The sequence below is a fragment of the Streptomyces sp. NPDC048416 genome (genome assembly GCF_043200435.1).
In the GTDB taxonomy this organism is placed as follows: domain Bacteria; phylum Actinomycetota; class Actinomycetes; order Streptomycetales; family Streptomycetaceae; genus Streptomyces.
Window position 1 is genome coordinate 1 of the sequence record NZ_JBICXU010000029.1, and the last position, 57383, is coordinate 57383.

The following is a 57383-nucleotide window of genomic DNA, read 5'->3' on the forward strand; positions in this document are numbered from 1 at the left end:
GCTCCGCTATCACGACGTTCCGGCGCCTTGCGATGCACCGCACCAGGCGCCGCACCCTGACCGACCCTGATCCACCAGACACCCCCTAGCCGGCCCGCTCGACGTGACCGACGGCCCGCTCGTCCGGTCGGGCCTCGGCTGAGGGGGAACTGCTCGTGCGCATCCGGGCGAACGCGTACACACAGCCGGCGAGCGCCAGGTCGGACAGCAGCATGAAGCCGATCGAGTACGAGGCCTTCGCGCTGTAGATCGCGCCCATGACCAGCGGCGGTACGAATCCGCCGAGACCGCCCGTCGCTCCCACGATGCCGGTCACGCTGCCCACCTGCGGCTGTGGTGTCACCTGCGAGACAAGGGCGAAGACGCTGCCGCTGGCCGTTCCGAGGCCGGCGCCCATGCACAGCAGCGCGATGGTACCGCCGGGGTACAGCGGAGGGTCGAAGGCCTGCACGATGGCGAGCAGCGCGACGGCGGCGAGCGCCGCAGCGGTGACGACGGCGGGGTGCACACGGTCCGAGAGCCAGCCGCCGACCGGGCGGAAGACGACCGTGGCCAGCGCGAACCCCGCGGCCTTGGACCCCGCGTCGGTCGGCGAAAGCGCGTACCAGGTCTTGAGGTACGTCGGCAGGTACACGCCGAACGCGACGATCCCGCCGAAGCCGATCGCGTACAGCGCGGACAGTTCCCACGTCACCCGCAGCCGTCCCGCCCGACCGAGCCGCGTTCCCAGCGTCGCCGTGGGGACGGGCCGGTCCGGGCGGTCGGTGATCAGCAGGGCCGCGAGGACGGCGTACCCGGCGAGGGCGATCGCCACGACGAGGAAGGGCACGTGATAGCCGTGCTCGGCGATCCGCGGGGTGAGATACCCGGAGAGGGCCACGCCGCCCATGCCCATGCCGAACACGCCCAGCGCGAACCCCCGTTTGTGCGGCGGGAACCAGGAGTTGACCAGGGGGATGCCGATCGCGAAGGTCGTGCCGCCGAGCCCCAGCAGGAAGCCCACCACCAGCATCAGGCCGTAACTGTCGCGCGCGGGGATCAGCAGGAGCACGGGCACGATGGTCGACGCGGACATCAGCGGGAACATCAGCTTGGCTCCGTAGCGGTCGGTCAGCGCGCCCACCGGAATCCGGCCGAGCGACCCGACGAGCACCGGGACCGCGACGAGCAACGACTGCTGGAGCGAACTGAGATGCAGCCGGTCCTTGTAGTCTCCGGCCAGCGGCGCGATCAGATCCCACGCCCAGAACGTGAGCGTGAACCCGACCGTCGCCAGCACCAGGTTCCGGTACGCCGCGGCGGAGGGCTTCGAGGTGTCCACGCCCTCAGTCAAGGGGCCCGACCGTGCGGCGGCGCGCCGGATGAGCCGTACGGTGTACGCCCCAGGCCGCCACGGCATCACGGTACGCAGAGGTGGCCGGGGCCGCGCGCCGCGACGCGGAACCCGCTACGACGCCGGGCCGGTCAGGACGCGCCGGATCAGCTCTCGGCGGACGACATGGACAGCCGCGCCTGCCCCGGACCACGATCGACGGTGGGAACACACGGGCTGTGGGACGTGGGCTCCGGAAGCAGGCGATGGGGGCATGGGCGATGGGGACGCAGGCGATGGGGGCACGGGTGACGGGGACGCAGGCGATGGGGACGCAGGCGATGGGGACGCAGACGTCAGTACGCAGGCTCGACCTGGGGTACTTCATCCGCCCCGCATCGGAGACCGGCGGCCCGGAGCCGCGCCCCGAGCCGGCGCTCGCCTACCTCGTACGCCACGATCGGGGGCTGCTCCTCTTCGACACCGGCATGGGCGAGGGCTCTCCCGAGACCGACGCGCACTACCGGCCCCGGCGCCGTTCGCTGCGGGGCGCCCTCGCGGCCGCCGGAGTCACGCCCGAGGACATCTCCCTCGTCGTGAACTGCCATCTGCACTTCGACCACTGCGGCGGCAACCCCCTGCTGGCCGGCACCCCGGTCCTGGTGCAGAGCACAGAGCTGGCGACGGCGATGCGGGGCGATTACACGATCGACCGGCTCGTCGACTTTCCCGGAGCCCGATACGAGGAATTGACCGGCGAGGCGGAGATCTGGCCCGGCGTGTGGATCGTCCCCACCCCGGGGCACACCGAGGGCCACCAGTCCCTGATCGTCCGTCGCGACGCGGGTTCCGTCGTCCTCGCCGGACAGGCGTACGACACCGCATCCGCGTTCGCCTCGGCCGAGCTGGCAGCCCGAGCCGTACGCGAGGGGGAGAAACAGCCCCTTCCCTCCTTCCCCGGGTGGCTCCGGCGGCTCATGGACTTCGATCCGCGCCGCGTGCTGTTCGCCCACGACTGCTCCGTGTGGGAACCGGCCGAGTGACCGGTGCACAGCCGATGTCGACTCCTGGGCCCCCCAACGCCGGTGAGAATGACCGCCGTTGGGGACCCGGCGCTAGCCGGTTGTGCCGCTGCTCGGCCCGCCACGGGGCAGCGCCGCGGGCCTCAGCTGTTCTGGCCTCAGCTGTTCTGTGCGGCCGGTCCGTAGAGGGCGGCGATGGCGTCCGAGCGCGTCCACCGGCTGTAGGTGGGTGACTGGGGCCAGCCCTTGGGAGAGTCCTGCCACTCCTCCTGGCGTCCGTAGGGCAGCAGGTCGATGAGGGCGAAGGTGTGGCTCAGCTGCTCGGTGCCCCGGCCGGTGGTGTGCCAGGTGCGGTAGACGGTGTCCCCGTCGCGCAGGAACACGTTGACCGCGAAACCCCCGCCGGGTGGAGCGCCGACGTCGGTGCCGAACGAACTGTTCGCGGTGGAGTACCAGCTCATCTTGTTCCCGACCCGCCGTTTGTACGCCAGGGCCTCCTCGATCGGGCCCTGGGTGACGATCACGAACCGGGCGTCGTAGGCATCCAGGAAGTCCAGCCTGGTGAACTGCGAGGTGTACCCGGTACACCCCGGGCACTGCCACTCCTCGCCGGGGAACCACATGTGGTTGTAGACGATCAGCTGGGTCTTGTCGCCGAAGACGTCCGCGAGGGACACAGGTCCCTCCTCGCCTTCGAGGGTGTAGTCGGGCATCTCGACCATCGGCATCCTGCGGCGCTCGGCGGCAATGGCATCGAGCTGCCGGGTGGCGGCCTTCTCGCGCACGCGCAGCTCGTCCAGCTGCCGCTGCCAGGTCTCGGCGTCGACGACGGGCGGTAGGGCCTGGGCGGTCATGGGCTCCTCCAAGGTTCACGGCACGGCACGGGACTCATCAGGGCAGACCGTGCCGGGAGCCCGAACTCATCGCCCGCAGGAAAATCGCCCGCAGGGAAATCGCCCCCAGGAAAACTGCGGGCGCGAACCCCCGGCGCCCGGGCCGCTCGCGCCGGTGTCAGCCCAGGCGGGGGTAGTGCGGGAGGGCGATGGAGTGGGCGGCGCGGGCGAGGTCGTCCGCCGTGCGCTCGCTGCCGTCGGACCTGTGCTGGGCCAGGCGCTGGTTGGTGTGGACGTAATCCCGCATCACGTCCTGGTAGCGCGAGAAGGCCGCGCGGTGGTCGTCACGGCTGTTCGCGAGTTCGCCCGCCAGGACGTACGCGCCGACCAGAGCGAGGCTCGTACCCTGGCCGGATCGCGGCGAAGCACAGTACCCCGCGTCGCCGACGAGCCCCACGCGCCCCTTCGACCAGTGGTCCAGGTGGATCTGGCTCATCGAGTCGAAATGGAAGTCGGGCGCGTCCCACATGCTCGCCAGGAGCCGGGGCGTCTCCCAGCCGACATCGGCGAACCGCTCGGCGAGAAGCGTCTTCTGCCGGTCGACGTCCCGGTGGTCGAAGTCGAGTTTCGGCGACCCGAACAGCAGCATCGCCCGCGCCTCGGTGTTCCGCCGGGCGCTGTAGACGCCGACCAGCGCGTCACCAGTGGTGTGGTACGTCTGCCAGCGGTCGAGATCGAGGAAGTTCTCCACGCTGAAGACCGCGAGATAACTGCCGAGGAAGTGCAGGAACTTAGCCTCCGGTCCGAAGACCAGCCCGCGCACGTGGGAATGCAGGCCGTCCGCGCCGATCACGAGGTCGAAACTACGCGGCGGCCCGTTCCGGAAGCGGACGTCGACGCAGTCGTCGTCCTGCTCGATGGAGGTGATGACATCGCCGAACAAGAACTCCGCGCCGTAGTGACTCGCGTCGAACAGCAGGGTCGTCAGGTCGTCCCGCATGATTTCGACGTCGTCGTTGTCTATCAGCCCGCCGGTCAGCGTGGCCTCGGTGGACCTCGACAACTCCGCACCCCGGCCGTCCACATAGGCCATCCCCCGCATGTCGGTCGAGGCCGCCCGGATCTTGTCGAGCAGACCCATCCGCTCGACGACGGGTAACGCGGAGCCCCGGATGTCGATGGCCTGTCCGCCCCGGCGCAGACCGGGCGCCCGCTCCACCACGGTGGGCTGGAATCCGGCCTGTTGCAACCAGTAGGCCAGCGTCAGCCCCGCCACACTCGCTCCGGAAATCAGTACGTTCATGGTGCGCATGGCCATCTCCCAGTACTCCGATGGGTGTTCCGGTGACTGACTCGACCGCGTCACGTGCCCGTGTTCCACGTTCCGTTTCCCCCCGAGTTCCGCGGACTCGTCGCGTCACGTCACGTCACGTCGAGTCTTGACGTGCGACAACGCGGAGGCAATGCACAGATCGGCAAGCAATAGTTCCATTCAGGGCAAACATCCGGGCCAGCGGCCCGCCGAGCCCGCCGACGGCCCCGAGCCCGCCGACGGCCCCGAGCCCGCCGACGGCCCAGGGCCCGTCGCTGGAGGGCGAGCAGCACCGCGAGGAGCGTTCCTCCGATGAAGGTGGCGAACCACTGCCACGAGCCCTGGGCGAGCGCGAAGGTGAGCACCCGCACGTGGCCTGTCCTGTGGCGGAAGGTCCCAGCATCCGTCGCGGCGCCCCAAGCGGCCCGGACACCATGCTCGTCGGGCCTGACACCCACCCGAGCGGCGCACGGTGCCGTGGGCGCAGGGCGCGTCCCGGGCGATCTCTTCCGTGCGGAGGCCGCGCTGTTCACACCTGCGGGTGAGGGCAACTCATACGTCCGGGTGAGGAGAGCCGATTTCGGTGCCCCCGTGACCGATCCTCTCTACCGTGAGTGACAAGGTGACCGTCGGCCGACTGCTCGCGTGTCTCATGCTGGAGGGTGCGTGGTGCAGTACCTAGCGTCTCTCTGGAGGCGCCTGCAATACCGGTTCGACAATCTGGTGTCGCGCAGCACCTCCGCACTCATCGGTTGGTTCACGCTCATCTGCCTGGTCGCCGTCGTTCCGATCAGCGTGCTGCTGGTGCGGACGGACCGCCGCCCGCCCGCCACGCTCACCGGGCAGCTGGTCGCGGTGTGGGTCAGTGTCGGGCAGACGCTGAAGATCGGGGGCGCGGTCGGTCCGCCCCTGTACGTGCTGGCGTCCGTGCTGCTCGCGCTGGTCGCGCTGTTGTTCGTGTCGACGCTGGTCAGTCTGATCACCACGGGGATCAACCGACGGATCCTGGAACTGCGGCTGGGTCACTCCACGGTCCTGGAGGTGGGGCACACCGTCGTCCTGGGCTGGTCCGACCAGATCTTTCCCGTCGTCACGGAACTGGTGTCGGCCAACTCCAATCAGCCGAGAGCGGCCGTCGCCGTCCTGGCGCCGAAGGACAAGGTGGAGATGGAGGAGGCGATCAGCGCCCGGATCACCACCACCGGCACCACGACCATCGTCTGCCGCAACGGCTGCACCACCGATCCGGCGGTCCTCGCGCGGGTCAGCCCCCAGACCGCCAAGGCTGTGCTCGTCCTGCCTCCGGGTACGGATGACGGTGACGCGCAGGTGGTGAAGACGCTGCTGGCCCTCAACGCGTCGGCACTGGGCGCCGCGGCAGGAAGCGGCGACGCCCGTGCGCATGCCCGTACGCGTGCGGGCAGGGGCGGCAGGCCGGATGCCGGGCTGGAACACCGCTCCGGAGCCGGAGCCGGGGCCGATGCGGGGGCCGGTAGTGACACCAGCGGTGACGGCGGCGCCGGGCCCAGCCACCTCGGCGAAAGCGACGCCGCCCACGCCGGCGCCCGTGACGGTGCGGGTACCGACGGCCGCGCGCGTGATGGTGTCGGTACCGACGGTCGCGCCCGTACGGGCGTCAATACCGACGCGGCCGTCGTGGTCGCCGCCGTCCGGGACACCCGCAACCACCTCACCGCCACCCTGGCCGCCGGGCCGCGCGGACGCGTCCTGGCCATCGACGACATCATCGCCCGCCTTCTGGTGCAGACCGCTCGCCAGCCCGGCCTCTCGCTCGTGTACCAGGAGTTACTGGATTTCGCGGGCGACGAGTTCTACGCCGTTCCCGCCGACGCGCTGGTCGGCCGGACGTTCGGGGACGCGCTGCTGGCGTTCACGACCTCCTCGGTGGTCGGCCTGCTGCGGTCCGACGAGTCGGTCGTCCTCAATCCGGATGCCGCAACGACGATCGCGCCGGGCGACCGGATCATCGTCATCACCCGCGACGACGACACGGCCGTACTGGAGGACGCCACACCGTTCGTCGACGAGGGCGCCATCGCCACGGCCGCCCCCCGGGCCGCCGCCTCCGAGCGGCTGCTCCTGCTCGGCTGGAACCGCCGTGCCCCGCTCATCGTCGGACAGCTGGCCTCCTACGCGAGTCCCGGGACCACACTGGACATCGTGGCTCCCGGGGACGACTCGACGATGCGCCGCGCCTACGACTCGGCCGCCGAACAGGGGCCGCTCGCGGTGACCTTGCGCTGTGCGGACACCACCAACCCGGCGGTGCTCAACGCGCTGGACGTGTCGTCCTTCGACAGCGTGATCGTGATCGCCGACCCGGGGCACGCACAGGCCGACGGCCTCGACGCCGGCCAGGTGAGGCCGGACGCGGACGACAGGACGCTGGTCACGCTGCTGCATCTGCGGGCGATCGAGGAGGCCACGGGCCGGGAGATCCCGCTCACCACGGAGATGTGCGACGACCGCAACCGGTTGCTCGCACCGGCACGCGAGGGCGCCGACTTCATCGTCAGCGGACGTCTCATCAGCCTCCTCATGTGCCAGATCTCGGAGAGCCCCTACCTGGCCGTTCTCTTCGACGACCTGTTCACCGCCGAGGGGAACGAGCTGTACCTGAGGCCCGCCACCGACTATGTGCGGCCGGGAGTCGAGGTCACGTTCGCCACCGTCGTCGCCTCGGCACGGCGCCGCAAGGAGTGCGCCGTCGGATACCGGCTGCGCGCGCAGTCCGCACTCAGCCCCTCCTACGGAGTCCGGCTCAACCCCGACAAGGGACGGTCCGTGCGCCTGACGGCCCAGGACTGGGTGATCGTGATCGCGACGGCCTGAGACCGTCAGGACCGTGGTCAACTCGCCGCCAAATCACCCGTGGAGGGATATTGGGGCACGTAGGTGGGCAGCATGGACTGGTGCTCTCCCATGCTCTCGCCTGGTGCCGCGCCCATCTGCCTCGTCCGCGCTTCGCGCGCCGCCCCTCGGCGGACGACGGCCCGATCGTGTTCACCGCGGACTTCGCGTCGCAGACGCAGTGGGTCGCGGGCCGTTCGTCGGCGTATCCGGACGGCGGTCCGGTCAACCCCGGTGACAACAAACTGGATTACCTGGTCGACGATCCGCGGTACACCCGCGGCGGCGTCTTCAGGGCGACCCCGAACCCCAACGGCACATGGAACACAGGCCTGTTGACCACCGAGGGCAGCACCGAGGGGTTCATGGTCCGCGCCGGGGACGTGCTGGAGGCGACCGTGCGGCTGCCTGTCCAGGTGGGGGCGTGGCCCGCCATCTGGACCTGGCGGGACGGCGGTCAGGAGATCGACGTCTTCGAGTACCACCCGGACAACCCCGACCTCCTCGAACTGACCAACCACGTGAGGGGCGGCCAGGACTACTTCCGGAGTCCCGCCGTCGCACCTGGCTCGTTGCTCGACCTGCGGGTCCGTTTCGGAGCCCGGTCCGTGACCTGGTGGGTGAACGGGGTGCGCGTGTTCGGGGACCGCGCGGGGGTGGGGCGCGACTGGCAGGCGTATCTGATCGTGAACCTGTCCGTCAGCGCGGGCCGTTTCCACCCGCAACCCCCGCCGGGCGTGACGGAGCTGTCCTTCGAAGTGCCTTCACTGCGGATCCGGCGCCGCTGAGCAGCGCGTGCGGGCACAGGCGGATAAGCGCTCCCGGGCCATCGAGCCGACTGGGGGCCTTCGGGTCGGGTGCTCGGGCCGTCCGGATCCCTTGACTTCGGGGGCGATCCGGCTCCTGGAACACCACCATCAAAGGGTATGAAGCGTAACAATGCGTCACTTTCGGGCATATCGGTCGTGAGGCGGCCCACAGGACCCACGTCACATACGGCCCTGCCTAGTAGCGCCGATCGGTGTACGACCCCGCGCACCTGCGCCTCCTACCTGCGATGATGCGCGCTGCCCCGCGGGGGCCACAGGTCCTTCGCTGCGAAAGCCGCTAGTAAGAGGGGGGCATTGCCAGGCCGCCGGGGGATCGGTAGAACTGGATGAGTCGCCAAGCGGCACGGGTGCTTTCACCCACGGGTGCTTGCCCCAAGGGCGCTTGCCCGCCGCAGACGAAACCCTCCACTTCCTGCGAGTGGTTCATGCATGTCCCCGGCATGCCGCGACCATCCCTGTCCCCTTCGGAAGGCTTTTTCGTGTCCAACGCCGTCATCCGCCGCATCGCCGCTTCCAAGAAGACCCTCGCGGGCACTGTCGTCGCCGTGGGTGTCGCCGGTTCCCTGTTCGCCACGGTTCCCGCCCAGGCGGCGGCCCCGGTGAACGCCAAGGCGATCGCCCAGCAGATGATCAAGGACCCGGCGCAGTTCGCGGCCTTCAACAAGATCGTCTCGCGTGAGAGCGGCTGGAACCACACCGCCACGAACTCCTCCTCGGGCGCCTACGGCCTCGTCCAGGCCCTGCCGGCGTCGAAGATGGCCTCCGCCGGTGCGGACTGGAAGACCAACCCCGCCACGCAGATCAAGTGGGGCCTGGACTACATGAACTCCCGCTACGGCAGCCCGGTCGGCGCCTGGAACTTCTGGCAGGCCCACCACTGGTACTGAGCCACCAGCGGGTAACAGACAGACGAAACGCTCGGCGGGCACCGTCCCCGCCGAGCGTTTCGGCGTCCCCAGCAGGGGACGGCAGCGGACGCCGGCCTCAGTGCTGCGGGACCGGCGAGCACGCGGGCGCACGCCGGGCGGCGCTGCGGTAGACGGAGATGCCCAGAGCCAGCATCCAGTAGCTGAAGATGGCGCCCATCAGGGCGGTGGTGCCCCAGCCGTTCGCCGCGTAGAAGTGTGCGGGGGTGCGGCCGAAGAAGAGAGACGGCACGAAGGCCAGATTGATCCCCGCCAGGACGAAGGCGGAGCGGCTGGTCCAGCGCGGCAGCAGCCGCGTCCGGGCGATCGCGAAGCCCACGGCGGTCAGGAACAGGGCCAGCATGAGGCGGCCGATCGTTCCGTAGAGGATGTACGTGCCGCTGACCGTGACGGTCGGGTCGATCGGGTGGTCGACGGCGATGACCGCGCCTGCCTCAAGCCCGCTGGAGACCAGGGTGATCGTCGAGTACACGAGCCCGGCGGCGAAGGCCATCGTGCCGACCCATTCGCAGCCGGGGTTCACGCGCCTGACCAGTTCCCGGAACGCCGTCACGAAGACGATGAGGAAGGCCAGCGCGAGGATTCCGATCAGCAGCCTGGCGAGGACGTTGGAGTCCGGTGGGGGGCCGGAGTAGATGAAGTACAACGGTACTTCGACGATGAAGGCGGCTGCGGCGGCGATGCCGGCGACGCCCGTCAGGCGCCTGGCGTCGAACTCGTTCATGTGTCCCCCCGGGGTCCGAGTACTGAGTCCCGCGTTGCTGCGGCGAGGTGAATTCTGCTGCTCGCCGCGCTCCCCGTCGGTGGGTCTGGACACCGAACAATGGTGTCCCTGCCAACACCCCGGCCGTACGTCGCGGCCGCCGCCTTCCCCGCCGGGGTGCGTGCCTTCGCGCCACGCGAGGAGGCCCACGGAAGGCACCCGGTTCTACGACTTGCTGCGCTTGCGGTGGCGGGACGACGACGCCGACCCCGAGCAGGTACGCAGGCCGAGTCGCACTAGTGAAGGTTGCTGGGGCCCGGTGCCGCGGTCCGAATGCTCCATTGCTCCCGGTGGAAGCGTACATATTCCAGATTGATGTAATGCCACGGATGAACGGTGAGTGCTCGGAGTTCCTGATCGGTAATGGTGTCTATCACCGTCAACTCGTCGCTGATGACCAGCGCGCCATGATCAAAACGAACATGACAATTGGCGCACAGGCACAGGAGGTTTTCGACGACGTCAGGTCCTGGCGCGGATCCCTTCAAGGGCTGGATGTGGGCTGCTTCGGTGTACGTGCGTTCCGGGGACGGCAGCAACATGGTCTCGCCGCACATCTGACAGCTGTGATACCAGGTCTTGATGCGCTTCACGACGGATGAATCGCGTGACTTGCGGACCGTATCCCGCGTGCGAATTCTGGTCCGCCAACTCTCGCCAAGAGGTGGGGTTTCCGACGTTTCTGTCTCCGTGATGCCAAATATTGCCTCATCCATTTTCGCTGTGAGGGCGCGAGCTGTGAGCTCAGGAACCTGCAGCAGCGCGAGGGTGTCGAGGCATGCCCGGCGGACGAGAGACCAGGCGGCGTCCACGTGCGCACCCTGGATGTGGTTCATTTCGATCGCCGCCAGTGTCCCCGCGATCCGCAACAGATGGTCGCGGTATCGCAGCACGAAGGAGCGACCCAGGCCGGGCAACGCCGTACGCGCCGCCTGCCCGGCGAGGCGCAACGCGAAGATCTTTTCGTCGGCGGCCGCGGTGCATGTCAGGACGGGTCGATGTCGGAACGCCCATCTGTAGGCAGTGGCGAGAGCATGCGGCCACTTCGCATCGTCAGGGGGGACATGCGAGCGCACTTGCCATGCCGTCGTGGGAACGGGGTGCCGGACAAAGTGCAGCGCACGAGAGAAGGTGGCCGCATTGTCCTCCTCGAATCGTTGCCACTCGCCGACAGACAGTTCCCAAAGCACGCCGACTTGGGGAGGGGGCTCGGCAGGTGCGGAGTGACTCCAGTGCGTGGGAAGGAAGTAGTGGTCACCGTCCCAGGCTTGGCGGACAGGGCCTTCCAGCAATGGAGAGATCGGCGATGGCCGCTGGCGTCCGCGTCCAAATGGGCTGCCTGTCAGCAGCACCGCGCCGGTGCCGTGGCCGGCGCGATGAGCTCTGTGGGCAGCCAGCAGCGCGGAGCCGAACGCGCGGTCGCTGTGCACATCGCGTCGTTCGGTGAGCGGAGCCAACTCCTTGCAGTCCAACGCATCGGACAACCGGGCGGAGGGCGTCTGGGCTGCTACGAAAGAGGTCCAGACCGAGAGCGGGGACTCCGGCCAGTAGGCGAGTTTGGCGGCGGGAGCGATCGCAGTTGACCACCAGCACACTGCGGCCGCGTACAAATCCTCGGGTTCCACACCAACGTCCGGAGCCCGGTCCCGAGCCATGTCTCCCAGTGGCCCTCGCAACAACACGGAATCCACGTCTCTCCCAAGCCTGCTGTAACGGTCCTCTTCTCATTTTGCGGCCCAACGATCGCTCCACCGCCCCCCCGACACCGGCCCCCAGGTCATGCCGTCGACAGAGGAGGCACGGCCATACCGGGCCCGGAGGCCGGCGGCCCCATAAGCAGGACCGCGAAAAGATGATGGAGGTATCGGCTGTCGACCGACGGCGCAGGCCGCCTCCGCTTACGCGTAGGTGTCCTCAGTTGTGTGCGGCGGCGTCGCCCGAGACCGTTCCGTTCACATGGTGCGGCGGACAAAGGACGTCTCGTGGCGGCGTCGGCGCGTCGGCCCCGGGTGCCGTACACGGGGCGGGACGACTGCGCGTACGCCGGTCGGGCGCGCAGGGTCCGTGAGGGGGCAGCCCGGCCGATTCCTCCTTCGTCAGGGTCCTGGCGCGGATCCCTCCCGCCTGAGGGTCCCCTCAATCGGGTGGGCGCCCCGTGATGTGAAAGGGCATGGTTCGTGTGCTGGGCGGCAGGAACGATCGATCCCGGGCGTTTGCGGAGGAGCCGGTGTCGGGTCGCCGGAGAATTTGGTGGGCGGGGCCGACGGAACCGGGTACCGTCTTGGACATGTTCTTCCAGACGCCGATTTACGAGTGAGCGCGTGACGGGCCCGCGCTGACGTCCTTCGACCTCGCCGCGCCCGTACCCCACCGATGAATCCGTAGATCACTGCACATCATTACCGGAGCACTCGTGACCGTGAGCAAGAACATCAACAACCCCGTGGGCATGGGCGGCGGCCAGCGCAAGAGGCTGTCGCGCGCCGAGCGGCAGAACAACGGTCCGCACCGCAACCTCGACCGCCAGAGTGCCGCCGACCAGAAGGCGGAGCTGGTGCGCAAGATGCGTGAGAAGACCGGCGCAGCCGACGACGACGCCGCGCAGACCGGCGACGACGACACCGCACAGAGCTGAGCTGACACACCCCGCCGCTCGCAGGGCGGCACCGCACGAGGCAGGGCCCGGACCGCGACGCGCGGACGCTGTTGGTTAATTCGGGCCCGTGCGTGACGTCGGCTCCCGAGACCCGGTTGTGGTCTTGGGAGCCGACGTTGTCGTATGGGGTGGGTGTCGATGTCTGTGCAGCCGAAGGGGCCGGGGGAGATTCCGGCGGAGACGGTGCGGGTGGCGCGGGCGGCGTTCCCGAAGGGGAGCCTGGCGATCCGGGTGCGGGACGAGTTGGGGCCGTTGTTCACCGATGAGGAGTTCGCGGATCTCTTCCCGGCCCGGGGCAGGCCTGCCTGGTCACCGGGGCGTCTGGCGATGGTGCTGGTGTTGCAGTTCGTCGAGGGGCTCACCGACCGGCAGGCCGCCGAGGCGGTGCGGGCGAGGATCGACTTCAAATACGCCCTCGCGCTGGAACTGGCTGATCCGGGCTTTGACTTCTCGGTGCTGTCGGAGTTCCGGGACCGTCTCGTCGAAGCGGAGGCGGGCCGGCGGGTGCTGGACGGCATCCTGGCCGCGGCCCGGGAGAAGGGGCTGCTCAAGACCGCCGGCCGGGCCCGCACCGACTCCACGCATGTGCAGTCCGCGGCACGGGAGCTGTGCTGGTTGGAGATGGTCGCGGAAACGCTACGTTCGGCGTTGAACACGCTCGCACAGGCTGCCCCGGACTGGCTGGCGGAGATCGCCGAACCCGACTGGTTCCGGCACTATGCCACCCGGGCCGAGGACTCCCGGTTTCCCAAGGCCCACACGAGGCGGGAGGAGGTCGGCCGGCGGATCGGGACGGACGGGACGCGGCTGCTTGAGGCCGTCTTCTCGCCCCAGGCACCGGCCGGTCTGCGGGAGCTGGGGCAGGTGAAGATCCTGCGACAGATGTGGGTCCAGCACTTCCACCGAGTCGGGGGCGAGGTGAGGCGGCGGGACCCAAAAGACCGCCCGCCAGGCGCGAAGCGCCTGGTCACGCCCTATGACCCCGAAGCCAGGGGCAGCAAAAAACGCGACATCCTCTGGGACGGATACAAGACCCATCTGACCGAGACCTGTGAGCCGGACATCCCGAATTTGATCACGAACGTGGCCACAACCGTCGCTACCGTCCCCGACAGCGTGATGAGCGAGAAGATCCACGATGGCCTGGCCGAACGGGACTGCCTGCCCGGCGAGCACTGGGTCGACACCGGATATGCCACGGCCGCCCAGATCGCGGCCGCCCGGCGTGAGCACGGCATCGAGCTGCACGGACCGCTGCAAGCGGTCACCGTCACCCAGGCGAAGAACGGCAGGGGCTACGACCAGGACGCCTTCACCATCGACTGGAACCAGCAGCAGGTGACCTGCCCGAACGGAGCCATCAGCACGCAGTGGGCTCTGCGCAGTTCTCAGCAGCAGCTTCCGGTGATCCGGGTCAGATTCTCCCCGGCCGACTGCCGCCACTGCCCCGCGCTGCGTGACTGCGTCAGCTCACCCAGGGCCGAACGCAGGGAACTCACCCTGCGGCAACACGACGAGCACCAGGCCCTGGCGCAGACCCGTGCTCTCCAGCAGACCGAGGAGTGGAAAGACCGCTACAAGATCCGCGCCGGCGTCGAAGGCACCATCTCCCAAGGGGTCGGGCGCTGCGGCCTGCGCAGATCCCGCTACCGGGGCCTGGCGAAGACCAGCCTCCAGCACCAGCTCACCGGCGCCGCCATCAACCTCGCCCGCATCGACGCCCACCTCACCGACACCCCACGAGCTCGCACCCGCACCAGCCACTTCGCAACACTTCGCCCCGCCGACCAACCGGTCGACGGGGCGAAGTAGCAAGCCGGGCCCGAATTAACCAACAGCGTCCGCGACGCGCGGCCCGGGCCCTGCCGGATCAGTGCCCCGTGTCAGACCGGGGCGGGCAGGTTCGGGGAGCGGAGTACCAGCAAGGTGATCTCGCTGGGCGCGAAGACACGGAACGGCGGGCCCCAGAAGCCGGTGCCGCGGCTGGTGTAGAGGAGGGTGCGAGCGCCGTGGCGGCTGAGGCCGGCGAGGGTGGGCTGGTCGATCCCGACCAGATGGTGGAAGGGCCAGATCTGGCCGCCGTGGGTGTGGCCCGAGAGCTGGAGGTCGACGCCTTCGGCTGCCGCCCGGTCGACGAACTTGGGCTGGTGTGCCAGGAGCAGGACGGGCAGGTCGGGGTCGGCGCCGTTCAAGGCTCCGGCGAGATGGGCGCGGTGACCTGCCAGGCCGGAGGACTCGGCGGTGACATCGTCCACACCGGCGACCACCAGGGAGTCACCGCCGCGTTCGAGCAGCAGATGGCGGTTGCGCAGCGGCTCCCAGCCCAGCTCGTCCATCAGGTCCACCCAGCCCTGGGCCTCGGTGTAGTACTCGTGGTTGCCGGTGACGTACACACGGGCCCGGGTCGCCCGCACCGTACCGAGGGGGACGGCCTGGGCGCGGCGGCGTTCGGCCGTGCCGTCCGCGATGTCACCGGTGTGGCAGACCAGGTCGGCTTCCAGCGCGTTGACCGCCTCGCAGACCCGCGTGGACCAGCCCGCGCGATCGAGGGGGCCGTAGTGGGTGTCGGTGATGAGGACGACGCGGGTGCCGTCCAACCCGGCGCCCAGCCGGGGCAGTTGTATGTCGAGTCGGCGCACGCGTGGCACGCGGCGGGCCTCGGCGTACCCCCAGGCGAGCAGGACGGCGGTGACGCCGAGGACGGCCCACGTGACGATGCGGGCCCGGTCCTGTCCTTGGCCGACGCCGGCCACGGTCAGGGCGAGCCGCACGACGATCCCGATCAGAACGGACCACGTGAACAGGACCCAGCTGACGCCCAGCAGGGTGTCACCGATGACCGCCGCCCGGTCCTGCTGACGTCGGCCATGGCCGCGCACCATCGCCAGCGGCATGCCGATGAGACCGAGGACGAACAGGGCGGTGGCGGCCGCAGCGACGGACAGCGGCCAATGCTGGCCGCTGTACAGGAGCACCCAACAGGGCACGCTCCACAGCAGGAGGGGAGCGATCACGGGGAGGGCGCGCATCAGCCGGCGCAGCCGACTCTGCCGCGGCGCTCGCGCCGCACCCTCGGCGGACCGGATGTTGCTGGTGTCGGCCACGGTTCCCTCCCCGGACAGGCTGCCGTCTCGCGCACTGTATCCGGTCGCCCTCGGACCGACCCGACCGCCCTGTCCGCCCCCGATGTGAGGGCCGCTCCGGTCGCCCTCAGCCCGACCGGACCGGCATCCGCCCCCGATGTGCGGGCCGCTCCGGTCGCCCTCGGCCCGACCCGACCGCCCTGTCCGCCCCCCGATGTGCGGGCCCTCGGCGCGATGACAAAGAGCTCGGCCGGTGACATGTCTCCAACCGACCCACGCTGTCCCGCCCAGCTACGGCGCCGGCGGACGGTCAAGGGGTTTGGGCCCCGGCCCGGGACGGGATGCGTTGGGCTGCCCGTTCAGGCCCGCGAGGGCCGAGGCCTGTTGGAGCAGGCCGATGAGCATGGGGGAGGTCAGGCGTCCCGTGAACGTGTTGCGCTGGCTGGGGTGGTAGCAGCCGATCACATGGAGTTCGCTGTCCGCGGACCGGCCGTCGTTTTCGTCCCGGCGCCCTCCGGTCGGCCCCTCGGCAGCCGGATCCGCACGTCGCAGCGTCACCACGGTGCCGTGCGCGAACCGGGGCCGGGGGCGCGGCAGTTGCCAGCCGGCGTCGGCGAGCACGGGCAGGAGTGTCTGCCAGCCGAAGCCCCCCAGGACGACGATCGCGCGAGGGTTCAGCAGCGTGATTTCGGCCGCCAGCCACGGTCGGCACGTGTCCCGCTCCGCAGGTGTCGGCTTGTTCTCGGGAGGAGCGCAGTGCACCGGGGAGGTCACCCGCACCCCGTACAGTTCAAGGCCGTCGTCGGCCGTGGTCGCGGTGGGCTGAGAGGCCAGGCCCACCGCGTGCAGGGCCGCGAAGAGGAAGTCGCCCGATGCGTCGCCGGTGAACATACGGCCCGTTCGGTTGCCGCCGTGAGCGGCCGGAGCGAGCCCGACCACCGCCAGTGGGGCATCGGGCGGACCGAATCCCGGCACCGGCCTGCCCCAGTACTCCCACTCCTGGAAGCCCGCCCTTTTCGTCGCGGCGACCTTCTCGCGCCAGGCGACCAGCCGGGGACAGGCCCGGCATCCGGTCAGGCGGCCGTCCAACTCGCTGATCTCGCCGCAACGCGCCGCGTGGAATGCGGGAAAGCCGCGATCTTCGGCGGGGGGCTGCGAACCTTCAGTGCCGACCTCGTCCATACGCCCACGCTACCGGTGCGTTCCCGCCCCGGCGGCCGGCGACAGGTGGCCAGGCGCGCTGGTAGAGGCAGAGCCGTACCAGTGGTGTGATGTCGGGCGGTCGGGTTTTCCAGAACCGGGCCGGCAACCGCGTGGAAGCGGAACAGGTGGCCTGGTTCTGGACGGCGCCGGGCAGCGGACCGACCGCCTCATCGAGGAATCCATCATGGAGCCTGACGGGGAAAGCCCAGGTCAGAAGCTGTATCTGGGGGCGGGCCCCTAGAAGAACCCGAGCTTCTTCGGCGAGTACGACACCAACACGTTCTTCGTCTGCTGGTAGTGCTCCAGCATCATCTTGTGGTTCTCGCGTCCGATCCCCGACTGTTTGTAGCCGCCGAACGCGGCGCCCGCCGGGTAGGCGTGGTAGCAGTTGGTCCAGACTCGGCCCGCCTGGATGGCGCGGCCCGCTCGGTAGGCGGTGTTCATGTCGCGGGTCCATACGCCCGCGCCGAGGCCGTACAGGGTGTCGTTCGCGGTCGCCATCGCGTCGTCGAAGTCGGTGAACGACGTCACCGCCACCACGGGGCCGAAGATCTCCTCCTGGAAGATCCGCATGCGGTTGTCGCCCTCGAAGATGGTCGGCTGGACGTAGTAACCGCCCGCCAACTCGCCCTCGTAGGTAATCTGTTGGCCACCCGTCAGGACCTTCGCGCCTTCCTGCTGGCCTATGTCCAGGTAGGAGAGGATCTTCTGGAGCTGGTCGTCGGAGGCCTGCGCGCCGATCATGGTGGTGGTGTCCAGGGGATGGCCCGGGACGATGTGTTCCGTGCGGGCGATGGCCGCCTCCAGGAACTCGCCGTAGTGGCCGCGCTGGATCAGGGCGCGCGACGGGCAGGTGCAGACCTCGCCCTGGTTGAGGGCGAACATCGTGAAGCCTTCGAGTGCCTTGTCGCGGAAGTCGTCGTCCTTCGCCCACACGTCGTCGAAGAACAGGTTGGGGGACTTGCCGCCCAGTTCGAGGGTGACGGGCTTGATGTTCTCCGACGCGTACTGCATGATCAGCCGCCCCGTCGTGGTCTCCCCCGTGAACGCGATCTTCGCGACGCGCGGGCTCGACGCGAGTGGCTTGCCGGCCTCCACCCCGAAGCCGTTGACCACGTTCACCACGCCCGGGGGCAAAAGATCACCGATCAGGCCCAGCAGTACGTGGATCGACGCGGGCGTCTGCTCGGCGGGCTTGAGCACCACCGCGTTGCCGGCCGCCAGCGCCGGGGCCAGCTTCCACACCGCCATCAGGATCGGGAAGTTCCACGGGATGATCTGACCGACCACGCCGAGCGGTTCGTGGAAGTGGTAGGCGATGGTGTCCTCGTCGACCTCGCCGACCGAACCCTCCTGGGCCCGCAACGCCCCGGCGAAGTACCGGAAGTGGTCGATGGCCAGCGGGATGTCGGCGGCCAGCGTCTCGCGCACGGGTTTGCCGTTCTCCCAGCTCTCCGCGACCGCCAGCATCTCCAGCTGGGCCTCCATCCGGTCCGCGATCTTGAGCAGGATGTTCGCGCGGGCCTCCGGTGACGTCCGGCCCCAGGCGGGCGCGGCCGCGTGGGCCGCGTCCAGCGCGCACTCGACGTCCTCGGCGGTGCCTCGGGCGATCTCGGTGAAGGGACGGCCGTTCACGGGACTCGGATTCTCAAAATACTGGCCGCGTCGCGGCGGCACGTACGCGCCGCCGATCCAGTGGTCGTAGCGGGACTGGAACGAGACGAGCGCACCCTCGCTGCCGGGCGTTGCGTAACGGGTCATCTTCGTGGCCTCCCTCTGCCGCACCGCCCGCCCCTGGACGGCGCTCGGCGGGCAGACTAGGGGGTGTCTGGTGGATCAGGGTCGGTCAGGGTGCGGCGCCTGGTGCGGTGCATCGCAAGGCGCCGGAACGTCGTGATAGCGGAGCTATCGGGGCGTTTCGGCAACGCCGCGAGGTGCCGTGCCAGGCGCCGCACCCCCGGCCATGATCCACCAGACACCCCCTAGGCGCGGTGAGGTTGCGGTCCCGTTGCGAGTCCCTGTTCCGCCGACAGGGCGGCCAACCGGGCCCGGGGCGCTGCCTGTTGACCTGCGGGGAGCGCGGCAGTCAGGGCGTGCCACACCGCCAGGTCGTCCTCGCCCCACGGGCTGTACGCCCAGTCGGACAGGAGCACCGGATCGGCCCGCGCGATGAGTGCGGCCCGCAGCTGGTCGGCGAGGCAGCGCCGCAGGCGAGTCACTTCGGGCGCCTGCGAGCCCGGCAGGAGCGGCCCGCCGTACACGTTCATCGCGGCGGTCACCGCGCCCGAACCGAGCCGCCGGGACACCGTGTCGAAGTCCGCCTCCACGGGCGCGGTCAGGCGGTAGGGACGCGAGGACAGTACGTCCGGCCCCAACAGCCGTCGCAGCCGCGACAGTTCGGCCCGCAGTGTCACGGGTCTCACCGCCTCGTCCTCGTACAGGGCCATCAGCAGTCCGTCGCCGCTCAGTCCCTCGGGATGCCGGGCGAGCACGACCAGGATCTCGCTGTGGCGGGGGCTCAGGCGCAGCCGGCGGCGCTCGGTGACGAGCAGCGCCTCGGACGTGCCGAGGGCGCTGAGCCGGATCGCCGCACGGGCCGGGGGCGGAGCGAGCAGTGCCAGTTCGGCCTCGGCGGCCCGCGCGACGGCCTGGACGAAGCCGAGACTGTGCGGATGGGCGAGCCCGTCGCCGCCGGTGAGGTCCACCGCGCCGAGCAGCCGTCCCGTGCGCGGATCGTGTACGGGTGCGGCGGCGCAGGTCCATGCCTGCACCGGGCGGCGGAAGTGCTCCGTGGCGAAGACCTGGACCGGTCGGTCCTCGGCCAGTGCGGTGCCGGGCGCGTTGGTGCCCACCGCGGACTCGGCCCAGCGGGCACCGGGCACGAAGTTCATCCGTGCGGCCGCGCGCCGGGTCGCGGGGTGCCCCTCGACCCACAGCAGCCGCCCCTGCGCGTCGCACACGGCCGCCAGATGCTCGCCGTCGCCGGTGTAGGCGTCGGTCAGCTCCCGTACGACCGGCATGACACGGGCCAGCGGATGGCTGTCGCGGCAGGCGGACAGCTCCTCCTCGTCGAGCTCCACCCGCGCCGCGCCGTCCGGGCTGACCCGGGCCCTGGCCGAACGGCGCCAGGACGACGCCACGAGCGGCCGCACCGGACGTACCAGCCGTCCCTCAGCCGTGAACTGCTCGTGAGCCGACTGGAGTTGGCCACGCCGCTCGGCCGGGTCGGCCCCCGCCTCAAGGGCCACCCAGGACTCGTCCCGTCCGTCCGTCAACGCGGCCTCCCCGCACACCGAATGGGCCGCCCCCATCGTCGTCGCCGTACCTCCACCCGGCAAGGAGTCCGCGGGCGGAGGCTGTGGCCGGCGTGTACGCCCCAGCGTGGCGCCCGGGGTCCGCCGCCGCACGATGCGCCTTACCCGGCAGGCCCCGGCAGGCCCCGGCAGGCGTGAACGTGCGCCCAACCCCCAAGCTGTCAGGCGAAGTTGACGAGACGGATGTACCGTACCCAGTCCCACTGCGGGCCGGGGTCGGTGTGGTCGGTGCCGGGGATCTGGTAGTGGCCCAGGATGTGCTCGCGGTCCTTGGGGATGCCGTGCCGGTCGCAGATCGACGCCGTGAGCGCCGCGGACTGCTCGTACAGGGCGTTGGTGAAGTAGGCGGGCTGGTCGACCCACCCCTCGTGCTCGATGCCGATGCTGCGGGTGTTGTAGTCCCAGTTACCGGCGTGCCAGGCGATGTCGTGCTCCCGGACCATCTGCGCGATGTAGCCGTCGGCGGAGCGCGTCACATAGTGCGCGGACACCTTCTTCGCCGGGTTCTGGAAGATGTTGATGGTGTTCGACCAGGTCTCCTGGGTGACATGGATGACGACGAAGTCGATCGGGTAAGCCGTAGGCCTGGTCGACGCCGTGTAGTTCGACGTCGACGCGGGCATCCAGTGCGCCCGCGGATAGTCGGTGGTGCCGTCCGCGGCGGCCTCCTTCGCAGGGAACAGCAGACCGGCGGCGGCCGAGGCGGCCACCCCCTGGAGGATTCTTCTTCGGTTCATCGGATCCCACCTGTGAACTAGGAGGAGAGCGGGGCGAGTTGGGCGGCGCGCTCCCGCAGATGGCGGTGCAGTCCCCGGTGCGGTTCGCCCTGGCGGGGCAGCCACGCTTTGCGGATCTTGGCGACACAGGTGTAGTTGGTGTCGCAGACATTGGCAAGCGGGGCCTCACCCGCCTGGCTCACGAGCTGGTAGGCGTCCAGGGCGGACAGGCCGTAGTCGCGCTCCAGCCAGCGGACCAGGTCCAACTGCGAAATGCGGAAGGCGTCTTCGAGGGGGCGCGCCGAGCCCGTCGACATGATGTGCGTGTCCGACTCGATGCGCGGCGAGGGCGTCACGACGCCCTTGAGGAGTTCGACCACGACGACCGTGTTCATGGCGCATTCGACAGCCACCCCGCAGGTCTCGCCCTCGCCCTGACGGGCGTGCCCGTCGCCCAGGCTGAACAGGGCGCCCTCCACATTCACCCCGAGGTAGCAGGTGACGCCCGCCCGCATCTCGGGGGTGTCCATGTTTCCGCCATGGGCGTCCGGTACGAGGGCGGAGCGCACCTCCAGGTTGGCCGGTGCCACCCCGACCGTGCCGTGCATCGGATCCATCGGCAGCTCGACTTCGATGTCGCTCTCGCGGGCCCGGAACAGGCAGGTCCCGCGCGCCCGGTCGAGCTCCCACATCCACACCGTTTCCGGCAGCGGCGGCTGGAGCGTGGCCGTGAGGTGCGTGGAGGTGAGGGCGCCGAACAGCGGGACGGTCGTCGACGCCGCCCAGTCCCGGGCCGGCCGGATCGACACGAAGTGCACGGCGAGCGTGTCGCCGGGCTCGGCGCCCTCCACGTGGAAGGGCCCCGTCTGCGGATTGAGGAAGGGAAACGCGCAGACACGCGAGACCAGATCGCGTTCGGAGCGCACCCGTCCGGCGAAACAGTCCTCGGTGTACACATCGAGGACGGTGCCGGGTGCCACGCGGGCGACCGGTGGCGCGCCGCCGAACGTCCAGGCGTACTCGTTCTCCTTCGGCCGTACCGTCAACACCCGTGCGTCGTCGCTCATCCCCGTACCGCTCCTGTCGTGTCGTGGTCCTCATCGGGTTCGGCATCGGGTTCGGCGAGGTGGACGCGGCCCATCCGCGCCAGTCGCTCGGGGTGGCGGCGCGCCAGCACCACCAGGACGACGACCCCGGCCGCCATCCACGCCCCGACGACGGGACCCGCGTACGACACCGGTGGCGAGAGCTCGGCGACGAAGGAGAACGCCGGGATTCCCGCCGCGGTCAGCAGGGCCGGGACGAACGCGGCGATCCCGAGCGCCGGGAACAGCATGTGCCGTACGGGCCTGAACAGGTCGCGGCGCCGCCGCAGGAAGTATCCGGCGCAGGCGAGGTCGGCCACGATGTACACGCCGATGATCACGGTGACGATGACGGTGGCGAGCAGGGCGAATGCCGTCACAGGACCGTAGGGGAGGCCGAGCCCCAGCATCGCGGCCACCGCCACCACGCACTGCACGGCGACGCCCGTCACGGGGGAGCGGCGGCGGGGATGGAGCCGGGCGAAGGCGCGCGGGAAGACCCCGGCCCGGCCGAGCGCGAAGGCCGTACGCGTCGAGACGGTGGAGCAGGCGTTGGCGTTGGCGAGGGTCGAGTTGACCACGGCGAGGAACAGGACCACCCACAAGAGCCCGAACGAAGCCCGTGCCACGCCTTCCCACGACGCTTCGCCGGACGCCCCGAACCCCGCGAACCGGCCGGGGCCGAAGTAGACCGCCATCGCGTACGTGGTCAGGACGTACACCGCTCCGATGGACAGGGCCGCTCCCAAGACCGCCCGGCGCATCGTGCGCCGCGGATCCTTGGCCTCCTCGGCGAGCGGGGCCGCCGCCTCGAACCCGGCGAAGGCGAGCACCGTATAGACCGAACCGGCGAAGACACCGCCGATTGCGCCGTAGCCCGGCGCCGTATGGGTAGTTCCGAACACGGAAAGGGTGTTGTCGGAACCGGCTGCCACGATCAGCAGGACGGAGAACGCCACGAACACCAGCACCTCGAAGACGCCGAGCACCGTCCCGAAACGCGCCGATGCCCGCACACCGAAGAACCCCGCGGCGGCGATGATCACCGCGCCCGCCAGCGACCACGGCCACCACAGATCAGCCGGACAGGAGGGCCACTGCTGGTGCAGGGCGGCCGCCGTGGTGAAGCCCAGCTGAAGCAGCAGCAGCGGCGGCACCAGCGCTTCGACGAAGACGTAACCCCAGCCGACGAGGAAGCCGACCGCCGGGTGCAGACCCTGCGCGCCGTAGGTGGCGACCGAACCGGCGGACGGCAACCGCTGTGCGAGTTCGGCCACGCACGACGCGGTGAACAGGCACGCCACGAGCGCCACCAGGACCGACAGCGGCAGGCTGCCGCCCGCGAACGCGGCGCCCGCCGGAATGGACGCCGCGACACCGGCCGCCGGTGCCATCGCCGTGACGCTCTGGAAGAGGACATCGCGCAGGCCCACCGCATCGCGGGCGAGCCCGGCGTCCGCGTCCGTACGGGTTTCCCCCGCCACAGTCGGCTCCCTCGGTCGGCCAACAGGCAAGCGTCTCGCGGGAGTTACCGTACGGTCCGGGGCGTGCGGGGTGGAAGAGGGCGGGCGGAGCGGGAGTGCCCCGCAGCCTGGAGGCGGCGGCCGGCGCCCGACGTCCGCACGGTGCAGGCGGGCGACGCCACGGCGTGGGATGCGCGGCCGCGCTGTGGCGCACCCAGGGGCCGGTCAGTCGCCGTCGGCCGCGGTGCCCTCCGGGTCGGCGCCGTGGTGACGGGCGAGGGAGCCCGCGTGCTCTACACCGATGGTCTGATCGAACGCGCCCCCGGCGCTCCCCGTGCCCCCGTCGGCCCCGGCACCTCCGTCGCCCCCGGCACCTCCGTCGCCCCCGTCGGCCGCGGCGAACATGGCCGCGAGCGCAGCCGCCGGGTCGTCGTCGGCCGGGCCCACCGGACTCCAACGGCCGCGCTCCTTGCGGTAGGGCCACCAGCGGCCGTCGTGGCCGAGCCGCAGCTGTGCGTCCCGGCCGGTCACCGTCCACCGGTTGGCGCCGGTGGCGCGCAGCGACGGGCGTTCGCCCTCGCTCCAGGCGCGATCGAGACCGGCCACGGCCCGTGCCAGCGCTTCCGGCCCGGGGACCCACTCCTCCTCCAGCACGCGCAGCGATGCGACCCCGCCGAACCGCCAGGCGCGTACGGCAGCCGTCAGTTCCGCGGCGCGGCGACCCGACGCGGCGCCGAGCCGGGCCAAGACCGGCCCGTCGTGGCAGCCTGCCGCAAGCCGCACCGCGTCCTGATCCTCCGTCAAGTCAGCGTCGAACGGCTGGTGTTGGTGACGTGGTGACAGAGCGTCCGCGAGCATGCGGTGGGCCCGTCCGGCGGCGTCGGCGGCCAGGAACTCCAGTGCCGCCGGGTCCACTCCGGGCTCCGGTGCGGTCTCGGTGTCCAGATGGGCGGGGGCGCCCGGCTCGGGTGGGAGCGAGGGCGGGGCGGGGAGCGGCGGCAGGATGTCCCGGGCCGCGAACGTCTCGTCGGCCGGTACGCCGCGCGTCGTGGCGGGCTCGGCAACGGCCGGTGTCGCGCTGAGCTCCTGGAGGGCGTCCAGGAACTCCCGCTCCGCGCGCCCCCGCATCAGCAGCAGCACGAAGGGGTCCTGGTCCAGAAGCCGTGCCACCTGGTAGCAGAGGGCCGCGGTGTGCGGGCAGTGGTCCCAGGCGTCGCAGCTGCACGTGGGCTCCAAGTCGCCGATCGCGGGAAGGAGTTCGACACCCTCGCTCGCCGCGTCCTCCACGAGGTGCGGGGGCATCTCGCGGTCGAGCAGCGCCGCGATGTGCCCGGCGCGCTCCGCCGTCATCCGAAGGAAGCGCTCCCAGTCGTCACCGTCCAGTTCCTGGAGGAGCACGTCGCTGCGGTGCTGCGATCCGTCCCGGTCCCGTACCACCGCGGTGATCCGTCCCGGGCGTACGGTCACCGCGCCGACCGCGCCCGCACGGGCGATGCGCCGCCCCTGTTTCAGCTGCTGCCCGTCGAGCGCGGTGTCCTCAAGTGCCTTCAGCCATGCCAGCCCCCACCAACTGGTCGCGAAAGAGCGGCCGTTCGCGGGAGGAAGGGGTTCGAAGGTGCGCTCGTTGTCGTATGTGCCGCTCATCGCCCGCTCCCTCGCAGCGCCACCAGATCCGTCAGCTCGGCATTGGACAGCTCGGTCAGGGCCGACTCGCCCGAGCCGAGCACCGCGTCGGCCAACTCCCTTTTGCGGTCCAGCATGTCGGCGATCCGGTCCTCGATCGTGCCCTCGGCGATCAGCCGGTGCACCTGGACCGGCTGGGTCTGCCCGATGCGGTGGGCGCGGTCGGTGGCCTGTGCCTCGACGGCCGGGTTCCACCAGCGGTCGTAGTGGATGACATGGCCGGCGCGGGTGAGGTTGAGGCCCGTGCCCGCCGCCTTCAACGACAGGAGGAACACCGGCACTTCACCGTCCTGGAAGCGGCGCACCATCTCCTCGCGCCGCTCCACGGGCGTGCCGCCGTGCAGGAACTGCGTCGGCACGCCGCGCGATGCCAGATGCTCCTCGATGAGCCGCGCCATGCGTACGTACTGCGTGAAGACCAGCACCGCACCGTCCTCGGCGAGGATGGTGTCCAAGAGCTCGTCGAGCAGTTCCAGTTTTCCGGACCTGCCCGTGATGCTCGGTCTCTCCTCCTTCAGGTACTGCGCCGGATGGTTGCAGATCTGCTTGAGCGCGGTCAGGAGTTTCACGACGAGGCCGCGCCGCTCGAATCCGTCCGCGCCGGAGATCTCGGCCAGCGTCTCGCGCACGACCGCCTCGTACAGACCGGTCTGCTCCTTGGTCAGGGAGACGGCGCGGTCGGTCTCGGTCTTCGGTGGCAGTTCGGGAGCGATGCCCGGGTCGGACTTGCGGCGGCGCAGCAGGAAGGGCCGCACGAGCCGGGAGAGCCGTTCGGTGGCCGCGGGGTCCTGGCCGCTCTCGGCCGCGGAGGCGTACGTCGTGCGGAAGGTGCCGAGCCGGCCGAGCAGCCCCGGCGTCGTCCAGTCGAGGATCGCCCACAGCTCGGAGAGGTTGTTCTCGACGGGCGTGCCGCTGAGCGCCACGCGGGCCCGGGCCCCGATGGTGCGCAGCTGCCTGGCTGTCGCCGAGTACGGATTCTTGACGTGCTGCGCCTCGTCGGTGACGACCATGCCCCAGGGGACGCCTGCCAGCCTGTCCGCGTCCAGGCGCATCGTGCCGTACGTGGTGAGCACGAACTCGCCGTCCTTCAGGGCCTCCAGGGAGCGCGAGGCCGCGTGGAAGCGGCGCACGGGCGTGCCGGGCGCGAACTTCTCGATCTCGCGCTGCCAGTTGCCCATCAGGGAGGTGGGGCAGACGACGAGGGTCGGGCCGGCTGTCGCGGGGTCGCTCTGGCGGTGCAGATGCAGGGCGATGAGGGTGATGGTCTTGCCGAGCCCCATGTCGTCGGCGAGACAGCCGCCCAGGCCCAACGAGGTCATGTCGGCAAGCCAGTTGAGGCCGCGCAGCTGGTAGTCCCGCAGGTGGGCGGCGAGCGCGGCCGGCTGCGCGACGGGCTGCTCGCGGGCGGCCTCGGGGTCGGCGAGCCGGTCGCGCAGCCGGGCAAGCCAGCCCGTCGCCGCCACCTCGACCCGGCGCCCGTCGATCTCCGTCGAGCCGGTCAGGACGGCCGCCAGCGCGTCGACGGGGGTCACCTTGCGGTCCTGGGTGGTGCGGGCGCGCCGCACTTCGTCGGGGTCGACGAGCACCCACTGGTCGCGCAGCCGCACCACGGGACGGCTCGCCTCGGCGAGCGCGTCCAGCTCCTGGCGCGTCAGCTCGGTGTCGCCGAGGGCGAACCGCCAGTCGAAGCCGAGCAGCGCGTCGGCGGACAGCACCGAAGGCGCCGCGGACTCGATCCGCTCGGACCCCTGCTCCTGCGGGCCGATCACGGCGCGGGCCGTCAGTGTGCGGGAGAGACCTCTGGGCCAGTGGACCTGGACGCCGATGGCGGCCAGGGTGCGCGAAGCCCCGCCGAGCAGTTCGCCCGCTTCCTCGTCGGCGAGTTCCACCGCGTCCGGCACGGCGGCCGACAGCAGCGGCGCCAGGGGCGCCCAGGCGCGGGCCGCCCGGCGCAGGGCGAGCAGTGCGTCCATGCGGGCCCGGGGTCCGAACCCGGCGGCGCCGCCCGATCCCGCCCACACCTCGGCGGCGTCCCGGACCAGCGCGGGGTCGCTGACGCTGTGCAGCTGGAGCACGGCACGGAACACCGGGCCCGCGCTGTCCGGGTCCGCCGAGGCGAGCCCCGGCAGCTCCACCCGCAGCGAGATCCGTACGCCCGCGTCATGTCCGGCCGCCACATCGGCCGCCCAGGCCCGTTGCTCGGGCAACCGCTGCGGCGCATCGGCGGCGAAGGCGGGCGAGCCGGTGGCACGCGCCGCGCCGGGCGTGCGCGGCAAGCCGTCCGCGACGGCGTCGAGGAAGGCGCGCAGCAGCAGTTCGGGGTCCGGGAGCAGCACGGGCCCGCCCGGGGCGTCCACCGGGACGGCGTGCGCCTCGGGCGGCATCGCGGCGGCCAGCTCGCGCACCTTGTCCCGGTCGTCGGCGCCGAGCGGCCCGACCCGCCACGCGTCGTGGTCGGCCGGGGTCAGGCCGGGCAACAGGAGCCCGCGCGCGGCGAGTTGGAGGGCGAGCAGCGCGGCCGCGCCCCAGAACGCGGCCGGCCGTGAGGCCTGGGCCGAGGCGCGGGCCCGGGTGAGCACGGGCAGAGCGTCCCGGACGGGCAGCACAAGGGCGGGCACGCTGTGGGGCGTGGCGTCCGCCCCGACCGCGGTGATGTCCTCGACGGTGCCGGGAGCGGCCGGGGGCGCTTCGCCGTCGGCATGCCAAAAGGCGATCCGGCCGGCCCGGGAGGGGTCGCAGGGCAGGAACGTCACACAACAACGGGCGAGTTCGGCGAGCTGGGACGGCGTAGGAGCGGGGAGCCTCTGCACGGCGATGGCGCATTCCTCAAATTTGACTACGATGCCGAAGCCGCCGAGGGTACAGGAAGTGCCGGGCCCCGCGGAGCCCGAAAGGAGTGGCCTGCGTCACATGGTGTCTCCAGGGTGAGGCCAGCACCACCCCCGGGCGCGGGGCAACCCCCCTTCGGCACACGGGGGGTGACTCCATGGTCCACACAGGGTGCAGAACCGTACGTTCAGTGAGGTCAGCGCAGGCAACTGCGGAGGAGGACCGACCGGAGACGTCATGCCACAGGCGACCATGCCGCAGCCCACCGCAGGCCTCGAAACACCTGCCGAACCACGGGCGGGCAGCGAGTTCGCCCCGCTGCTCAAGGCGGTGAAGGGGCAGGGCCTGCTCGACCGGCGCACCGGCTGGTACGCCACCGGCATCGTCGTGAACCTGCTGGCCCTCGGCGCGACGATCACCGCGATGGTGCTGACGGGCGACACCTGGTGGACCCTGCTGCTCGCTCTTCCCCTCTCCGTGTTCTGGGCCCGCAGCGCCTTCATCGGCCACGACGCCGGCCACGCCCAGATCACCCGCGGCAAGGGCGCGGGCCGAGTCGTCGGTCTCCTCCACAGCGACCTGCTGCTCGGCATGAGCTACGCCTGGTGGAACGACAAGCACAACCGCCACCACGCGAATCCCAACCACGTGGACAAGGACCCCGACGTCGGGGTCGGCGCCCTGGTGTGGACCCAGCGCCAGGCCGAGCAGCGCGAGGGCTTCGCGCGCCTGCTCACCCGCAACCAGGCCCGGCTCTTCTTCCCGATGCTGCTCCTGGAGGGCATCGCGTTGAAGGTGTACGGATTCCAGGACCTCAAGCGGCAGTCGCCCCGCGAGCGGGCCGTCGAGGCGCCCCTCCTGATCGCCCACGTCGCCGGGTACGCGACGCTGCTTCTGAGCGTCATGTCTCCGGGCAAGGCGCTCGTGTTCGCCCTGGTGCACCATGCCCTGTTCGGTCTGCACCTCGGCATGACCTTCGCCCCCAACCACAAGGGCATGGAGATGCCCGACCCGGACGACGCGGGGGACTCGGCCTGGGGCCATCTGCGCCGCCAGGTCCTGACCTCGCGCAACGTACACGGCGGGCCGCTCACCGACTGGTTCCTCGGCGGCCTGAACTACCAGATAGAGCACCATCTGTTCCCGAACATGCCGCGCCCGCACCTCAGGCTGGCACAGCCGATGGTGCGAGCCCATTGTGCGGCCCTGGGCATCGCGTACACCGAGACATCCCTGACGGACTCCTACCGCCAGGCGCTGGAGCACATGCACGAGGTCGGCGCACCGCTGCGCACATGACGCATAGTGGAGACAGCTGGAACCAGCGGGCGCTGTCAGGCGTTCTCCGGACAGGAAGAGCGGCCGTCGGCCGCGAAAAGGAAGGCGACGGACATGTCGAAGCGCACGATGATCGCCGTCGGTGGAGTGGTGGCGGGGCTCATCCTGATTCCCCTGATCGGATTCTGGCTCGCCCTGCTCGTACTGATCGGCGTCCCCGTGGCGGCCTACTTCACGCTGGACCCGAGCCAGCGGCGCAGGCTGCGGCACATATCCCGCAAGGAGCTCGGCCGCTAGGGGGTGTCTGGTGGATCAGGGTCGGTGAGGGTGCGGCGCCTGGTGCGGTGCATCGCAAGGCGCCGGAACGTCGTGATAGCGGAGCTATCGGGGCGTTTCGGCAACGCCGCGAGGTGCCGTGCCAGGCGCCGCACCCCCGGCCATGATCCACCAGACACCCCCTAGAGCCTTCGGGGCGCAGCCGTCCGCCGGTTAGGCTCGACCGGTCATGGTCATGGGCACGGCAGAGGGGAGCTCCGCGCGATGAGCGGCACCAGGGGAACGGTCACGGCGGTCAGCAGCAACGGGGAGTACACGTTCACCAAGCCGAACCGGGACAGCATCACGCTGCTGCGCGGGCTCGGCGTGGCGGGGGATGTCCATGCGGGGGTGACGGTCAAGCACCGCTCCCGCGTCGCCCAGGACCCGACGCAGCCCAACCTTCGCCAGGTCCACCTGATCCACGGCGAGCTCTTCGACGAGGTCGCCGAGCAGGGCTTCGACGTGGCGCCCGGGCAGCTCGGCGAGAACGTGACGACGCAGGGCATCGACCTGCTCTCCCTGCCCACCGGCACGTTGCTGCGCATCGGCGAAGAGGCGGTCGTCGAGGTCACCGGGCTGCGCAACCCGTGCCTCCAGATCGAGGGCTTCCAGAACGGTCTGCTGAAGCAGGTCGTCGGCCGCGACGACGCCGGGAACATCGTGCGCAAGGCGGGGATCATGAGCGTGGTCCGCGCGGGCGGCGAGGTCCGCCCCGGCGACGCCATCACGGCCGAACTGCCCAAGGGCCCGCACCGCCCGCTGGAACGGGTGTGAGGGAAATGGCCTCGGAACGGGTGTGAGGGAGGCCGCGTCGTCCGTGCCGGGGCGCGGGTGCGGGGCGCGGGCTCAACTGTGGTCCCGGGACGGTGAGTTGACTGCCTCACGGGTTCGCCGCCGGTTTCGCCTTACGGGTCCGCCCGCCGGGTTCGCCTCACGGGTCCGCCCGCCGGTTTCGCCCACGGAATCGGCCGCCGGGGACAGCTGCCGGGTCCGGCCGCCGGGGACGGTCAATGTACTGTCCCCGGCCGCCTCTCCTCCCGAGCCGACGGGCGCGGCAGGCTACGGCGGTCCGCCCGCCCGTCGTAGGGCGAAGTCCCCGGTCACGTCACTCGTAGTAGTCCCGCATGAGCTCCATCGACCACTGCGGCTGCGCCGTCTCGCCCCGCGGGCCGAACTCGGCCAGATACGGCTTGATGTCGAGCACCGGCGTTCCGTCCACGGCGTCCAGCCCCGCCACCCGTACCTCAAGTCCCTCGACGGCAAGCACACGGCACCGTGAGACGCCCAGGCGATTGGGGCGGTTCTTGCCCCGCTGCGCGAAGATCCCCACCAGCGGCCAGTCCTGGTTGCCGCGCGGGCGCCGGGCGCCGGACTCGATTTTCTCCGGTGCCACCCGGTCGAAGTGGAAGACCACTTCGAGGTGGGAGAAGTCCGCAAGACCGTACAGCGCCTCGGGGCCGAACTGCTCAGCGTCGAGCCGGATCACGGCCGTCTCGCGGTCCCAGTGGTCATCGGCCACCTCGGCACGCCCGCCGACGACCCGTCCCACCGGCCGGCACACCACGTCGTCCGCCCCGCGGCTGACCGCCGTCCCGTCACCCGGGTGTGCGTCAACGCCCTTGTCCGTCATGTCGATTCCTTCCCCGTTGCCTTGTCCCGACGCTTGATCTACGCGCCGGGACGATCATAAGCAGCCGTGCGGAACCGACGCCGGGAGCGTGTGGCGGTGGAGAGTGAGCGCGAGGTGCGTCAACGGGGCGTGACGGTCCGGTACGTGCGGACATCGTGCCGGGCGCCGCACGGGAGGAGCGCGGCAGGGGCCCTCAGGACGGTCGCACCGCCATCGCCTCCAGTGCTTCGAGGAGAACGGGCAACTCATCGTCACGACCCACGGGGTGGACGTCACCGGGGCACTCGTCGAGAAGGACGAAGGCGATGTCGTCGGTCCTGGCGACCAAGGACCAGCCGGGGCCGTCGGCGCGTAGGGTGCGGGCGCCGCCCGGCGCGAAGGCAGACCGCACGCGACCGACGGGGGGAGGGGATGCGAGATAACCGCGCGCCTCCGCAAGGACTTGCCGGACCCCCGGCCTGTCACCGCCGTGGTGATGTCCGGCATCGGTGTCCGACTCTCCGACCCGCCCGGCGGCCACAGTGTCGTCGGGCTTCGTGGACTTCGTGGACTTCGTGGGCTTCGCCCCCGCCGCCCCACTCTGGTCGGGGGCCACGGAACTCGCCGCTCCCTGCGCCGATTCCGGCTGGTCCGGGGTCACCACGTGCGGGGGGTGGCCGAACGTTTCGGCGTCCAACTGCTCGCGCCACGCCGTCCATTGCAGGGCGACCATGTCCGCGCCGAGACGGCGCTGGGCCGGACCCCAGGTGTCCGTGTCGGGAGGTGTGAGCGTGGGAGGGCCCTGCGGGTCGGGCTCGGGGTCGTGCGGGGCCGGGACGTCCGGTGCCGAGACGACCAGCTCCAGCGGCCACCCGGGCAGCGCCGCCACCACCGTGCGGTCCTGCGGCGACAGGTCGTACTCCATGCCGCAGTCCCAGGAGGCGATCGCCACCGCCACGAGCGACACGTCGTCGACGACCACCGTCCAGCGTGCGCCCGCGCCGTCCTGGCCGAGGACGAGCCCGTAGCCCTGGGCGTACGGACCGAGGCCGAGCGCCGCGCACGCCTCGGGGTAGTCGTCACCGAGCACACTCGGGAACTGCGCGGGTGTCAGCAGCGCTGCCGTGAGTACGTACAGCGCCTCGTCTGCGGCGGTTGCGGCCGCTTCGGCCTCGTCCGTCCCGGTCACGGAATCCTCCCCTTCGGTTCGCTCGTCGGCGCACCTTAACCAGTGAGTAACGCGAACGTCGAGGGTCCGGAACCGGCGACCCGGGGCCCGTCAGGAGGTGGGCAGGCCCATCAGTTCCCTGCTGACGGCACGTGGGGACTCGCCGCGGTCGCGGGCCAGTGCGACCACCGCCCGGCAGGCCAGCTCACGCACCCCGAACGACAGGGCTTCCGGTGACACCCAGCCCGCCGCTTCGTCGAGCGCGTCCTGGTCGTCCTCGGCGCAGGCCGTCACATACGCGGCCGCCGCCTCGAAGATGTTGGGGTGGCGATCGTCGGCCGGCCGAGGCCGGACCGGCTTTCGGGATCGTCCGAACATCGGGGATCTTCCGAACATCGGGACCACCTTTCCGTGGACGGCCCCGCCGCGATGCGCCGGAGCCGATCTCTGAAACGGTCGCCCCCACCGTAGAGTTGGACCAGGTCCGGCAGATAGAGGGCGGTGCCCAAGGCCCGCCCCGGCCTTCGTCTCCTGCGCGCCGGACAGAGAGGACTGCGTCGGGTGGCAGGCGCTCGGTCGGCCGTCTCACTCCAGTGAACGCAGCGTCGCGCGAAGCCACTTGAGTTCGGCGGCGCTGGTGGCGCGGGCGATCGTGAGAATGCCGCGACGGAACGGGTCGTCCAACTCCTCGGCGCTGATGGGTCGTTCACCCTCGTAGAAGAAGCTCGCCGGTTCCTCCAGGAAGGCCAGCCTGCGGCGAAGTACGGCGGCCTGTTCCGCCGCACCGGGCAGGTGGCGCAGAAACGCGAGCAGCGCGAACCAGCGGTTCTCGTCGGTGACATCCAGGCGATCGGGTTCGGCGAGCCGGTTCAGCAGGTCACGGCGGCCCGCCGCGGTCAGGGTCAGCATGTGCCGGGGGGCGGCGGCCGCCCCCGGCTGGGTCTCCCGGGCCAGCAGCCCCGCCTTCTCCAGACGCTTGATCGCGGGGTAGAGCGTGCTTTCGCCGACCGGGCGCACATGACCGGTGAGCGCGGTGATCCGTTTGCGCAGCTCGTAGCCGTGCAGCGGAGCTTCGTACAGGAAACCCAGGATGGCGAGTTCGAGCATGCCCCGCATTCTGCCCCATCCGTGGGGTACATCGTTGACGTAGTACTACGTCAACGATGTATGGTCGGCCGCGAAGGACGCCGTGCGGGTGCCGCGAAGCGTGCCGGGCCGCCACAGGGGTGGCCGGAAGGGCGCTGCGGCAACGGCCTCGACGGCGTTGAGGGGATCACGGGAAGAGGGGTGCCATGCAGGAGGCTGAGTTCGACGGGCGGGGGAGCCGGATCCGGTGGACGCAGTGCGCGGGGGAGGGGCCGGCGCTCGTGTATGTGCACGGGCTGGGCTCGATGTCGGCGGTCTATCACGCACACATCGCCGGTCATCCGGCACTCGCGGGCCGCCGCCAGCTCTTCGTCGATCTGCCGGGCCATGGCATCAGCGACAGGCCGGCGGAGTTCGGATACACCCTGGAGGACCATGCGGACGCCCTCGCGGCGGCCCTCGACGAAGCGGGTGTGAGCGGGGCGGAACTCGTGGCGCACAGCATGGGCGGCGCGGTGGCGATCGTGCTCGCGGACCGCCGCCCCGACCTGGTCGCCAGGCTCGTGCTGACCGAAGCCAACCTCGATCCCGACCCGGCGCCGACGGCGGGCAGCAGCGGCATCGCCACGTACACGGAGGAGGAATTCGTGCACGGCGGAGGCTTCCGCGAAGTGCTCGCGCGCACGGGTCCGCTCTGGGCGGCAACCATGCGGCTCGCCGATCCGCTCGCACTGCACCGCACAGCCGTCGCCCTGGTGCGCGGTACGGAGCCGTCGATGCGCGAGCTCCTGGTGAGACTGCCGATCGAGCGCGTCTACCTGGTGGGCGGCCTCGACGACGGGCTGCCCGGGCGTGCCGAGCTCACCGGCTCGGGCGTCCGGGTCGTGACGGTCCCGGGCGCCGGACACAACGTCATGTTCGACCAGCCCCAGGCCTTCGTGCGCGAAGTGGCCGGCCGGCGGTGAGGGTCCGGGCCGCCTGGAGGTCGGGCGGGCTTGTCCATGGGGGGCCTGTCCGGCGGGCGGCCTTGTCCAGGGGAGGGCCTGTCCACGGGCGGGCCCGCCCCAGGGGGCCTTGGGAGCCGCCCGAGGGCAGACTCCCGAGCGAACGACTGTCGTCAGGCCTCCCGCGCGAAGCCCCGGCCGTCCCGCTTGGCATGCGACGCCCGGCTGTCACACTGCGCATGCAAGGCGGCCCCGGCCTTCATACTTCGAGCGCAAAGGCAGCCCGTCAGGCCTCCCGCACGGCGATGGCCAGATAGCGCTCGTCCTCGTCGGCGTACGACAGCAGTCGCCATCCGGCCGAGGCGAGCAGCGGACGCAGTCGGGGCTCCGCGCGCAGGTCGTCGTCGGTGAGGTGGCGGCCCTGGCGGGCGGCGAGGGCCGCCCGGCCGATGGGGTGGAACAGGGCGAGACGGCCATCCGGACGCGTGACGCGTCCCAACTCCCGCAAGTTTTCGGCCGGTTGAGGAAGGTGGGAGATCAGCCCGGCGCCGAAGACGACATCCGTCGAAGCGGTGCGCAGCGGCAGCCTGCTCACGTCCGCGCACACCAGCGTGGCGTACTGGTCCCGGCCGGCCCGTGTGGCCTCGGCCAGCATCTCGGGGGTGAGGTCCAGGCCGACGACCGTGCCGCCCGGGCCCACCGCGGCGCGCAGCGGTTGTAGGGCGCGGCCCGTGCCGCATCCCGCGTCGAGAACGGCATCGCCCCGCGAGAGCCCCAGTTCGGCGACGGCCGCGGCATATGCCGGGCCGTCGTCGGGGAATTTGCGGTCCCAGTCGGCCGCCCGGGCGGCGAAGAATTCCTGAACGTGCGCGTGGTCTTCGGGCATGCCGCCATGATCCCCCACGGCCCCTCCGATCCCCCCATGCCCCAGTGACTGCACCGTCCTCGCTGTCACGCCCGAGCCACCTCTTCCACGTCTGCCAAACCACGGTGTCCGGGGGGTGGTAACAGCCAAACCCCGGCGGCCTCAGGCCGGGCCACGGAGCTCCAGCGCTGTCCGAATCTCCGCCGCCCTGTACCGCTTGCCCGTGGCGCGCCGGTGGTGAAGGGTGGCAGGAGAACGGGGAAACGGGGAATTGCATGAACGGGGAGGCCTGATATGGCATTGAGCAAGGAACTCGACTGGCTGCTCGACGACCTGACCCGGCGGGTGGAGCATGTACGGCACGCGATCGTGCTGTCCAACGACGGTCTGGTCACCGCCGCAAGCTCCGGCCTTGAACGCGAGGACGCGGAACACCTGGCCGCCGTCTCCTCCGGACTGCACAGTCTCGCCAAGGGCTCCGGCCTGCACTTCCGGGCCGGCAAGGTCCGCCAGACGATGGTCGAATTCGACGAAGGCGTCCTGTTCGTCACCGCCGCGGGCGACGGAAGCTGTCTGTGTGTGCTCGCCTCGGCGGAAGCCGACATCGGTCAGATCGCGTACGAGATGACCCTGTTGGTCAACCGGGTGGGCGAGCATCTGTCGGTGGCGGCGAGGCAGCCGGGCAGCTTCGGCGACTTCGGAGGCAAACGCTTCTGAACTGGTGTTTTCCAGCACCGGATCGAGTTGTCCACAGGCCGAGCGGGATGTCCGCACGGTGCGTTACGGTCGTCACCGAGAGTATTCGTACCGAGTGCTCGTTCCTCACGGGGGAGGATCCGATGACCGTAGTCACCACCAAGAACGCCGTCGTGCCCGCGGCGGCCGCGGGCGCCGCGGCTCCGGCGGGCCCGAGGCTCGCACCCGGCGCCGCCGCGCGTGAACTGGAGCTCAGGCGGGGCGAGTTCGAGCTGGCCGTCCAGCTCGGCCACATTCGCACCGTCCCGGATCCGGGCGGCGGGCACCGCCGGGTCACCGCACGCGAGGTGGCCCGGCACAGAGCGGCCCAGGACTTTCCCGAAGGGCTGCGCGAACGAGTCCGGACCGTGGGCACCGGTGAAGGCGCCGACCTGCTCGGCGTCGCGCCGGGCCGCTTCACCAAACTGGCACGCACCGGGCATCTCACCCCGGTGCGCTGCTACCTCAACCGCTACCGGGCGGTCGTCTGGCTGTACCTTGCGGACGAACTGGTCGAACTGGCCATGCGCGAGCCGGCGTTGCTGAGCGGACGCCATCCCGAGCCCGACGGCCCGCAGGACTGGCGGGCCCGCAACTGGCGTAACCGCAGACTCGCCATGCTGGCCCGCCAGAGCGACGACCAGTGGGAACTGGCGGCCGCGGTCGCTTCCGCGCTCGACGGCGCGCACCTGGCCGGCATCGTCCCGGACCCTTACGAACGGGCCTGTCTGAGGCGGCTGACCCCCGAGACGTTCCGGGTCCATCCCGAGTCCGCGATCGCCCAGGGCGTCGTCGGCAGGCTGCTGTTGGCGGACGAGCCGGACGAAATCGAGTGGTTTCGGTCGCGTCTCGTGGAGGCGCTGGCGGACGCCCGGGACCAGTGCCCGGCCCCGCGCCCGGCCGTGGACCCGGCAGCGCGAGAGAGCGCACCGGTGGGCGGGGAGCAGCCCGCGCCGCGAAGCTCCGGTCGCTCCGGCCCGAGACTCACCGATCCCCGGGCGCGGCCCACCGCGCGGCGGCCCGCGGCGAGGACGGGAGGAGCGCCGGTACAGCGAAGTCTGCTGCGGCGGCTACGGCGGGGGAAGTAGCCGAGCCGGGGCGGGGGGCGACCCGGCCCGGGTTCATGTCATCCTGTGACGTCACAGCTCGCCGGACGGAATCGGCGGACGTCCGGGCGTTACGGGGAAGGTCGATGAGGCTCTGCTTCCTGGTGGAAGAGCACTACCGCCATGACGGCATGCCCGTGGAGGTGATCCGTCAACTCGACGCATGGGGTCACCAGGTCGATGTGGTGCGGCCCGGCGGCTCACTGCTGCGGATGTCCGAGGCGGTCCGCGCGGGCAGCCACGACGCGTGGGTGCTCAAGACGGTGTCCGGCGGTCCGGGGCTTCCGCTCCTGGAAGCCGCCGCCGCCGTCGGGCTGACCACGGTCAACGACGTGCGGTCCATCCGCGGGGTGCGGGACAAGGCGCTCGCGTCGGCCATCGGCCGCAGCCGGGGCCTGCCGGTGCCGATGACGTACGCGGCCGCCCGGCCCGAACTGCTCATGGAGATATCCGAGTCGGAGTACCCCCTGGTGGTGAAGCCGGCCGACGGAAGCTCCGGGCGAGCCGTACACCTCGTGCCGTCCCCGGACCGGCTGGCCGCGATGCTGCCCTCCCTCGCCGGGGAGGGGATGCTCATCGCCCAGCCGTACGTCCCCAACTCGGGCATCGACCTGAAGGTGTACTGCGTCGGGGGAGAGCTGTACGCCACCGAGCGCCGCTCGCCGCTCCATCCCGACCGGGGCGTTCGCGAACGGCACGTGCCGCTGCCCGCCGAAGTGGCTGCCATCGTCGACCAGGTCGGCGCGGTGTACGGGCTCGACCTGTACGGGGTGGACGTGCTGCTCGGTCCGCAGGGCCCGGTGGTCGTCGATGTGAACGACTTCCCGAGCTTCCGCCAGGTCCCGGACGCGGCGGCCAAGGTGGCCCGGGCCGTGCTCGAACTCGCCCGCACGGGCAGCGCGGTCGCGGCCGCGGCCTTCGTATCGGGCGGAGGACGCATTCCGGAGCAGCCGTTCGGGAACGGGGGAACGGCGAACGCGGCGCGACCGGTCCCCACCTCGGCCGGGGCGGGGGAGGGCCGGTGAGCAACGCGACGACGATCGGGCGCCAGTCGACGCGTAAGCGGAACGCGACGACGGTCGGACTCATCACGCCGGAGCCGGACCACCCGCTGCTCGCCGCCACCGCGCATGTGCTGGAGGCGGAACACCGGGTGGTGGCGGTCCATCCCGAGACGGCCGGCCTCGGCCCGTCGCAACCGCTCGCGGACGTATACCTGCTGAAATCGCGCACACCCCGGGCTCTCGCGCTGGCCCGGGCACTGGAATCGCAAGGGATTCCGGTGATCAACTCGGCCGGGGCGACCGCGCTGTGCCAGGACCGTACGGCCATGGCCGAGCGGGCGCGGGAGGCGGGGCTTCCCTTCGCGGCGACCCGCGCCTACGGCTCGCTCACCGACCTGCTCGGCGTCGTGGCCGCCGCCGGGCAGCCTGGCCCGCTGGTGGTGAAGAGCCGCCACAGCAGACGGCACGACCTCGTGGCCCGCGTCGACAGTCCGGCCCGGTTGGCCGAGTTCGCCGACGACTGGGGGGACGAGCCCGTCGTGGTGCAGGAGTTCGCGGAGAACGACGGATACGACCACAAGCTGTGGGTGATCGACGGCACGGTCTTCTCGGCGCTGCGCCGCTCCGAACTCGCCCCCGAGGGCCGGGGCCCCACCTTGCCGCTTACGCCCGGTCAACTTCCCTCGGGCTGGGCCGAGTTGGCGGTGCGCGTCGGTGAGGTCTTCCTCCTCGACGTCTACGGGGTCGACGTCATAGCCACCGGCGACAACGGCGCTCCGCTGATCGTGGACATCAACGCGTTTCCCGGCGTCCGGGGCCAGGCCGGCGCTCCCCAGGCCCTCGCGGCGCTTGCGCTGCGCAGGGCCCGTGAGGCAGTCGCGGCACCCTGAGGCAGCCGGACGGGACCCCACGGGGTACGGAGAGCTCCGCCGGAGGGGTCAGGGCGTGGGCTGCGGAGGCGCGGTGTTCCAGGCGGTGATCACCGGGCGGTCGTGCTCGCGGCCGAGCCGGGACATCGCCCCGGTGTCCAGGACGAACAGGGCTCCACCGGACGCCGGCAGCCCGAGGTAGCGGGCCGTCAGCACGCGCAGGAAGTGGGAGTGGGCGAAGAGGACGACATCCTCGTCACCACCGCGCAGCGCGGACGCGACCTCGGCCAGCACCCGGTCGGCGCGCTCCGCGACCTCGGCCGGGCTCTCCCCGGGATGACCGGCGGGTCCGAGGGCGACGCCGTCGGTCCACAGGTTCCAGTCGGGGCGGTCCCGGTGGATCTCGGCGGTGGTGACGCCCTCATCGCCTCCGTAGTCCCATTCGTGGAGATCGGGAGTAATGCGCGCGCTCTTGAACCCGGCCAACTCGGCGGTGTGGAGGGCCCGTTGGAGCGGGCTGGTCAGAGCGAGCCCGATGGGCCGGCCGGCCAGCAGGGGCGCGACCGAGCGCGCCTGCTCTTCCCCACGTGCCGTGAGCGGCAGGTCGGTGTAGCTCGTGTGCTGGCCCGACAGTGACCATTCGGTCTCCCCGTGACGTACGAGGATCAACTCACCCATGGTTGTGCATTCCGTTCTTCGTGTGCGTCCTTTGGACGGACCGCCCGGGTCGTACGCGAAGTGAACCCTGGAAGGGCCGCGAGCATTCCGGACACGCGGGCGTGTCGTACGTCGGATGGATCACGTCGGACGGATCACGTCGGCCGGGACGCGGGACGCGGGCCTGGGGAGGCGGGGCACGGGCGCCGGCCTCGGGAGGCGGGGCATGGGGGCCGGGCCTCGGGAGACGGGGCATGGGGGCCGGGCTCGGGAGGCAGGCCTTGGGAGGCGGGCCTTGGGAGGCGGGCCTCGGGAGACGGGCCAGGGGAGGCGGGACACCGGTCACAGGAGGAGGGGGCGGGGCGTGGAGCGGCAGGCGGGGCGCCGCCTTGCGAGGGGGCCGGGCTGCGGTTCGCGCTCGTGTCCTCCCTCGCGCGGGCCCTCGGCGGCGGGGCCGAGGCGCGGGCGGGCCCGGGCGGAGGGTTCGCGGTGACGGTGCGCCCTCCCTGACGGCGTACGGGCGTACGGGCGCACGGGTCACGGGTGCATGCGAGCGCCCTTGAGGATCTTGTCGACCGCGTTGCGCGGTCCGTAGACGGCGATCCCCACCAGATCGAGGTCGGCCCCCCGAACCGCGCGGACCGCGGCGCGGTTGTCCGCGTCGTTGCCGGTGCTGAACATGTCGCTCGTGAACACCGCGCGCGGAACATCGCGGCTCAGGGTCCGCGTGTGGGCGGCCCGCAGCACCTCCTTGCCTCCCTCGAAGACCATGACCGGCTGGCGGAACAGCGGCAGGTACGCAGTGGCGTCGGCGTCGGCGTACGGTTCGCCGATCGTCTCGGGCAGCTCCGTGCCGAGGCCGCTGACCAGGAAAGCCGTCACATTGAGGCGCTGCCAGGTCTCCAGGTCGTCGCGCAGCAGGACGGCGATCTTGGTGTCGAAACGTACGGGCGCACTGTCTGATGTCATGGACTGAGACTGCCGGACCGGCGATCGCAGGGTCTTGTACGTTCCTTGCATGACGGCAGGACAGGAGATCTCCGCTTGGCGCCCCCGGGTCGCGGGAGTCGTCGAGGTCTTTCACGCCCGGTTCACCGAGCACTCCTACCCCATGCATGTCCACGACAGCTGGACCCTGTTGATCGTCGACGACGGTGCGGTGCGCTACGACCTGGACCGCCACGAACACGGCACCCCGGGCGGCGCCGTGACCATCCTTCCGCCGGACGTGCCGCACAACGGCTCGCCTGCGACCGCCGACGGCTTTCGCAAGCGGGTCGTCTACCTGGAGCGGACCCAGCTCGACGACAGCCTCATCGCCCCCGCGGTCGACGGACCCGACGTGCTGGACGCCGTACTGCGCCTGCGTGTCGGGCAGTTGCACACCGCGCTCGGTCGCCGGGGCGAGGAGTTGGAGGCCGAGAGCCGGCTCGCGCTCATCGCCGAGCGGCTGCGCGACCATCTGCGCCCGAGACAGGTGGCCGGGCCGCGGGCGCCCGGCCGGTCCATCGCGCGGCGCCTGCGGGAAGTGCTCGACGCCCGTGTCGTCGACGGTGTGACCCTTGCGGAGGCCGCCCTGCTCGTGCACGCGCACCCCACGCATCTGGTGCGTGCCTTCACCGCGGAGTTCGGCATCGCGCCGCACCAGTACCTGACGTCCCGTCGGATCGAGCGGGCCCGTCGGCTGCTGCTGGACGGTCGGACACCCGGTGACGTGGCCCGCGCCACCGGCTTCTACGACCAGTCCCATCTCACCCGCCACTTCAAGCGGATGGTGGGCGTGGCGCCCGGCCGCTATGCCCGCCGTGACGCCACCTGACGCATGATCAGACGAACAGGAACGCGGCCGACGTGGCCGCGCCCAGGGCGCCGCCCGCGACCGTCTGCATGACCGTGTGGTAGCTCAGGACGACCCGCGACCAGCACACCGCGACGGTGATCGCATAGGCGAGCAGCCACCACGGGGAGTGCACCACCGCGAGCAGCGCGACGACGGCGGACGCGACGGCGGAGTCCACCGAGATCTTCCAGACGGTGTTGACCGCCAGCAGGAAAATGGTCATCACCCACAGGGCGAGCATCGCGGTCAGGATGCCGGCCGGTGCGTGGCCGAGCACCATGACGAGCGATCCGGCGCCGATCGAGCCGAGGATCACGAAGAAGATCGGTGCACGCTTGGTGCGGTCGACGACGTGCCGGTCGCCCCAGGTGCCGCGCTTGCGCTCCCATTCGATGTAGCCGGCCGGGATGAGCCCGGCGCACAGCGCGCCGAGCAGCCCCCACAGCAGCCCGGTCCATTCGCCGGCCGCGGCGAGCCCGATCCCGAGCATGCCGACGAGGAGCACGTTGCGGGGCTGTAGGACGTCGGTGACGGTGCGGGCGGTGGCCGTCGTGCGGGCCGTGGCCGTCGTGCGGGTCGCGGTCTCAGTCGCGCTCTCGGCCTCGGTCTCGGTCTCGGTCTGAGTGTCGCTCACGCGGTCTTCTCCAGGGAGTTCAGGACCCCGCGGGCCCGTTCGCCGTTGACGGTACGAAAGGCGGCGGCCACCCGTACCAGGCGGGCGACTTCGCCGTCCTGGTCGGTGGCGTGCTTGGTGTCGACGGCCGCGGCGTCGCCTGCCGTGGCGCCGTCGGCCTTGGCGGCGAGGGCCGCCTTGATCCAGTACGCCTCGGCCAGCGGTCCCGGGTCCTGCGCGGTCGGGCTGTCGTGGGAGGCGGCCCGTTTGGCGGCCGGGAGCAGACCGTCCGGCACGTAGTGGCGCAGCTTCTCCACGGCGTCCGCGATGTCGGCGGCCCAGCGGTCGATCCGCAGGTCCGCCGGAGTGCCGAAGCGGGTCAGCTCCCTGGTGAGCGACGCCGGGGGCTCGAAGGGCTGGTCGGGGAAGGCCGTCATCAGTTCCCGCCACAGCGGGTGCAGTCTGGCCTGCGCCCGCCACAGCCGCACCCGGCGCCAGCCCTTGCTGAACGCGGGGATCGAGGCGCCGAGCGCGAAGAACGCGAACAGGACGACCTGGGCGGCTTCGGTGACCTCGTCGAACTTCAGGGCGAAGGCCGGGCTCGGCTGGTCGATGACGCTGACCCACAGGAACAGGGTGCGGCTGACGGTGTAGCCGACGCCGATGAACATGGCGAACGTCATCATGCCGAGCCCGATACGCAGATGACGCGCCACGGCGCCCGCGGTGGCGAGCGCCCACTGGTAGGCGCAGACCGCGGAAGCGGCACCCAAGTACAGGTAGAACACGGTCATGTAGAGCGTGGCGCCCCACTGGCCGGCGTGGTCGGAGACGAACCGGTCCGAGGCGTAGGAGCGGTCGACGACGGTGAAGAAGAGCACGGTCAGCAGGATCAGCGTGGCGACGGAGGCCTTGGTGGCCACCTGCTGGATCAGCCGGGCGAACCGCACATGGCGGGGGATGACCCCGCCCTCCGGGAAGTGGCCGTAGATCGCGACGATGTAGCTGAGGATCGCCAGGATGGCGATGGTCGCCGTGTAGTGCTTGATCAGTACCGCCAGGTCGACCACGGGGCTGTTGTTGAGCCCGATGCGTACGGCCTTCGTCTTGGTCCACAGCGCCACGGCGAAGCCCGCGTAACAGCCCCACAGGGCGCGTCTGCGTTTGTCCTCCTCGTCGCCCCAGAGCGCTGCGGGCATCCTCCACAGGGCGACGGCAGTCATCAGGCCGGCTATGAGATAGCCGGCAAGGTCCAGCGCTGTCACGGGTATTCCTCGGGGTCACGTGGCGGGACGGAGGGGACGGTGAGGGAGACGGACGGGGCTATGAGCGGCGGAAGAAGCCGCGGCGGCGGCGGTGCGCGACGGGACGGGAGAGGGAGTTGGCGAGCCGTCCGACCATGTCGTCGCTCGTCACGTCGCGGGCCAGCCGGGGAATGAGCGAGGCACCGAACTCGGCGATCCGCTCGTCGTGGGTGTCGTACTGGGCCCGGGCCTGGACGGGGCCGCCGGAGCGGATCGCCTCGGTGACCGCGGGAGGCAGGCCGTCCGCGTCGGCCGCCGCCGGGTCGGGCCGCCCGACCGGCTCGTCGGGGGCCAGAACCGCCTCGTCGGGGGCGAGCACACGCTGGATCAGCGAGGTGTTGAAGACGGGGAGCAACTGGCGCAGCTGCGTCGCGCTCAGGGTCGTGCCGTGGTCGAACCACTCGTGGCACAGCTCGTGCAGGATGACGTGCTGGGTCTGGTAGGCGGTCGGGCGCCGTCGGTAGAGCACGAAACTGGTGCCGCCCGACTTGAGGCGCAGGCCGCAGGCGGCGTTCACGCGAGCCAGCCGGTCGGGCAGTTCGTGCAGCGTGATGGTGCGGCCGCGGGCCTCTTCCATGTTGGCCACGAGAGCGGGGATGCTGAAGGGGGCCGGGATGGGCAGATCGGCCAGTCCGGCTTCGCACTCTCTCCGCAGCTCGCGCAGGGACATTGAGACCTCTTGATCGTAGTCACGCGTGTGTGACATGCGGTCTGCGATCCTAGCCAATCATCGTGAACACCCCGCGGCCCGCTACCCGGCCTGTCCGCCAGGGGCGGCTTCGGGCCCGTTGTCCCGCCCGTCCTTGCTGTCCTTGTTGTCCTCCAGGAGTGAGAGGACGAACTGGAGCAGTTCCGGGTCGAGTCCGTCGTCGTCGATGCCCCGGCCGGCCAGACCGCTGATCTCCCCGGTGCGCCGTTTCGCGAGGAACTGGAGCCCCGCCACGACGTCGTCGACCACCTCGGACTCGTCCTTGAAGAAGCGCCAGTCGACGCCGAAGCCGAGCCCGAGCGCCTTGAGGATCTCCTCCGACGGGTGGGTGACCTTGCCGGCGAGGATGTTGGAGAAGTAGCTGTGGGAGAGGGAGCCACCGCGCTCCTTGACGAGGTCGGCGAAGACCCGGCCGGAGATCTTCTCTCCGGGGAAGGTCTTGTCCACCATGTACTCGACCTTCTGCCGCAACGTCCTCAGTTCGGGAGCGCGCTCTTCGCCGTTGTCCATCAGGGTCCCCACGTCCACGTCCACGTCCGCCGCTCGTGCGCTGCCCGACGACGCGCGATGTTCGATTCGGTCAACGGATTGGTACTTTAACCGACCTTGGTACAAGAGCCCCGGCCGATGCGCGGGCCCTCGGCCATGGAGGCTGGGTGACAAACCGGAGCAACTTGCTTCGTGGTCAGAACTGGACTTGCGGAAACACTCTACGTCACTGTTAACTCGAAAAAACACGAACAAGGAGCCACGAGGGGAGTTCCTTGCTCGAAGTGGCCGGTGTGCCCTGCGTGCTTCGACGCGTAGCGGCGGATCGGTCATGGCAAGCAGGTGTAGCCCTTCGCGACGGGGGACGCGCGAAGGGCTACACATGCATTATGCACCTTGTCTGTCCACGTAGTGAACCGCTTCCGCTGAAGCGCCGACCGGATCCGCCCGGTCTCCGCTCGCATACGACCGATCGTCGAGCCGGCTCAAGCGCGGTGACGGCACGGTGTCCGGTGAACACCATCAGTCACCGGCAACCGCCTTATTCAGCCGATGAGTTGGCGCCCGGCAGATGGACGAGTACGAGGACGAGGCCCGCCATCGTGAAGTTGCGGGCGGCGGCGTCGAGCCCGTTCCAGGACTTGGACTGCCACATCGCGAACCACTCCCCGCCGACCGCTATGAACCCGGCGCCGAAGAGCACCAGCACCATCAGCAGCCCCACGGTGCTCAGCCGCCTGGCGCGATCGAGCCCGGTCCGGCCGCGAAGCCCCGCCACCCATCCGACGACCGCCGTGACGAGCACCAGGGCCGCCACGGTCTCCCACGCGATGATCAGGACATACGCGATGTCCTGGAGCGTGTGCGAGGTGATGGCCCGCCACATGAGGTCCGGGTCCTTGAACGTCGTGTCCATTGCCAGGACATGACGCACGAACTGGCGGTTGGTGTCGAAGTCGGTGATGTTCCCGAAGGCGACGAGCGCCATGTACAGCGCGACGATCGCGGTGAGCAGCGCCGCGGCGAGCGGCAGCGCCGGGAGCCGGGCCGCACCCCCGGGCCGTGCACCGCCCGCGCCGCGCGCACCGAACCTGAGCCTGGAGGTCATCACGGACTCCCTTGTCGTACGGACCGAATCGATTCCTGCACCGGACGCACGGCCGTTGCGTGCGCCCGCCGTTCAGCATGCCCATCATCCTGACGGACATCATCCCGGCGGGCGTCACTGAGGCTCAGGAAGATCAGTCGGAACCGGGCCGGTCAGCCGAGCCGGGTGAGCTTCGCGCCGAACGACGGCTCGGACAGGTCGTCCTTGAGCGAGACCGGCACCTTCACCTCGCCGGTACCCGTGCCCACCGTCAGCGTGCCGACCGTCGTGCCGGCCTTCGCGCTGTGCGGCAGCTTCCCACCGCCGTCCGTGAGCTTGATCGCGACGGAAGCGCCGGACCAGACGGGGACGGCCAGGTCCTTGTCCGCCATGACCGGGACCGTGCCGCCGAGACCGTCCTCGATCCGGCCGACGACCTCGCCCTTCTTCACCACCGTCTCGTTCCTGAGCGCGTTGCCGGCCGCCAGGATGAGGCTCTTGCTCGCGTCGGTCGCCGTCTCGATGATGCTCGGCTTGTGCTGGCCGAACACGGCCCCGATGATCAGCTGTTTGCTGTCGCCGACCGTCTTCTCCGCGGCGAACAGCAGATTGCCGCCCGCCTTGGTCGTCGAGCCCGTCTTGATGCCCACGACGCCGTACAGCGGGACGAGCGAGTTGAAGTTGCGCTGCGTCCGCGCCGTCTCGACGGTATTGCCGCCGGACGTCGTGGTCGAGGTGTACGAGGGCAGCCTGGTGATCTGCCGGAACGCCGGGATGGCCATGGCCCGCCTCGCCAGGCCGACCTGGTCCTCCGCCGTGCTGACCGTGCTTTCCTTCAGGCCGCTCGCGTCCGTGTACGTGGTGTTGGTCATGCCGAATTCCTTGGCGGTGTCGTTCATCTTCTTGATGAACGCCTCCTCCGTCGACGCGTCCCAACGAGCCAGCAGGCGGGCCACGTTGTTGGCCGAGGGCAGCATGACGGCCTGGAGGGCTTCCAGTTCGGAGATCTGCTGCCCCGCCTTGACCTCGACCACCGACTCCTTCTCCGTGACGCCGTTGGTGTAGTCGTCCTGCGCCTTCTGGTCGACCGGGATCATGGGCCCCTTGTCGCCGGCCTTGAGGGGGTGGTCGCGCAGGATCAGGTACGTGGTCATCACCTTGGCCACGCTGCCGATGGGGAGCGGTTTCATCTCCCCGTACGAGCCCATTCGGCCGAGGCCCGCGATGTCGACCACGGCCTGCCCCTCCGTCGGCCACGGCAGCGCAAGGGCGCCGCCGTCGGCGGTGTGGCTCGCCGCGGTGGTGAGCTTGAGCGTCGGCGCCGGCAGCGGGCGCAGCGCCTGGACGACCATGAGCACGATGGCGAGCAGCACGACGAGCGTGCCCCAGATCTTCACCCTGCGCGCCGCCGTACGGGCCGGGGTCTCGGCCTTCGGCGGCGTGTTCGTGAGCTGAGCGAGCAGGTCGAGCGGGGGCGGCCCCGCCGCGCCGCCGGCCCCGGACGCGCTCGCGGGTGCCGCGGCGGGGGCCGGCGGCCGGGTCAGCGCCATGGTGCGGTCGTCGGACGCGCTGGGGGGCGCGCCGAACTCCCGGGTGCGCTCCGATCCGCCGACGTCTTGGGCGGGTGTCCTGTCGGCCCATGACGGTGCGGGGGCCGCGGTGGCGGGGCGGGGCGCGACCGGGCGCGGCAGGTCCGGCTTCAGGGCGACGAACTCGCTCGTCCGCTCGGAGTCGGACTCCTTGCGGGCGGCCTCCGGGGCCGGCCCGGCCTGGGTCTGCGTGGCCTTGGGCTGCCCGGCCTGGGTGTGCTCGGCCTGGGTGTGCTCGGCCTTGGCTTGGGCGGCCTTGGGCTGTCCGGCCTGGGTGTGCTCGGCCTGGGTGTGCTCGGCTTTGGCCTGCGCGGCCTGGGTGTGCGTGGGGCGCGTGTCTGCCCGACGTTCAGCGGCCGGGCCGCCGTTCACCGGACGAGCCTCGCCCGGCCGAAGCGCCTCGGACGCCTCGGGTGCCTCGGGTGCCCTGGGCGACTCGGAAGGGGTGGCGGCCCTGGGGGCTGCGCCTGCTTCCGGTCGCTCGGGCGCGTCGGAGGCTCCGCCCGCATGCGGCGCCTTGGGCACGCCGGGGGTTCCGCCCGTTTCGGGAGCTTCCGGTGCCGCGGACGCGTCGCGGCTTCGGGCCGCCTGCGGCGCTTCCAGTGCTCCGGGCGTTTCGGGTACGCCCGGTTCGGACGCTTGAGGGGGCACGGGAGTCGCGGGAGCGTCGGGAATCGCGGGCGCCTCGGACGCCCCGGGCGTTTCCGGTGTGTCGCGCACTTCGGACGTTTCCGGTGCGTCGGGCGCGTCCGCGTCGGACGGCTCCGTCGGCGTCGACGCCTGCATCGTCGGGGGTGCACCGGGCGGATCGTCGTGCTGTGTGGGCTGCTGGTCCTGTGGCGGGGCGCTGGGCGACCCCTTCGGGCCGGCCTCGCGGTCGTCGCCGCCGTCGTTCTCGCGCTCCGCGTCGGACATTCCGTCCGCCTTCGCGCCGTTCTTCTGGTTCATACGCAGTGCAGCCCGCCTCGCTGATCTCGCCCTGTGCTGTCGGCCGCCGGCCTGCCAGGTCAGACGAAGCGGCCCCGTCGGCAGCACTCGGTTCCGAGGCGATCCGGAGCCCTTCGCGGCTCCGGTGGCCGAGCGAGCACCCTCACGATCGCACGTCCGTGTGACCAAATGGTGACAGAGCACAGCAGGCCTGTCGTGTGCCACCGTCATGCCCCGCCCATCGCCGGCTCGGCGCACTGTCAGACCCCCTTCCTATGCTGGCAGGGCAAGATCGAACGGGGACGTGCGGGGAGGCAGCAGTGCGGATCGAGCGCCATCGAGTCGGCGCGGCGGCGCGTGCCGCCGCTGAGGCCGATTTCGCGGAGCGGATCACGGGGGACGTGCACCGGATGCGGCACGACGAGCATCCGGCGCGGGGCTGGCGGGCCGTGGCCGACGCCTTCCTGGACTATCTCGGGGCGCGGTCCCTGCGGCTGCCCGCCCTGGCCGGCAAGGACGCGGAGGTCGCGCTGGGCTCCGCGGCGACCGCGGCGGCGGCCGCCGTGCGGCTGGCGCGGTTTCCCGGGCGGCAGTTCGACGTGTTCATCGACTATGCCGGGGCCGGAGTGTCGTACGGCGGGGCGCTCGGGCACGGCGAGGGGGACGCGAAGCGCGGCAGACAGGTCGCCGCCCACGAGTGGCTGGACGGGCTGTATCTGGCGATCGTCGCGCGGACGGTGGGCCGTGACGCCGATGTGTTCACCGAGGCCGCCCCGCCGTGGCGTGGGAACGAGGGGCGGGCCGATGTGGCACTCGTCCACGCCTTGATGGCGTACGTCCTTGAGCATGAGGAAGGTCCGGACGAGTTGGTCATGCCGGGTCCGGTGCGGGGCATCGAGAAGTGCGCGCTGATCGACATGGTGGTCGCGACGCTCGGCGAAGGGGACGACTGGCCCGGTCATCGAGCCGCCTTGACCACCCTGCGCGCTCTGGCGGCGGGCGACGAGCAGGGCTTCACCCGGAGCCTGGCAGCGCAGCTGGAGCAGTACCGCGATCGCGTGGCCACAGAAGGCGCGGCGCCGCGCAGCCTGCTCGCGCTCGACGCCATGGCGCTCATGGCGCTGGCCCACCGGTGGCGGGGCTGGCGTCCGAGCATCGAATCCGGCTACCTGCCGCGGGCCGTGGTGACCGGTTTCCCCCCGGGCATCCCCCGGGTGCGGGCCTACGGCCGGGTCAAGCGCGCCGACGCACTGGCCGCGCTCGCCGCAGGCCTCCTGGTGGTCGAGCGGCCGCCCCACCCCCGCACGGCACACTCCACGGACCCCTGCGTGTACGACGACTTCGCGGAGCGGGAGATGGCGCGCTTCCACGACCTCGACGAAGATCCGAAGGTGCTCGCAAGGGATCTGACATCCCTCATGTCGGACCAGCGGCGGCGGTTCCTTGCGCGGGCGGCGCTCGATCCGGCCGGGGCGGATCCAGCTCTGTACGAGGCCCTGTCGCTGGCCGCCGAAGCGGGCGCGGGAGCCCTGCGGGTGGCCCGGGCCCAGCCGGGCGCGGAGGTGGAGGTCTCCATCGGCGGCGCCACGCGCACGCTGCCCGCGTGGCGCGGCTCCTATCGCCCCAATCCGCACCAGTGGCAGCAGGCCGTGGCGTTGGCGCTGGCCGTCGGCGCGCGCGGGCCGCTGGCCGACTGCGTCCTGATCGAGCCCGAGTTCTTCGCCGAGGGCGACCAGCCGTCACCGGGCGGGGCGTACTGCGCGGCGCTCCACGACTATCTGCGCGGTGTCGCCCCCGAACCGGCGATGGACCACGCCCTTGAGGTCTTTGCCCGGACGGGCGGCGGCAGTTTCCTGGCTCCGCCGATCGTGTTGCTGTCCCAGCTGGTCCAGGGCGACCAGCAGGGTTTCGCCCTCGCCATGGCGGACGCCCTGGAGGAACACCGTGAGCACTACACGGTGGGGGACCGGGGCAGGGACGTGGAGGCGGCCGTCAACCTCGATGTGCTCGGGCTCGCCTGTCATGCCCGCCGTATCGGCTGGCGTGTCCCGCTGCGGTCGCCCTATCTGCCCGAGGGGTTGCTCCGCCCGTGCTCAGGACGCGAACGTTTGCCGGGCTGAGTGGGTCATTTCGTGGAACGGTGGCGAGCCAGGCACGCGAATCCGCCGGACCTTGTGCGGGACGGTATGGGGCGGGAGCATGTGTGCGCAGGCCGTCGCCCAAGCAATTCAATCGCCTGTCTCCCGATCCGCCTGTTTCCCGATCCGCCTGTTTCCCGATCCGCCTGTTTCCGGATCAAAAACAGGCGCGCCGCATTTCACGCACGCGCATGGTGGCAGGGCATGTGACGCGCCCTCGGCATACGTGTGGGCTCCACGCCCTTTTCTGCGGCGTGGAGCCCACACGTCGTCATGTGCTGACGGCCGGCCTGCGGCTACCAGCGATACCAGCGGCCGCTACCTCCCTTGGGACGGGCAATGAACCCGACGAGCCATACGACCAGCACGATGATGGCGATCCACCACAGTGCCTTGAGTGCGAAACCCGCACCGAAAAGGATCAGAGCCAGCAGAAGAACGAGAAGCAGGGGAACCATAGTTATCAACCTCCAAGCCACCGAATGCCCCCCGAACGCCACTCCACACGCCCGCGACGCATGTGTTTATCGATGCCTTATACGGGAAGTGTGAATCCCCTTGCCGGAGCCGCGCACGATGAGCCGGGTCAGCAGGACGACCGAGCGGGGAGCGGAGCGGTCGCCGTCGATCCGGGCGAACAGGAGGCCCGCAGCAGTGGCGCCGAGCGCGACCGGGTCCTGGCTGACGACGCTGAGCGGTGGGCTGAGCCGGTTGGCGAGCGGGAAGTCGTCGAAGCCGACCAGGGCGACGGGGTCGGGCCCGCCGAGTCCGTCCATCACGCCCATGGTGATGAGGTCGTTGGTCGTGAACAGTGCCGTCGGGGGATCGGGAAGCGTCCGTAGCTCGGCCAGGGCGGCCGCGGCATCGGACTGCGAACGCAGTTCGTGGCGTACGAGGGCGGAGTCCTCGGGTATGCCGTGGGAAGCGAGGGCGTCGCGGTAGCCGGCGTGGCGTTCGCGCTGGGTCCAGATGTCGAACCGGTCGCCGAGATAGGCGATCCGGCTGTGTCCGTGGCCGAGCAGATGACTGACGGCCCGTTCGGCCCCGGCGCGGTTGTCCACGGTGACGGTGTCGACGGGCAGCCCGTTCGCGGGCCGGTCGACGCAGACGACGCAGGTGCCGCCCTCCATCGGCTGCTTGAGGAAGCCGTGGCTGCCGTTGGTCGGCACCAGGATCAGGCCGTCCACCTGGCGGGCGGTGAAGGCGCCTATGACCTCCCGTTCCCGGCTCGGTTCGTCATTGGTGCTGCCGACCAGCACGAGAAAGCCGCGCCGATGGGCCTGGTCCTCGACGGAGCGGGCCATGAGCGCGTAGAACGGGTTGGCCAAGTCGTCGACGACGAGCCCGATGGTGGACGTGCGCAGGCTCTTCTGCCGCAGATTGCGGGCGTTGTCATTGCGCTGGTAGCCCAACTGCCGCACCGCCTGCTCGACTCGGGCAGCGGTGTCCGGTGAGACCCCCGGCTCGCCCGAGACGGCGCGCGAGACGGTCATGGGGCTCACTCCCGCCGCGCGGGCCACGTCCTTCATCGTCGGGCGCTTCACGAGCCTCCTCATCGACCGGTCCGTGCCCTGGTCCCGCACGGCGACGCGTCGATGATGGCAGACGCCGCCCCACGTCAGGCGACCCGCGGGACACCTGGGGCGGCTGCGCCCGAGCAGCCCGAAAGACCACTTCGGATTGGTAACGTTCCCAGCATCGGGCATGAACCGCCCCGTGCAGCTGATGGTCAGTCAAAATGCTTCCAGGGAGCAGCGCTTGCCCGTCACGGTGGAGAGTGCGGTGCACCTTCATGAACAGGTGGCCGAATTCACTCCTCTCCCTTGACGCGTGGTCAGGGACACCTCAACAATCCTGAGTTGGTTGGTAACGTTCACATGCCCACCGAGCATCCCCCGTCCCGAGGCCGCCCGCCGGACGACGAGCGGTCCTTCGCGAGAAGGTGGTCCCCCCTCGTGCTCCGCTCCCTGCCTCCCTCCGGATTCGTCCGGTCCAGATGTCTGCGCGCCTTCGGGGCGCTCGCTCTTTCCGCCTCAGGAGTCGTCGCCGTGGCCGCGGTGCCCGCCCATGCGGGGACGCTCGCCCTGACCCAGTACGTCGATCCCTTCATCGGCAGCGACGACAGCAGTGCCCCCGACCCCGTGCCCGGCGGCGCAGGGGGCAGCACCTACCCCGGGGCCGTGGTGCCCTTCGGAGGTGTGCAGTTCGGGCCCGACACGCCCACCGCCTCGCCGTCCGGCTACCGCTACAAGGACACCTCCGTCGAGGACTTCAGCCTCACCCACTTCGACGGTGCCGGCTGTGCCAACAACGAGGACCTGCCGCTGCTGCCGGTCACCGGCGCGCTCGCCAACTCGCCCGGCACCCACTGGACGAGCTACGCATCGGGCTACACCAAGGCGAACGAAGCCGCCGCCCCCGGCTACTACAAGACCCGACTCGACCGCTACGCCACCGACGTCGAGCTGTCCGCCACCACCCGCACCGCCATGGGCAGGCTGAGCTACCCCGCCTCGACCGCGTCCCGGCTGCTGATCAACACCGGCCGCAGCGCCACCGGGAACCGCGCAGGGACGGTGCACATCAACGGACGCGAGTTGACCGGGAGCGTCACCGCGGGAGGGTTCTGCGGCTCGTCCAAGACGTACCAGATCTATTTCGACGTGCGCTTCGACCGGGCACCGACCGGGTTCGGAACCTGGTCGGGTGACGCCGTCAGCGCCGGTTCGGCAAGCGCGTCCGGCACCAACGCGGGCGCCTACGTCACGTTCGACACGACCAGCGACGCGACCGTCCAGTTCAAGGTCGGCCTCTCGTATGTCAGTGTCGCCGGTGCACAGGCCAACCTGACGGCCGAGAACAACGGCTGGGACTTCGGCGCGGTCCGGGCCGCGGCCGACGACTCCTGGAACCGGATGCTCAACCGGCTCCAGGTGAACGGCGGCAGCGCCACCGACCGGCAGAAGTTCTACACCGCGCTCTACCACGTGCTCCAGAGCCCCAACATCTCCAGCGACGTCAACGGCGACTACCGCGGCTTCGACAACGCCGTGCACACATCGGCCAGACCCGTCTACCAGAACTACTCGGGGTGGGACATCTACCGCTCCTGGGCGTCCCTGATCGCGCTGGTGGCTCCCGCCGAGGCGAGTGACATCGCCAAGTCGATGGTCCTGGACGGGCAGCAGGGCGGACTCCTGCCCAAGTGGTCGCAGCAGACCAACGAGGACTTCGTCATGACGGGCGACCCCGGCCCGATCATCGTCGCCAGCATGTACGCGTTCGGAGCCCGCGACTTCGACACCGCTGCGGCACTGTCCCTCATGGAGAAGGCGTCCAACGGCGGCACCACGCAAGGCAGCCCGATCCGCGGGCGCCAGTCCACGTACACCAGCCTGCACTACCTCGACGACCCCTCCGACTCCCTCGAATACTCGGCGTCCGACTTCGCGGTCGCCCAGTTCGCGAAGGCACTCGGCAACACATCGAGCTACGGCACCCACATGGGGCGCGCCCAGTGGTGGCGCAACACCTTCAACGCCGAGTCCTCCTATGTGCAGCAGCACAGGAGCGACGGCTCCTGGACCTGGCCGCTCGACCCGGCGAGCCAGGACACCTTCACGGAGGGCAACGCCTCCCAGTACACCTGGATGGTCCCCTACGACTTCGCCGGCCTGATCAACTCCATGGGCGGAGCGGAGACCGCCGTACAGCGGCTCGACCACCACTTCACCGAGGTCAACGCCGGGCAGAGCAGGCCCTATTACTACATAGGCAACGAGCCCGAGCACGGCGTGCCATGGGCCTACGACTACGCGCGCCACCCCGCCGGAGCCACCGACGCGGTACGCAAGGTCATGGCCGAGTCCTTCACCACGGGCGCCGGAGGGCTGCCCGGCAACGACGACCTCGGCGCCACGTCGGCGTGGTACGTGTGGGCGGCGCTCGGCATGTATCCCGCCACCCCCGGCGCCGACACGCTCGCCCTGCACGGCCCGCAGTTCCCGTCCATCCTGATCCAGCGGGCGGCCGGGAACATCAGCATCAACAGCTCCGGCAGCGGACCCTACGTGCAGGCGCTCGCCGTCAACGGCACGCCCACAGCCACAGTTACCTGCGGTACCCGGACGTCGCCGGCGGCGCGACCCTCACCTACACGATGGGTAGCGCGCCCGGCGCCACCTGGGGCACCGCCGCCTCCGATGTGCCCCCGTCCTTCCAGGACGGCGCCGCCCCGGTGCCCACGGCCCCCGAGCTGGGCACGGACCTCGCTCTGGGCAGGCCGGTGACGGGATCGACGCCGTGCGCCGCGGCGGAATCGGCCGGCAAGGCGGTGGACGGCTCCCTCGCGAACAACAGCAAGTGGTGCTCGGCCGAGGCGAACCCCTCGCTCCAGGTCGATCTCGGATCCGTCCGGAGCGTGTCCTCGTTCGTGGTCGAGCATGCCGGTCTCGGCGGCGAGAACACGGGCTGGAACACCGGCGCCTTCCAGATCCAGACCAGCACCGACGGCGCGGGGTGGACCACGGCTGTCACCGTCACGGGCTCGCGCGCCAGCCGGACCTACCATCCGGTGGCGGCCCGTTCGGCCCGCTATGTACGCCTGGTCGTCTCAAGACCCGCCAACACCGGCGGCGGCGGGAGCGACGCGGCACGCGTCTACGAGCTGGAGGTCCACGGTCCCGAACTGTGAGGGGCGAGCGCGTCCGCTGGGCCGATTCACGTGCATAAAGCGTCCGGAGCTTGGGAATTCAACCACCAGAACAGGGAACACCTGTACGACACGGTGTCAAAGGTGGGGATGCACGGATGAAGGCCATACGGTTCGCAGGCGCGGGACGGCCGCTCAACCTGGAGACGGTTCCGGACCCGGAGCCCGGGCCGGGCTGGGTGGTGGTCGACATCGAGGCGGCCGGCCTGTGCCACTCGGACCTGCACATCATGAGCGGCATGGACCTGGGCGACCTCACGGTCAAGTCGCCGGTCACCCTCGGCCACGAGGGCGCCGGGGTGATCTCCTCGGTCGGGGAGGGCGTGGAGGACTTCGCGGTGGGCGACCGGGTCGGCATCGCCCTGGTCACCCACCCGGTCGAAGCGGCCCGCTTCGCGCCCGGGGTGGGGCACGACGGCGCGTTCGCCGAGCAGGAACTGGCCCATGTCTCCACGCTGGTGCGCATTCCCGACGAGGTGACGTTCGCCGAGGCCGCGGTGGCGACGGACTCGGTGGCCACCGCCTATCACGCGGTGCGGACCGCGGGCGCGGTGCGGCAGGGCGGCACGGTCGGCGTCATCGGCCTCGGAGGCCTCGGCCTGAACGGCGTACGGATCGCCGGGCTCCTCGGAGCGACGGTGTACGGGGTGGATGTCAACCCGGCCGTTTACGGCCCGGCGGCGCAGGCCGGAGCCGCCGCGTGCTTCCAGGACGCCCGTCAGCTCGCGGCCCACCGGCCCGATGTCATCGTCGACTTCGTGGGCCTCGCCTCGACCACCGCGGCCGCCGTGGAAAGTGTGCGCCCGGGCGGCTGCGTGGTGCTCGTCGGCCTCGGCGCCGCCGTCGCCCCGATACCCGTCGCCTCCCTGGTGATGCGCAACGTCCGGCTGATCGGTTCCCTCGGCGCGAGCAAGGAAGAACTGGCCGAGGTGTACGACCTCATCGCGCGCGGAGCGCTGAAGCCGGCCGTGCAGGAGGTGCCGTTCGCCGAACTCCCGGCGGCGATGGACCGGTTGGCCCGCGGCGAGGTCCGAGGCCGCCTCTACACCCGGCCTCGCGCCGACCTGCGGGTGGGGGCGGGGGCCGCCTGAACGAGCACGGCCGCCCCACGAAAGCACCCCGGGCATCCGGCATCCGGCACCGGCCCCACCCGCTCGGCCGGGCGGCCCGGCGGCCGGATGACGGGCCGGGGCATGGCCGCCCCGCGCCCGGAGGGCCCACCGTCGATCACCGGCGTCGTCGAGGACCCGGGCCCAGGGGCGGACGTACGCGGCCGGCGACTGCTCGCCACGATCGCCGCGTAGCGCTTGGGTCTGACGCTTCCGCCCGGCGTCAGACTTCCGATGGACAGCACACGGGCTCTGAGGCTGACTCCTCGCCACCCGGTTGTCTCGTAGCTTGTTGATCAAGGCCGGAGCGCCGCGCTCCGCGCCACGATCCGAAGCGAGGCAACCATGTACGGCAAGGCGTTCGCCCCGGAATACCGGGGAACGTTGGGGGAGCTCTCGGTCAACACCTCGCTGGAAGAGGTGCTGGACAGGGCCGTCGAGGAACAGCGGCGCGCGGAAGCCGGCGGCAATGCGGTGGAGTTGGCGCATGCCGGGCTCGCCGTCGCCGAGGCGAGCAGGCGCCTGGGCCGTGTCGAGCAGGCCGAGCAGGCGTGGAAGGACAGCTACCGCGCGGCCCGTAGCGCGGGCGACCGGGGCGCGATGGCCTGGGCGGTGTGGAGCGGTGGCACCCTGGCCCGCCAGCGCGGGGCCCTCGCACTGGCCAGGCGTTGGCTTGCCACCGCCGCCGAACTCGCCGAGCAGGGCGGCGACATCGTGGCGCGCGGCTACTCCCTGGCGGGCCTCGCCGAGACCGGGCGCATCCAGGGCGACTACGAGGCCGTCGGCAGGCTCCACGAGAAGCTGCTCGCCGAGGCCCGCCGGCGCGGTGAGGCCCGGCACACGGTGTGGGCGCTCGAAGGCATCGCGCAGATGCACCGCAACACCGGCGCCTTCGACAGCGCGCTCGCCCTGTTCGAGGAGGCGGCACAGATAGCCGGGGACGCCGGGGACGACCGGGGCCGCGCCTGGGCGCTGCGCGGGATCGCCGATGTGCTGTCGGCCCAGGGCGACACCGGGCGCGCACTGGCGCTGCTGACCGAGGCGGAGGCGCTGTGCCGCGCGATCCAGCTGGTCAGCGCGCTCGCGTACAACCACAAGATGCGGGGCAACGTGCTGTTCCGCGCGGGGCGTTACGCCGAGGCGGAGGAGTGGTACAGCGGGGCGCTGGCCGAGTTCCGGGCGATGGGCGAGCCGCGCGGCGAGGCGCTGGCCCGGCTGGGGCTGGTGAAGGCGCAGGCCCGCCAGGGACGTGCGGCGGAGCGGACCGCCGCCGATCTGGACGAGCTGGAGCGCGCGTTCGGCGACATCGGGTTGCTGCGCGGCGGCG

Annotated in this window: 48 protein-coding genes and 1 pseudogene (1 of these 49 running past the window's edge); 20 read left to right on the top strand and 29 right to left on the bottom strand. The window is 70.9% G+C overall.

All coding sequences use genetic code 11. From position 1 onward, the window contains the following. Nucleotides 1-85: 85 nt before the first annotated feature. Entirely contained in the window at nt 86-1321 is a 1236-nt protein-coding gene (locus ACGFW5_RS28070) for a nitrate/nitrite transporter (RefSeq protein ID WP_393837088.1), read from the bottom strand. 332 nt (nt 1322-1653) lie between these two features. Here ACGFW5_RS28070 and ACGFW5_RS28075 point away from each other — a divergent pair, with 332 nt between their 5' ends. Next, nucleotides 1654-2355 (top strand): N-acyl homoserine lactonase family protein, encoded by a 702-nt coding sequence (locus ACGFW5_RS28075; protein ID WP_393837169.1) that lies wholly within the window; start codon nt 1654-1656, stop codon nt 2353-2355. Nucleotides 2356-2492: 137 nt separating this feature from the next. Here ACGFW5_RS28075 and ACGFW5_RS28080 read toward each other — a convergent pair whose 3' ends face one another. Further along, nucleotides 2493-3188, bottom strand: a complete 696-nt coding sequence (locus tag ACGFW5_RS28080) for a DUF899 domain-containing protein (protein WP_393837089.1) — start codon at nt 3186-3188, stop codon at nt 2493-2495. Between the two features lie 157 nt (nt 3189-3345). Continuing rightward, a complete protein-coding gene (locus ACGFW5_RS28085; protein ID WP_393837090.1) occupies nt 3346-4479 on the bottom strand; it encodes an FAD-dependent monooxygenase in 1134 nt (377 codons plus the stop codon). A gap of 723 nt (nt 4480-5202) precedes the next feature. On the opposite strand from ACGFW5_RS28085, the gene ACGFW5_RS28090 reads away from it, so the two are divergent. From ACGFW5_RS28090 to ACGFW5_RS28100, 3 genes are all read left to right on the top strand, one after another. Then, nucleotides 5203-7332 (top strand): TrkA C-terminal domain-containing protein, encoded by a 2130-nt coding sequence (locus tag ACGFW5_RS28090; protein ID WP_393837091.1) that lies wholly within the window; start codon nt 5203-5205, stop codon nt 7330-7332. A gap of 164 nt (nt 7333-7496) precedes the next feature. Beyond that, the gene (locus ACGFW5_RS28095; RefSeq protein ID WP_393837170.1) at nt 7497-8138 is read left to right on the top strand and encodes a beta-glucanase; all 642 of its coding nucleotides are present in this window, start codon (nt 7497-7499) and stop codon (nt 8136-8138) included. A gap of 482 nt (nt 8139-8620) precedes the next feature. Continuing rightward, a complete protein-coding gene (locus ACGFW5_RS28100) occupies nt 8621-9067 on the top strand; it encodes a transglycosylase SLT domain-containing protein (RefSeq protein WP_393837092.1) in 447 nt (148 codons plus the stop codon). A gap of 97 nt (nt 9068-9164) precedes the next feature. Here ACGFW5_RS28100 and ACGFW5_RS28105 read toward each other — a convergent pair whose 3' ends face one another. Together ACGFW5_RS28105 and ACGFW5_RS28110 are read right to left on the bottom strand one after the other, a co-directional pair. Beyond that, nucleotides 9165-9830, bottom strand: coding sequence for a hypothetical protein (locus tag ACGFW5_RS28105; RefSeq protein WP_393837093.1), 666 nt, complete (start codon nt 9828-9830; stop codon nt 9165-9167). 275 nt (nt 9831-10105) lie between these two features. Continuing rightward, the gene (locus ACGFW5_RS28110; protein WP_393837094.1) at nt 10106-11494 is read right to left on the bottom strand and encodes an HNH endonuclease; all 1389 of its coding nucleotides are present in this window, start codon (nt 11492-11494) and stop codon (nt 10106-10108) included. Between the two features lie 788 nt (nt 11495-12282). Here ACGFW5_RS28110 and ACGFW5_RS28115 point away from each other — a divergent pair. After that, complete coding sequence (locus ACGFW5_RS28115; protein ID WP_393837095.1) at nt 12283-12504, top strand: DUF6243 family protein; 222 nt, start codon at nt 12283-12285, stop codon at nt 12502-12504. Between the two features lie 159 nt (nt 12505-12663). Next, complete coding sequence (locus ACGFW5_RS28120; protein ID WP_393837096.1) at nt 12664-14337, top strand: IS1182 family transposase; 1674 nt, start codon at nt 12664-12666, stop codon at nt 14335-14337. A 71-nt stretch (nt 14338-14408) separates the two neighbouring features. Here ACGFW5_RS28120 and ACGFW5_RS28125 read toward each other — a convergent pair whose 3' ends face one another. From ACGFW5_RS28125 to ACGFW5_RS28165, 9 genes are all read right to left on the bottom strand, one after another. Beyond that, entirely contained in the window at nt 14409-15629 is a 1221-nt protein-coding gene (locus ACGFW5_RS28125) for a metallophosphoesterase (protein WP_393837097.1), read from the bottom strand. 270 nt (nt 15630-15899) lie between these two features. Beyond that, complete coding sequence (locus ACGFW5_RS28130) at nt 15900-16790, bottom strand: uracil-DNA glycosylase (RefSeq protein ID WP_393837098.1); 891 nt, start codon at nt 16788-16790, stop codon at nt 15900-15902. Between the two features lie 258 nt (nt 16791-17048). Continuing rightward, a complete protein-coding gene (locus ACGFW5_RS28135; protein ID WP_393837099.1) occupies nt 17049-18572 on the bottom strand; it encodes an aldehyde dehydrogenase family protein in 1524 nt (507 codons plus the stop codon). Between the two features lie 221 nt (nt 18573-18793). Then, entirely contained in the window at nt 18794-20122 is a 1329-nt protein-coding gene (locus tag ACGFW5_RS28140) for a GAF domain-containing protein (protein ID WP_393837100.1), read from the bottom strand. Nucleotides 20123-20286: 164 nt separating this feature from the next. Then, complete coding sequence (locus ACGFW5_RS28145; RefSeq protein WP_393837101.1) at nt 20287-20862, bottom strand: N-acetylmuramoyl-L-alanine amidase; 576 nt, start codon at nt 20860-20862, stop codon at nt 20287-20289. 17 nt (nt 20863-20879) lie between these two features. Continuing rightward, nucleotides 20880-21908, bottom strand: a complete 1029-nt coding sequence (locus tag ACGFW5_RS28150; protein ID WP_393837102.1) for an acetamidase/formamidase family protein — start codon at nt 21906-21908, stop codon at nt 20880-20882. After that, entirely contained in the window at nt 21905-23410 is a 1506-nt protein-coding gene (locus tag ACGFW5_RS28155; protein WP_393837103.1) for an APC family permease, read from the bottom strand. Before ACGFW5_RS28155 ends, ACGFW5_RS28150 begins: the two co-directional genes overlap by 4 nt. A 204-nt stretch (nt 23411-23614) precedes the next feature. Further along, nucleotides 23615-25033 (bottom strand): SWF or SNF family helicase, encoded by a 1419-nt coding sequence (locus ACGFW5_RS28160; protein WP_393837104.1) that lies wholly within the window; start codon nt 25031-25033, stop codon nt 23615-23617. Next, nucleotides 25030-27882, bottom strand: coding sequence for an SNF2-related protein (locus tag ACGFW5_RS28165; protein ID WP_393837105.1), 2853 nt, complete (start codon nt 27880-27882; stop codon nt 25030-25032). The genes ACGFW5_RS28160 and ACGFW5_RS28165 overlap by 4 nt, the downstream gene beginning before the upstream one ends. A 271-nt stretch (nt 27883-28153) precedes the next feature. Between ACGFW5_RS28165 and ACGFW5_RS28170 the strand changes: the two genes are divergently transcribed. The 3 genes from ACGFW5_RS28170 to ACGFW5_RS28180 all read left to right on the top strand — a co-directional run bounded on the left by ACGFW5_RS28170 (nt 28154) and on the right by ACGFW5_RS28180 (nt 30271). Next, nucleotides 28154-29200 carry a fatty acid desaturase family protein gene (locus ACGFW5_RS28170; RefSeq protein WP_393837171.1) on the top strand — a complete coding sequence of 349 codons (1047 nt, stop codon included), beginning with the start codon at nt 28154-28156 and terminating at the stop codon, nt 29198-29200. 93 nt (nt 29201-29293) lie between these two features. Next, complete coding sequence (locus tag ACGFW5_RS28175) at nt 29294-29476, top strand: hypothetical protein (protein WP_393837106.1); 183 nt, start codon at nt 29294-29296, stop codon at nt 29474-29476. Between the two features lie 243 nt (nt 29477-29719). Beyond that, nucleotides 29720-30271 carry an MOSC domain-containing protein gene (locus ACGFW5_RS28180; protein ID WP_393837107.1) on the top strand — a complete coding sequence of 184 codons (552 nt, stop codon included), beginning with the start codon at nt 29720-29722 and terminating at the stop codon, nt 30269-30271. Nucleotides 30272-30602: 331 nt separating this feature from the next. On the opposite strand, the gene ACGFW5_RS28185 is transcribed toward ACGFW5_RS28180, so the two are convergent. The 4 genes from ACGFW5_RS28185 to ACGFW5_RS28200 form a co-directional block, all read right to left on the bottom strand. Then, complete coding sequence (locus ACGFW5_RS28185) at nt 30603-31127, bottom strand: SAM-dependent methyltransferase (protein WP_393837108.1); 525 nt, start codon at nt 31125-31127, stop codon at nt 30603-30605. Between the two features lie 193 nt (nt 31128-31320). Then, nucleotides 31321-32295, bottom strand: coding sequence for a hypothetical protein (locus ACGFW5_RS28190; RefSeq protein WP_393837109.1), 975 nt, complete (start codon nt 32293-32295; stop codon nt 31321-31323). A 90-nt stretch (nt 32296-32385) separates the two neighbouring features. Next, a complete protein-coding gene (locus ACGFW5_RS28195) occupies nt 32386-32652 on the bottom strand; it encodes a hypothetical protein (RefSeq protein WP_393837172.1) in 267 nt (88 codons plus the stop codon). A 207-nt stretch (nt 32653-32859) separates the two neighbouring features. Next, the gene (locus ACGFW5_RS28200) at nt 32860-33381 is read right to left on the bottom strand and encodes a PadR family transcriptional regulator (protein ID WP_393837110.1); all 522 of its coding nucleotides are present in this window, start codon (nt 33379-33381) and stop codon (nt 32860-32862) included. A gap of 185 nt (nt 33382-33566) precedes the next feature. Here ACGFW5_RS28200 and ACGFW5_RS28205 point away from each other — a divergent pair, with 185 nt between their 5' ends. After that, nucleotides 33567-34325 carry an alpha/beta fold hydrolase gene (locus ACGFW5_RS28205; protein ID WP_393837111.1) on the top strand — a complete coding sequence of 253 codons (759 nt, stop codon included), beginning with the start codon at nt 33567-33569 and terminating at the stop codon, nt 34323-34325. Nucleotides 34326-34590: 265 nt separating this feature from the next. On the opposite strand, the gene ACGFW5_RS28210 is transcribed toward ACGFW5_RS28205, so the two are convergent. Beyond that, nucleotides 34591-35190, bottom strand: a complete 600-nt coding sequence (locus ACGFW5_RS28210) for a class I SAM-dependent methyltransferase (RefSeq protein ID WP_393837112.1) — start codon at nt 35188-35190, stop codon at nt 34591-34593. A 273-nt stretch (nt 35191-35463) separates the two neighbouring features. Here ACGFW5_RS28210 and ACGFW5_RS28215 point away from each other — a divergent pair, with 273 nt between their 5' ends. The 4 genes from ACGFW5_RS28215 to ACGFW5_RS28230 all read left to right on the top strand — a co-directional run bounded on the left by ACGFW5_RS28215 (nt 35464) and on the right by ACGFW5_RS28230 (nt 38904). Continuing rightward, nucleotides 35464-35886: a roadblock/LC7 domain-containing protein gene (locus ACGFW5_RS28215; protein WP_393837113.1), complete on the top strand. Its 423-nt coding sequence runs from the start codon at nt 35464-35466 to the stop codon at nt 35884-35886. 122 nt (nt 35887-36008) lie between these two features. Next, complete coding sequence (locus ACGFW5_RS28220; RefSeq protein ID WP_393837114.1) at nt 36009-36992, top strand: DUF6397 family protein; 984 nt, start codon at nt 36009-36011, stop codon at nt 36990-36992. Between the two features lie 104 nt (nt 36993-37096). Next, nucleotides 37097-38035, top strand: a complete 939-nt coding sequence (locus ACGFW5_RS28225; RefSeq protein ID WP_393837115.1) for a RimK family alpha-L-glutamate ligase — start codon at nt 37097-37099, stop codon at nt 38033-38035. Beyond that, nucleotides 38032-38904 carry a RimK family alpha-L-glutamate ligase gene (locus ACGFW5_RS28230; RefSeq protein WP_393837116.1) on the top strand — a complete coding sequence of 291 codons (873 nt, stop codon included), beginning with the start codon at nt 38032-38034 and terminating at the stop codon, nt 38902-38904. Before ACGFW5_RS28225 ends, ACGFW5_RS28230 begins: the two co-directional genes overlap by 4 nt. 48 nt (nt 38905-38952) lie before the next feature. On the opposite strand, the gene ACGFW5_RS28235 is transcribed toward ACGFW5_RS28230, so the two are convergent. Together ACGFW5_RS28235 and ACGFW5_RS28240 are read right to left on the bottom strand one after the other, a co-directional pair. Continuing rightward, nucleotides 38953-39561, bottom strand: a complete 609-nt coding sequence (locus tag ACGFW5_RS28235) for a histidine phosphatase family protein (RefSeq protein WP_393837117.1) — start codon at nt 39559-39561, stop codon at nt 38953-38955. A 516-nt stretch (nt 39562-40077) separates the two neighbouring features. Next, nucleotides 40078-40509 (bottom strand): DUF2000 family protein, encoded by a 432-nt coding sequence (locus ACGFW5_RS28240; RefSeq protein ID WP_393837118.1) that lies wholly within the window; start codon nt 40507-40509, stop codon nt 40078-40080. 49 nt (nt 40510-40558) lie between these two features. On the opposite strand from ACGFW5_RS28240, the gene ACGFW5_RS28245 reads away from it, so the two are divergent. Beyond that, a complete protein-coding gene (locus ACGFW5_RS28245) occupies nt 40559-41359 on the top strand; it encodes an AraC family transcriptional regulator (RefSeq protein WP_393837119.1) in 801 nt (266 codons plus the stop codon). 7 nt (nt 41360-41366) lie between these two features. Here ACGFW5_RS28245 and ACGFW5_RS28250 read toward each other — a convergent pair whose 3' ends face one another. From ACGFW5_RS28250 to ACGFW5_RS28275, 6 genes are all read right to left on the bottom strand, one after another. Further along, the gene (locus tag ACGFW5_RS28250; RefSeq protein ID WP_393837120.1) at nt 41367-42014 is read right to left on the bottom strand and encodes a hypothetical protein; all 648 of its coding nucleotides are present in this window, start codon (nt 42012-42014) and stop codon (nt 41367-41369) included. Further along, nucleotides 42011-43258 carry an MAB_1171c family putative transporter gene (locus ACGFW5_RS28255; protein ID WP_393837121.1) on the bottom strand — a complete coding sequence of 416 codons (1248 nt, stop codon included), beginning with the start codon at nt 43256-43258 and terminating at the stop codon, nt 42011-42013. The genes ACGFW5_RS28250 and ACGFW5_RS28255 overlap by 4 nt, the downstream gene beginning before the upstream one ends. Nucleotides 43259-43316: 58 nt before the next feature. Then, entirely contained in the window at nt 43317-43967 is a 651-nt protein-coding gene (locus ACGFW5_RS28260) for a toxin (RefSeq protein ID WP_393837173.1), read from the bottom strand. Between the two features lie 81 nt (nt 43968-44048). After that, a complete protein-coding gene (locus ACGFW5_RS28265; protein WP_393837174.1) occupies nt 44049-44516 on the bottom strand; it encodes a hypothetical protein in 468 nt (155 codons plus the stop codon). A 520-nt stretch (nt 44517-45036) separates the two neighbouring features. Continuing rightward, a complete protein-coding gene (locus tag ACGFW5_RS28270; protein ID WP_393837122.1) occupies nt 45037-45603 on the bottom strand; it encodes a DUF2165 domain-containing protein in 567 nt (188 codons plus the stop codon). Nucleotides 45604-45755: 152 nt separating this feature from the next. Then, nucleotides 45756-48119 (bottom strand): D-alanyl-D-alanine carboxypeptidase, encoded by a 2364-nt coding sequence (locus tag ACGFW5_RS28275; RefSeq protein ID WP_393837123.1) that lies wholly within the window; start codon nt 48117-48119, stop codon nt 45756-45758. Nucleotides 48120-48418: 299 nt separating this feature from the next. Between ACGFW5_RS28275 and ACGFW5_RS28280 the strand changes: the two genes are divergently transcribed. Beyond that, entirely contained in the window at nt 48419-50218 is a 1800-nt protein-coding gene (locus ACGFW5_RS28280) for an immunity 49 family protein (protein WP_393837124.1), read from the top strand. A gap of 314 nt (nt 50219-50532) precedes the next feature. On the opposite strand, the gene ACGFW5_RS28285 is transcribed toward ACGFW5_RS28280, so the two are convergent. Continuing rightward, nucleotides 50533-50694 carry a hydrophobic protein gene (locus tag ACGFW5_RS28285; protein ID WP_267054796.1) on the bottom strand — a complete coding sequence of 54 codons (162 nt, stop codon included), beginning with the start codon at nt 50692-50694 and terminating at the stop codon, nt 50533-50535. 66 nt (nt 50695-50760) lie between these two features. After that, on the bottom strand, nt 50761-51780 hold the full coding sequence (locus ACGFW5_RS28290; RefSeq protein WP_393837125.1) for a LacI family DNA-binding transcriptional regulator: 1020 nt from the start codon (nt 51778-51780) through the stop codon (nt 50761-50763). A gap of 411 nt (nt 51781-52191) precedes the next feature. On the opposite strand from ACGFW5_RS28290, the gene ACGFW5_RS28295 reads away from it, so the two are divergent. From ACGFW5_RS28295 to ACGFW5_RS28310, 4 genes and pseudogenes are all read left to right on the top strand, one after another. Further along, a complete protein-coding gene (locus tag ACGFW5_RS28295) occupies nt 52192-54525 on the top strand; it encodes a GH92 family glycosyl hydrolase (protein ID WP_393837126.1) in 2334 nt (777 codons plus the stop codon). Then, nucleotides 54474-54929, top strand: coding sequence for a discoidin domain-containing protein (locus ACGFW5_RS28300; RefSeq protein ID WP_393837127.1), 456 nt, complete (start codon nt 54474-54476; stop codon nt 54927-54929). Before ACGFW5_RS28295 ends, ACGFW5_RS28300 begins: the two co-directional genes overlap by 52 nt. A gap of 116 nt (nt 54930-55045) precedes the next feature. Next, nucleotides 55046-56038 carry a zinc-binding dehydrogenase gene (locus ACGFW5_RS28305; RefSeq protein ID WP_393837128.1) on the top strand — a complete coding sequence of 331 codons (993 nt, stop codon included), beginning with the start codon at nt 55046-55048 and terminating at the stop codon, nt 56036-56038. Between the two features lie 363 nt (nt 56039-56401). Further along, a pseudogene (locus ACGFW5_RS28310) lies at nt 56402-57383 on the top strand (tetratricopeptide repeat protein) (its annotated part continues 38 nt past the right edge of the window); the annotation flags it as partial.

Excerpts from the sequence above, each read along its gene's own strand:
- ACGFW5_RS28075 (WP_393837169.1), top strand. The coding sequence starts at position 1,654 with ATGGGGACGCAGACGTCAGTACGCAGGCTCGACCTGGGGTACTTCATC.
- ACGFW5_RS28080 (WP_393837089.1), bottom strand. The coding sequence starts at position 3,188 with ATGACCGCCCAGGCCCTACCGCCCGTCGTCGACGCCGAGACCTGGCAG.
- ACGFW5_RS28085 (WP_393837090.1), bottom strand. The coding sequence starts at position 4,479 with ATGCGCACCATGAACGTACTGATTTCCGGAGCGAGTGTGGCGGGGCTG.
- ACGFW5_RS28100 (WP_393837092.1), top strand. The coding sequence starts at position 8,621 with ATGCCGCGACCATCCCTGTCCCCTTCGGAAGGCTTTTTCGTGTCCAAC.
- ACGFW5_RS28105 (WP_393837093.1), bottom strand. The coding sequence starts at position 9,830 with ATGAACGAGTTCGACGCCAGGCGCCTGACGGGCGTCGCCGGCATCGCC.
- ACGFW5_RS28120 (WP_393837096.1), top strand. The coding sequence starts at position 12,664 with ATGTCTGTGCAGCCGAAGGGGCCGGGGGAGATTCCGGCGGAGACGGTG.
- ACGFW5_RS28130 (WP_393837098.1), bottom strand. The coding sequence starts at position 16,790 with ATGGACGAGGTCGGCACTGAAGGTTCGCAGCCCCCCGCCGAAGATCGC.
- ACGFW5_RS28135 (WP_393837099.1), bottom strand. The coding sequence starts at position 18,572 with ATGACCCGTTACGCAACGCCCGGCAGCGAGGGTGCGCTCGTCTCGTTC.
- ACGFW5_RS28140 (WP_393837100.1), bottom strand. The coding sequence starts at position 20,122 with ATGGGGGCGGCCCATTCGGTGTGCGGGGAGGCCGCGTTGACGGACGGA.
- ACGFW5_RS28145 (WP_393837101.1), bottom strand. The coding sequence starts at position 20,862 with ATGAACCGAAGAAGAATCCTCCAGGGGGTGGCCGCCTCGGCCGCCGCC.
- ACGFW5_RS28150 (WP_393837102.1), bottom strand. The coding sequence starts at position 21,908 with ATGAGCGACGACGCACGGGTGTTGACGGTACGGCCGAAGGAGAACGAG.
- ACGFW5_RS28160 (WP_393837104.1), bottom strand. The coding sequence starts at position 25,033 with ATGAGCGGCACATACGACAACGAGCGCACCTTCGAACCCCTTCCTCCC.
- ACGFW5_RS28170 (WP_393837171.1), top strand. The coding sequence starts at position 28,154 with ATGCCGCAGCCCACCGCAGGCCTCGAAACACCTGCCGAACCACGGGCG.
- ACGFW5_RS28175 (WP_393837106.1), top strand. The coding sequence starts at position 29,294 with ATGTCGAAGCGCACGATGATCGCCGTCGGTGGAGTGGTGGCGGGGCTC.
- ACGFW5_RS28180 (WP_393837107.1), top strand. The coding sequence starts at position 29,720 with ATGAGCGGCACCAGGGGAACGGTCACGGCGGTCAGCAGCAACGGGGAG.
- ACGFW5_RS28185 (WP_393837108.1), bottom strand. The coding sequence starts at position 31,127 with ATGACGGACAAGGGCGTTGACGCACACCCGGGTGACGGGACGGCGGTC.
- ACGFW5_RS28195 (WP_393837172.1), bottom strand. The coding sequence starts at position 32,652 with ATGTTCGGACGATCCCGAAAGCCGGTCCGGCCTCGGCCGGCCGACGAT.
- ACGFW5_RS28200 (WP_393837110.1), bottom strand. The coding sequence starts at position 33,381 with ATGCTCGAACTCGCCATCCTGGGTTTCCTGTACGAAGCTCCGCTGCAC.
- ACGFW5_RS28205 (WP_393837111.1), top strand. The coding sequence starts at position 33,567 with ATGCAGGAGGCTGAGTTCGACGGGCGGGGGAGCCGGATCCGGTGGACG.
- ACGFW5_RS28210 (WP_393837112.1), bottom strand. The coding sequence starts at position 35,190 with ATGCCCGAAGACCACGCGCACGTTCAGGAATTCTTCGCCGCCCGGGCG.
- ACGFW5_RS28215 (WP_393837113.1), top strand. The coding sequence starts at position 35,464 with ATGGCATTGAGCAAGGAACTCGACTGGCTGCTCGACGACCTGACCCGG.
- ACGFW5_RS28220 (WP_393837114.1), top strand. The coding sequence starts at position 36,009 with ATGACCGTAGTCACCACCAAGAACGCCGTCGTGCCCGCGGCGGCCGCG.
- ACGFW5_RS28225 (WP_393837115.1), top strand. The coding sequence starts at position 37,097 with ATGAGGCTCTGCTTCCTGGTGGAAGAGCACTACCGCCATGACGGCATG.
- ACGFW5_RS28235 (WP_393837117.1), bottom strand. The coding sequence starts at position 39,561 with ATGGGTGAGTTGATCCTCGTACGTCACGGGGAGACCGAATGGTCACTG.
- ACGFW5_RS28240 (WP_393837118.1), bottom strand. The coding sequence starts at position 40,509 with ATGACATCAGACAGTGCGCCCGTACGTTTCGACACCAAGATCGCCGTC.
- ACGFW5_RS28245 (WP_393837119.1), top strand. The coding sequence starts at position 40,559 with ATGACGGCAGGACAGGAGATCTCCGCTTGGCGCCCCCGGGTCGCGGGA.
- ACGFW5_RS28260 (WP_393837173.1), bottom strand. The coding sequence starts at position 43,967 with ATGTCCCTGCGCGAGCTGCGGAGAGAGTGCGAAGCCGGACTGGCCGAT.
- ACGFW5_RS28265 (WP_393837174.1), bottom strand. The coding sequence starts at position 44,516 with ATGGACAACGGCGAAGAGCGCGCTCCCGAACTGAGGACGTTGCGGCAG.
- ACGFW5_RS28270 (WP_393837122.1), bottom strand. The coding sequence starts at position 45,603 with ATGACCTCCAGGCTCAGGTTCGGTGCGCGCGGCGCGGGCGGTGCACGG.
- ACGFW5_RS28275 (WP_393837123.1), bottom strand. The coding sequence starts at position 48,119 with ATGAACCAGAAGAACGGCGCGAAGGCGGACGGAATGTCCGACGCGGAG.
- ACGFW5_RS28285 (WP_267054796.1), bottom strand. The coding sequence starts at position 50,694 with ATGGTTCCCCTGCTTCTCGTTCTTCTGCTGGCTCTGATCCTTTTCGGT.
- ACGFW5_RS28305 (WP_393837128.1), top strand. The coding sequence starts at position 55,046 with ATGAAGGCCATACGGTTCGCAGGCGCGGGACGGCCGCTCAACCTGGAG.